Below are 42,661 nucleotides of genomic sequence, written 5' to 3'. Positions count from 1 at the left end.
CTCGGCGCTCTACGGGGCGGCGACGCTGGCCGCCGCCGACGGCGCGGACGCCCTCGACACCGAGTACGTCTGCGCCGGCATCGACGCCGTCCCCGACGACGGCTGTTCGCTCGGGCGCGTGTTCGCGCTCCCCGAGAGCCGCCGTCGCGTCCTCCGGGCGTTCGTCGCGCTCGACGACGAAGAGACGGCCTCCGTCTCGACGGCGACCGAGAACGTCGCCGCGTCGCCGCGCGTGTCGCTGTCGCCCGCGACCATCCGACGCGTCCTCTACGAACTTTCGGACCTCGGCATCGTCCGCCGCGTCTCCGACGGCGACTCCACCGACGGGCCGGGCCGGCCGGCGACGCGCCCCGTCCCGAACTTCTCGACGCTGGCGTTCCGCGGGCTGGACGACGCCGAGCGCTGAGCCGTGGGAGGTGGCGACCTGCGCGCCCCCCGCGACCTACGAGAGCGACGACCCGCTCGGGCCGTCCTGCGGCGCGCTTCTCCCCGACCGCTGAATCTTTTTCCCCCGTCTCCCAACTCCGGGTATGGTTCCGCCGCTCGTACTCGACATCGACGGGACGCTCACCGACGCGCAGGGCCGCCTCGACCCGCGCGCGTTCGAGGTGCTCCCGACGTGGGACGCGCCCGTCATCCTCGCCACCGGCAAGGCGTTTCCCTATCCGGTCTCGCTGTGTCACTACCTCGGCCTCCCGCAGACGGTCATCGCGGAGAACGGCGGGGTCGTCCTCGCCGACGGCGAGGTGACGTTCACCGGCGACCGCGAGGCCGCGCAGGCCGCCGCTGACGAGTTCGTCGCGCGCGGCGGCGACCTCGGGTGGGACGCCGCAGACACCGCGAACCGCTGGCGCGAGACCGAGATTATCGCCCGCCTCGACGCCGACGAGGCGCTCCTCCGAGAGGTCGCTGACGAGTTCGACCTCGAAGTTATCGACACCGGCTACGCGTACCACATCAAGACTCCGGGGGTGGAGAAGGGCGTCGGCCTCGAACGCGTCTGCGAGACGATGGGCTACGACCCGGCGGCGTTCGTCGCCGTCGGCGACAGCGTCAACGACGCTTCGACGTTCCGCGTCGCCGGTCGCTCGTTCGCCGTCGCCAACGCGGACGACGTGGCCAGGGAGGCCGCCGACACGGTGCTCGAACAGTCGTACATGGACGGCACGCTCTCGGTGCTCGAATCGCTCCGGGAAGAAGACGCGGCGTAGCGGCGTAGCCGACGACCGCGCGCGCAGTTCGTCGGCGTCTCAGGCCGGCTCTTCGAAGGGAGCGAAGCGGCCGTTGATGTCCCACTCGTGGATACAATAGGGGCTTCCGACCCGTTTCTCGCCGTCTTCTTCGGCGACGACCCACGTCGCGGCGTCGTCGTCCCAGCGTTCCACCCGACCGCAGCGCTCGCAGACGCGTCGCGTCGGTCGTCGAAGTTGGGGTTCCATACGTGTGAGACTGACTGCCGGGCAAAAAAGCCCATCGCCGTCGGCAGTTTCGCGGTCGGCCCGCTCGGCACCCGACGCTCGCCGCCGGAGCGAACCCACCGGGACAGTTGTGTACGCGCCGAACACGCATCTTCCGGAACCGATGGGACTTACGGGCCGGGGCGCGGAATGCATCCATGGGCTTTCACACCTTCGACGCCGACAGGGCGGCGAAACTCGACGACTCCGCGCGGTTCCGATTCGCCTCCCGAGAGGAACTGCTCTCGCACCTCGGCGTCGCTCCCGACCGGGTCGTCGCCGACCTCGGCAGCGGCACCGGTTTTTACACCGACGAAGTCGCCCCATACGTCGGCACGCTCTACGCGGTGGACGTACAGGAGGTCATGCATGACTACTATCGCGAGAAGGGAGCACCCGACAACGTCGAGTTCGTCACGGCCGACGTGGCATCGCTTCCGTTCGACGACGACCACCTCGACGCCGCGTTCTCAACGATGACCTACCACGAGTTCGCCACCGACGACGCGCTCGCAGAACTCGCCCGCGTCGTCCGTCCCGGCGGTACCGTGGTCGTGGTCGATTGGTCCACATCCGGGTCGGGGGAGGACGGGCCGCCGCTCGACGAGCGCTTCGGTCTTGGCGACGCGACCGACGCGCTCGAATCGGTCGGCTTCACCGTTTCCCACGGTGAGACGCGCCGCGAGACGTTCGTCTGCGTCGCCCGGCGCTGACACGACCGACAGGGCAGATGGGATATTTTCTCACAAGAATTGTAATCTAAGGTGCTATGTGGTGGATATAGTTCCACCTCCCGAACTAATGAGGTTGTAAATATTAACATACTAGAGTAATTTGTTGAATATCAGGACAACGCTTACCACGAGAACCGTGCCAACTAATAACATGGCATTACATAATTCAGTCATCGACGACTATCACCCGACAGAGGGGTACTACGAGTGTCGCTCCTGTCGCACGCGGACGGTCAGTGGGTCTCACCTGTCCGAGTGTCCCGACTGCGGCGGGTCGGTTCGGAACATCGCCGTCGCCCGCGAGTGAGGGCCGCCGTCGCCCGCGCGAGTCCGTGAGCGTATCGCGTCCGAACAGCCAATCGACTTCCTTCTCACCGGGACGCCGCGGCCGTCCGCCGCGACGGCCCCGCTCAGGACTCGATGATTCCCGTGTACCGGTCGACGAGTAGGACAACCGCTGCGCCGACGACCGCGGCCACGGCGAACGCGGCGTAGAGCTCTGTCGTCCACGACAGCCCCGCGTCGACCAGTTCCTCGGTGCTCTTTACGACCGGCGCGCGGAGCGCCCCGACGATGAGGCTCACGAGGAACGCCAGCGTCGCTCGGCGGTGGTGTTCGAGCGCCCAGCGGACGACGTGCGCGATGCTGAACAGGCCGACGACGGCCCCGAGCATGAACGTGACGACGACCGTCCCCGGTTCGATGACGACCGACAGCGGCGCGCCGCCGACGACGTCGACGAGGCTGTCGACGAACGCGTTGAGCGTCGCGGTCATGTACTCGTACTGACCGAGAATCAACAGGAGGAGCGACCCCGAGACGCCGGGAAGAATCATCGCGCTGACGGCGATGCCGCCGGCGAACGCAATCGCGGGAAGCGAGTGTCCGGCGACCCCGGCACCCCCGCCCGAGGCGACGAAGGCGATGACGAACCCGGCGACGGCGGCCGCGATTTGTCGCGGGCCGTCAAGCGAGACCTGCGCGTACAGGACGACCGCCGACGCGGCGATGAGCCCGAAGAAGAAGCCGTAGGTAGGGATCGGTGCCTCGTTGAGCGCGATGTGGAGTACGCGCATCACGGTCACGATGGCGGTGGCGATACCCGCACCGAGCGCCAACAGGAAGCCGATGTCGACCTCGCGCATCGCCGCGACGGCGTCGGCCCGGCGTCCCGGGACGACGACGCCGAGGGCGCGCTTGATTCGACCGGGCGTGATGGCCGTCACCGCGCTGATGAGCCGTTCGTAGATGCCCGTGATGAGTGCGATAGTGCCGCCCGAGACGCCCGGAACGGCGTCGGCGGCACCCATACAGATGCCCTTCAGGTAGATGAGAAGCAACGAGAAACGGGGTGTCGCCCCGTCTGAGTTCCTCGACATTTCGTTGTCGGATGCTCTCTCGGGAAGGATATCAGTCCACCGCTCTGCGGACCGTCGCGCGAAAAAAGTGCGTGGAAACTGCGGACGGCGCGCGGACCGGTTCCGGTCCGAATCTACGCGGCGACCGAGACCGCGCTCGCGTCGACCGACGACGAGGTCGACGCCGACTCGTTCGTCTGCGAGTCGTTCGAAGCGGAGTTCTCCGTCAGGTCGAACTCCTGTTCGTTCCGTTCGAGGGTGACCGCCACGGCACCGTCTTCGGCACCGTTGACGAGGCCCTCCTCGACGGCGACGTTCTGCGCCTGGTAGCTGACGACGGTGTTGTTCCCGGCGAACGTCGTCGGGCCGGTGAACGTGTAGCCGCTCGTCGCGCGGACGCTAACGTTCGTGTAGCCGTTGTCCGGGCCGTACTCGCCGTAGCCGGTCGTGGAGTACGGGAGCGTCATCGTGAACTCACCGTCGGCGTCGGTCTGCGCCTGCTGCGTGTAGGTGAAGTTCGTTCCCGTGGTCAGGTCGCGCATCTGGACGCGCGCGGTCACCGTCGCGTTGGCCGGGGCACCGCTGCCTTCGACCGTCGCGCCGGGGACGCGCTCGAACGTCTTCACCCACGACGGGTTGTCGGGGACGAGCGCCTGCGGCTGGATGCCGTAGGTGTTCCCCTCGCGGACGAGCGAGTTCTGGTACGACCCCGAGCGGAGCGCCGAACTGTTCGAGGACTTCACGAGGCGGTAGTGTTCGAGGGCGGCGACGCGCTCTTCGGGGAACGTTCCGATGCCGCCGATCTGCGAGGTCGGGTCGTTCGCGACGTACTCCTCAGCGGCGGTCATGTTGTCGAACACTCTGACCGGCTGTCCGTCGGAGGGCGCCACCTTGAACGTGGTCTCGCCGTCGGCGGACGTTCGTTCTTCCCAGTCGACGACGATGGGCGACGCCTCACGGGCGCTGCCGTGGTACGCGTAGAGCCGAATCATCAGGCTCTCGTAGTACCGCTGGTCCTTGAGGTTCGACACGGCGGCGATTCTCGTCTGTCCGTCCTGTTCCTGCAGTCGGTACATCGGGCCGTAGAAGTCGGACGACGACACGTTCGACTCGTCGTAGAAGACGGTCGGGGCACCGAACTTGGAGTCGGTCGAGGCCATCTGCCAGTCGACCATGACGTAGCGGGTCTCGTTACCCTCCTCGCTCATGTCGGCGAGGACGTCGGAGGCCTGCGCTTCGTTCGGTGCGAGGAGGAAGTTCGCCGCCTCGGTCGCGCCCTGCTGGAACGGGTTAGCGTTCGGGATGCGCTCGCCGAGAACGGTTATCCAGTGACCGTAGTCCCACCACGACATGACGCCGTAGCTTCCCTCGGCGTAGTCGAAGTCGCTCGTCCGTTCGTAGGTTCCGTAGTACTCCATCCCGTTGGATGCGCCACCGAACTCTCCCTCTTCGGGCGTGTTGGTCTGCATCCACTCGAAGCTGTCCTGCCACTGCGTCACCGTGCCCGGGCCGGTCCGGGCGGACTCGATGGCGTTGTTGCTGGTGCCGGCGTTGCCGAGCTGAATCGGTACCACGAGCACCGGCGTGAGAACGAGAAGCAGGGCGATAGCGACGACCGCGACGGTTCCGAGCGACACGTCGTCGAGGCGGTCGGTGTCGGCGAGGTCGATGATGCCGAGCGAGAGCACCTCGCGGAGAAGGTACGCGTTCATCACCGCGACCACGACTGCGAGGTAGTAGTTGAAGCGGACCTGCGTGAAGGCGGCCGAGGTGATGATGGCCGCCCAGACGAGGACGAACAGATGTTCGCTCTCGTAGTCGGCCTGCAGCACCGCGCCGACGATGAGTGCGGTCACGATGGCGAGGCTGACGAGCGAGGATTCGAGGCCGAGGAGCCCGCCGATGCCGGCCGGGATGGCCGGAATCAGGAAGATGACGCCGAAGGCGGCGAGGCTGCCGGCAACGTAGCCGATTTTCCGGGTGTCACCGTCACGGACGAGCGGCTTGCCGACGAGCCAGATGGCGCCGACGAGGCCGGTGAAGAACGTGAAGCCGTACTCGGACATGATGCGCTCCGTCGCGGTCATGCCGGTGTTCTGGAGGACGTTCGCGGCGATGAAGGGCTGTGCCTCACCGATGGTGCGCGTCGCCGCACCGGCGCTGAAGCCGACGGTGCGGAGGAAGTTCACCGCGAGGCTGTCGAACACAGCCGGGAGAGCGACCGAAATGGCACCGATTGCGACGAGGCCGAGGACGGCGACTGCGGCGGGGTAGCCGCGGTCGTCGACGTCGGCGGACTCCCACCAGCGGGCCAGACCGGCGAGGACGACCGCGCCCGCGCCGACGCCGAAGGAGATGACCGGGTGGAGGAGACTGAAGTTCGTCACGCTGAACGAGAAGTCGGTCAGCGGGACGAACATCAGGAGGCCGGTGACGAGCATCGAGACCGCACCGACGAACGCGACGTGTTCCGGGGACTGCCCGCCGACGTAGTCGGCGACCATCTGGAGGACCAGATACAGGCCGAAGATGCCGACCAGAAGAACGCCCGGCGGCCACGCCCACATGTAGAGCGCCATGCCCACGCCCGCGAGCGCGGACCAGATAAGCGTGGAACGGAGGGCGTCGAAGTCGCGGGCGGCAACGAGTTCCCAGACGGGTTTCTCGCGGTTCGCCACCGTCAGGGCGATCATGACCGCGACGACCGCGAAGCCCTGGAAGAACGGCTCGGCAACGTTGTGGTCGGCGAAGCCGACGAGGCCGCGCTGGAGGAACGTCCCGGGGAGCAACGCGAGGATGACGACCCCGAAGATGCCGCCGAGGCGACCGCCGAGACGGCGGCCGATGAGGAACGTCGGGATGGCGACGAGCGCCCCGAAGACCGCCGGGGCGACGAGCAGCGTCTTGGCGACGAGGTCGGCCGACGGACTGCCGAGGCCGACGACGAGGGCGACCGTCGCGATAATCTGGTCGTAAATCGTCCCGAACTGGCCGACGCTCGTCCCGAACGGGAAGTACGTCCACGGGTCGAACGGCATCGTCGACGGCCAGTTTTGGACGGTGTACGTCACCTCACGGAGGTGGTACCAGGCGTCGTTCCCCGAAAAGAGGACGTCACCGTCCCTGATGAAATTGCTATACGACCGAAGACGGACGGCCAACATGGCGACCAGTATCACGAGGAGGGCGGGGACGTGATACCAGTCCTTAGCGAGGTCGAGGACCGATTTCGAGTCGGGGTCCTCGATGCGCTCTGTGTCTGCGCTCATCGCTTCGATGGACTGGGAAAACCCGCATAAGCCTTATGACTCGGTTTCATCGCCGAGACGGGCTATCTCCCGGTGAGACCAACAGTTCGTGGGTTCTCACGGTCGTCTAGTCGCGGTTTCGCGGCCGAACGAGCGGCGACCCGCGCCGGAGAGGCAGGGACGCAATCGCGGGATCGACGCGACCGGACGCCGGTAGTTCACCCCTCCAGCACGTCCTGTAGCGAGCCGTAGACCGTCTCTCTGAAGTGGCGGCTCACGACGATCAGCGACCCGAAGTACGTGACGACGCCGACCGCCAGCACCACCGACAGCCAGACCCAACTGGTGATGGTCACGACGTATCTCGTGGTGAGCTCGACGGCGGCGAACATGACGGCTCCGCTCGCGAACTGCGCGAGCATCGGTCTGGTGACCGCGACGCCGCCGAGGTGCCGGTGGGCGAAAAACTGGTACGCCGCGAGGACGAGCCAGTTTGTCAGCACCATCGCCGCGATGACGCCCAGGAGTTCGAACTGCCAGACGAGCGCGAACGACAGGATGAGGTGAACGGCCGTGGAGACGAGCCTGATTCGCAGGGCGACTTCCGGCCTGTCGATTCCCTCGACCGCCGCCTCGAACGCCCCGATGTACACCCCGGCGACCGGCGCTAACGTGAGGCCGACGAGCGCCGGCCCGGCGGCCGAGAAGTCGCCGCCGAAGACGGTGACCATCAACTCCCGCGGGATGGCGGCCGCGCCGAAGAAAATCGGAATCGAGAGCAGCCCCGCGTACGAGACCGAGTTCACGAGGTCCGCCCGTATCGGCTCGCCGCTGGACGAGACGCCGCTCGACTTCACGGACAGCGCGTCTTTTATCGACCCGCCCAGCATCGTGCCCGGCATGGATGCGGTCGCGGCCGCGGTGTAGATGCCGACCGGTCCCGCGCCGACCGCGAGCCGGAGGATGAGCACGTCGAGTTGGGAGTCGAACGACCGGAGTAGCTGGGTCGGAACGTTCCACTTACCGAACTCGTACAGTCGGCTCACGCTGCTCCAAGTCGGAATCCGCGGGTAGACGCTCGCGACGACGGCGGTGATCCCCGCGCTCGCGAACGTCGCCACCGCCAGCCCCGCGACGACGCCGAAGGAGCCGAGTCCCCAGACGATGAACAGTATCTGGAACCCGAGCGTCAGGACGCTCCGCACCGCGTCTATCCACGACGCGTTCGCGGGGTAGCCGAGGCCGGCGTAGAGGTGGGTGAGTATCTCGAAGACGCCGAGCGCGGCAACGAGGAGGACGACGGCGTAGGCGAGTTCCACGCTCCCGAAGTAGTCGACGACGAACGGGTTCAAGAGGGCGAACGCGACGAGCAGACAGAGCGTGAACGCCGCGTGGAAGATGAGCCCCGTACTCAGGTAGTCCCGTGGGTCGACGCCGACTTCGCTGACGCGCTTGCGAATCGCCCAGCCGGTGCCGTTGGCCACCTGTCCCAGAACCATCGCCACGGCGACGACCGTACGGTACTCGCCGAGGCCGACGTCGCCGAGCAGCCGAGCGAACGCGACGATACCGACGAACCCGATGAGGCTCATCACCACGTCCGAGCCGAGGCTGAGAATCACCTCTCGGCCCATCTTGAGTGATTTGCTCTTGCTCATCTCTGGGCGTTCAACGGCTACATCTCGTTTCGAACCACGCCTGCTCCCAGTCGTCCGGGTGCTCTCGCCGGAAGGCCTCTAACTCGCGGACCTTGCCGTAGGTGACGAGCCGGTACTGAAACGAGAAGGAGGCGAACAGGATGGCGGCGTAGCCCTCAAGGATACCTTTCTCCAGAATCAGGTGCCGGCCGGCGGTCGCGAACCCTTTGGCCGCGTAGCGCCACAGCGACGGCGACTTCCCCTCGGTGACGATTTCGAGGGCCTCCAGCGAGGTGTACTGGTCGAACTTCTGGAAGAACTCGCTTATCGACTCGTAGGTGTAGTGCCGCAACACGCCGAGACACTCGACGACCTCGTACCCCGGCGCGGGCTCGACGACCTCGTGGACGACGTCGTCGGGCACCGCGAACGCGGCTTTCGGCCCCAGCCGAAGCGGGTCGCCGCCGATGTCTTTCATCCACGACCCGAACATCTTGTTCGTCCGGCCGACGCGGTAGAGGCCGTCTCGCCCGTCTCGAAGCACGCGCTCGATGTCGCGCGCCAACTCGTCGGAGACCTCCTCGTCCGCGTCGATGAAGAATATCCACTCGTGTTCGGCCTCGTCGATGAGGCGCTTTCGAAGCTCACCGAACCCGCGGAACTCGGCTTGGATGACCCGGGTGTCAAACTCGGCGCAGATATCGAGCGTCTCGTCGTCGCTGTAGGAGTCCAAGACGACGATTTCGTCGGCGATGTCCGCGACGCTCTCCAGACACCGACGCAGCGTCCCCCCGACGTTTTTGGTGGGGATGAGTACGGAGAGTCCCCGCGCGTTCTCGGCCATGGCGTGTCATTTCCGCACTTGTTCAATAGACGTTTCGAATCGAAATAAAACGAACACCAGATAGGTTGGATTTTCGATCTCGACGACTATCTGTAACGTCTCAGCACGTCGAATATTTCGTCCGCGGTCGTCTCCCACGAAAAGCGGGCCGCGTTCTCGGCCGAGCGCGCTTCCAGCGCCTCGTAGTCGACGCCGTCGCCGCGCAGCACTTCGACGAGGTCCGTCGGCGTCTCTATCGGGAGCCACGCCTCGGACGGTTCGCCCAGCACCTCCTCGTTTATCGGCGTTCGGAGCCCGACGACGGGCGTCCCGAGCTGTTGGGCCTCGACCGGCGGACGGCCGAACCCCTCCTGTTTCGACGGGTGCAGGTAGAACCTCGCGCCGGCGAGCAGCGCGCCGAGCGACTCCGCCGAGACCTCCGAGAAGCGGTCTCCGGGAAGCTCTGCGTCGCGGTCGGTGACGGCCGCGCAACTGAACCCCGCCTCCTCCGCGGCGGCGAAGCAGTCGGACAGGAACGCGGGGTTCTTCCGGTCGATGGTCGAGCCGACGTACACGAGGTCGTACTCGAACGTCTCTTCGGGGTTCGACGGGAGCTGGTCGACGCCCTGGTAGACGACGGGAGTCTCGCCGTCGAACGGCGTCCGCAGTCGGAGGTCGGACGCCGTGAACCGACTCGCGCAAATCGCGGCGTCGAGCGCGGACAGTCGGCGGGTGTAGAGCCGCGCGAAGAGCGTCGACGGGACGTCGGAAAACAGCGTCGTCACCGGGAGGATGTCGTGGACGTACGGGACCACCGTCTGCGGGACCGACCCCGGGTCGAACGTCAGGTACCGGTGGTCCGGCAGGAAGACGACCGCCGCATCCGACGCCGCGATTCGGTCGCGGAGCTTCGAGCCGACCAGCCAGCGCTTCCCGTACGTCAGCACCGAGGGGAACGGGAGCGAGCGGACCCCGTTTCGGTCGACCTCGATGCGAACCGTCCCCTCGCGGCGCAAGAGTCGGGGACACACCTCCTCGCCGAACACGCCGATTCCGCCGAGACCCCAGTCCGGTTCGGTGACGATTCCGATGGACATTCAGAGGTAACCGAGTTCCTCGAGGCGGTCACGGGTGGCCTGATGGACGTCGGCGGACTGCTCGCCGGCGGCCGCGGATTGCTGGTACTCGGCTATCGGCACGTCGAACAGCGCCTCGTCCAACACCTCGAACTCGTCGGTTTCGCCGACCTCACGCCAGCCGTCACCGTCGGCCCGCCGCTCGTATCGCAGGCCGGTTCCGAGCGAGTCCCAGACGATTTTCTCGTCGGGGGCGAGGTAGACGCTTCGGAGCATCCGCGTCCAGTACTCGGCGTCTTCGGGCGGACTCGCGTTCGTGCTGCCGACCAGCTCGGCGCTGATGCGGTCTTCGAACACGTCGGGTGTCTCGTCGTTCGCGAGACCGACGATGAGTTCGCCGAGACCGAGATGAGAAAACAGCTCGTCTTCGAATTCGTCGTACCCTTCCGGCGGGTTCACGATGTAACACGGGACGTGGACGAGCCCTTCGGAGAGGCTGCTGTCGTGACCGAGGAGGTAGCCGTCTTCCTCCTTTCCGAGGTTCTCGCCGTGGTCGCCGGTGACGATGAACGTCACTTCGTGGTCGGCGGCCGCCTGGACCCGGTCCATGAACGCCGACACCTGACGGTCGAGGTACTCGATGGCCGCGCCGTACAGCTCGCGGTAGTAGGTGACGTGCTTCTCGTTGGCTTCGAGGCCGGCCTCACCGCCGAGGTTGATGTCCCACTTGTCGAACGCGCTGGAGTCCCACGTGTTCGGCGCGGAGTACAGCTCCGAGTCGTAGTGGGCGGCGGCGCGGTGCGGCGCGTGCGCCTCCATGAAGTTCGTAAACAGGAAGAACGGACCGTCGGTTCGCTCGACGGCGTCGGCTCCGACCTTGGAGATTATCTTCGCACCGTCGTCGAACGGCGTCGGGACGGGGAGCTTCTCGACCATCCGCTCGATGCCTACCGACGCGCCGTTCAGGAAGCTCTGTACCGGGTAGTCGTGCGTGAGTGCCGCGGGGATGAAACCGAGGTACTTCCGTATCCCGTCGCCGTCGAAGTCGTAGCCGAACCGCCCGACGTGAATCCCCTTCGGGTACCGACGGTCGGGCGAAACCTCCAGAAACTCGTCGAAGAGCTCGTTGAACCCGAACGCGGACGAGGCGTAGACGTTCGCGCTGGCCCCGAGCGACTCGTGGTCCGGTAGTCGGCTGAGGAAGGTGTCGTCGGGATCGATGCCGTCGTAGCCGCGGTTGTAGTCGTGGACCCCGTGTCGGTGGGGGAGTGATTCCAGCATGATGCTGGCGTGACTGGGAACCGACCACGAACTCGCCGCTCGACACTCCTCGAACGAGACGTCTGCCCGCTGGGGAATTCGTCGAGCGTATCTGTCGAAATAGTCCTTTCGGACGGTGTCGAGACAGATGAGGACTACGCTTCGCATTTGCGCGATGAAAACGGTGAACTATAATAAATCGACCGAAGAAGTAACACCCAACGTATGATGACCGTCTCCCGCTTTTTCGCCGACCCGTCGGTCGATAGATGAACGTTCGTATCGCCCAGACCGAGTATCGAAACAGCGGCGGTGCGGACCGCGTGACGACCGCGCTCGCGCGGTGTTTCGACGCGCCCATCGTCACCGACATCGACCGGGACGCCGCCGTCCCCTCGGACATCGACACGGTTCGCACCACCGACTCGCTCCTCTCTCGGGCGCTCGCGCGAACGCCGATTCCGAGCGAGGTGACGGACGCGTTCGTCTGGTCTCGGGTCGAGGCGCTCCACGACGCCGACGTCATCATCGGCAGCGGCCTCGCGCCCGGGTGGTACATCCCGATGGACCGACAGGTGTCGATTCAGTACATCCACGCGACGCCGCGGGCGCAGACCGACCGGTTCCAAGAGGAGATCGACTCGACGGCCGGACTCGCGTACGCGCTCGGCGGCCGGGTGCTCTACACACAGCGACCGACTCCGGACCGCTACGTCGTCAACTCGGAACTCACGGAGCGCCGACTGAACGTCCACTGGGGCGTCGACTCGGACCGAATCAGCGTCGTCTACCCACCGGTCGCGGTCGACGAGTTCTCCCCGGAGACCGACCGGACGGCCGTCGTCCCCGAGGAGGAGTTCTACCTCGTCCTCTCGCGGCTCCACCATCTCAAGCGCATCGACGAGGTCGTCGAGGCGTTCACCGACCTCGACGAGACGCTCGTGGTGGCCGGCGACGGCCCGGACAGGGAGCGACTGGAACGACTCGCGGCCGGGTCGTCGAACGTCGTCTTCGCCGGGCGCGTTTCGGAGTCCGACAAGCGCGCGCTCATGAGCCACGCGCGGGCGCTCCTCATGAACACGCGGTCCGAGAACTTCGGTATCGTCCCCATCGAGGCGATGGCCGCCGGGACGCCCGTTCTCGGCGTCGACGACGGGTTCACGCGAGTTCAGATATCGCCGGGCGACAACGGGTACGTCTACGAGCGAGGCGTCGAGCACATCAAGGCCGCGGTGGCCGAGTTCTCGGAGCGGGGCGTCTCGTGGACTCCCGAGGAGATATCCGCGTTCGCCGACCGGTTCGGTGTCGAGGCGTTCCGGCGGAACATGCGACGCGTGGTCGACGACGCGGTGGAACGGGCGGAAATCACCGGCGACTGGGAGTGACACCCACCCGGGTCACGCCGGGACCACTCGTCGGGATGACACCAGAGTACCAGATCTGATAACTAGGCCCTCGGTCTTATGCCGGATAACCGTCGCTGTGAGGCTGATGAACGTTGCAGTCATCGTCCTCGACACGATGCGAAAGGACGTGTTCGACGAGCACTTCGACTGGCTTCCCGGCGTCCGGTACGAGGAGGCGTACTCGACCGGGAGCTACACGGTTCCGGCCCACGGTTCGCTGTTCACGGGCGCGTACCCGAGCGAGGTCGGTGCTCACTCGCAGCACGAGTACCTCCCGGACGACCGACCGACGCTGGCGGGGCTGCTCTCCGACGCCGGCTACAGGACGCGGTGTTTCAGCGCGAACCCGCTGATATCACACCTGTTCGAGTTCACGCGCGGCTTCGACGAGACGGAGTACGGCTGGCACATCCTGAACGCGCTTCCGGAGACGTACAACTGGAGCAAAGACGGGTTCTTCTCGGGGCCGCTTCGGTACCCAGAGTCGGTAGTTCGCGCGGTGCTGGACGGCGACAGTCGAACCCTGCAGTCGCTGAAAGCCGGGTACGAGATGTTCCGCGCCGAGGACGACGGCGCGGCGCACTTCCTGCGGAAGCTCCGCTCGTGGTCTTTCGGCGAGTCCGAGTTCCTCTTCGCCAACCTGATGGAGGTCCACTCGCCGTACTGGGCACCGCCCGAGTACGCGACGACCGACGCGCGCAGCGTGGACATGTACGCCGACTCGGAGGAGGTGCTCGCCGGCGACTTCGACAGCGAGCTCTTCTGGCGGGCGTATAACGACTGCGCGCGGTACCTCTCGGAGGTGTACCGCGACATCTTCGACGAACTCACCGACGAGTTCGACGTCGTCGTCACGCTGAGCGACCACGGCGAGCTGTTCGGCGAACACGACCTCGCCGGCCACCGCTACGGGCTCTACGACGAGCTGACCCACGTCCCGCTCGTCGTCTCGGACGGTCGCGGCGGACGAGAGACCGTCCGCGAGACCGCGAGTCTCGTGGACGTGTTCCAGACCGTGCTCGGGCTCTGTGACGTGGACGCCCCCGCGGAGACGGCGGGCCACGACCTGCGCGCCCTCCCGTCAGACCGCGAGGCGATGACCGAGTTCCACGGGCTCCGCCCGCTCACGTTCGACCAGCTCCGGGAGAACGGATTCCCGGCCCGAGACGTCGAGCGGTACGACGAGAAGCTTCGGGGTATCGCGTTCGCCGGGTACTACGGTCACGAGGACGTGAGCGGGTTCGTCGAGTACGCCGACCCCGGCGGCGTCGACCCACGGTCGCGACTCGACGCACACGCCCGTGACTCGGCGACCGTCGGGACGCCCCGCGCCGACCGCGAACTCGCCGATTCGACGAAGAGCCAGCTCTCGAAGCTCGGCTACATCTGAGAACACAGGCGGGAACGCCGGTCAGTCTCGCGAGTGCTCCGCGACGACGACGCTTCCCTCCGACGCCTCTTTTTTGGGCCTCACGGATGCGATATCGTAGCCCAGCGACTCGACGAGTTCGCAGACGGTCTCGTCGGGCGCGTCGAACTTCGGGTGAGTCTCGACGATTAACACCCGCGGGCGACACGTCAGACCGCGGAGAATCGGCACCTCGGCACCCTCGCAGTCCATCTCCAACACGTCGAACGCTGGGAGGTCTCCCGGCGAGACGACTGCAGCCGAGCTATCGCCGTAGACGTTCCGTCCCTCTGCGACGAGTCCGTGGACCACGTCCGTGTTCGTGTCCGCGCCGTTGAGCGCGAGCGTCGTCTTCACGTGTTCGACCTGCTCGTCGCTCGCCTCGTAGACGGTCACGCGCTCACCGTGTTCCGCCGCGATGACCGCCGAGACGCCCCATCCACCGCCGATGATTCCGACGCTGTCGGTCTCCCCCACGCGCTCGGTCAGCGCGCTCACCTGCCGCGGCTTGTAGTTCGGGCGGTCGGCTCGCAGGTCGAAGAGCCGCTCTTTTTTCACCTTCACGCCGGAGAACTCGCTTACCTTCCGCGGGAGCGCCTCCCGTATCGTGTTGTTGTAGATGTAGTTGACGGAGTGCATACCGGTGGGTGCGCCATTCCGGTAATAACTGTTCTCCTCAAATTATCAGATGTGATTTCGCGGCGGTCACGTCCTCGATTCGGGACCGGAGGTAGAGATTATAAATACTCTCCCCAGAGAGCACACAGCCATGGCTGTGCTCGATAAAGCCCGCTACGTCCTCGACGGGCTTCGTCGCAATTTCACCGATACGTTCTGGTGGCGCGAGCGGTTCTTCGAATACGTCGTCGGGCCGTTCCACACGAACGTCTCTCCCACCCGGAGCGACAGCGTGCGCGTGATGGACGAGGACTGGGACACGCTCGTTCTCCTCGACGCCTGCCGCGTCGACCTCTTCGAAGAACGCGTCGACACGTCGGCGTACGACGAGTACCGACACGTGACGAGCGCCGGAAGCACCACCCGAGAGTGGGTTCGGCAGAACTTCACCGGCGGCGAGTACGGGGACACGGTGTACGTGACCGCGAACCCGTACGTCTCGCGGGAGGCGGGCGACGCGTTCCACGAGCTGTACGAGGTCTGGCTCGACGACTTCGACGACGAACTCCGGACGGTCCACCCGAGCGACGTGACGGAGGCGGCCATCGAAGCTCACGAGGCGCACCCCGACAAGCGCGTCGTCGTCCACTACATGCAGCCCCACCACCCGTTTATCGGCGCACGAACTCTCCAGTTCGCGGGGTGGCAGATAGAGGGCGAGACCCACGGCGAGGGCGACGGCGAGGCCGGCGGGCGACCCCGAACGCCGTGGGACGCGCTTTGGATGGGTGCCGTCTCGAGAGACGAACTGTGGGAGGCCTACGGGGACAACCTCTCGCTGGTGATGGACTCCGTCGAGGAGCTTCGGTCCGCCGTTTCCGGTCGGCTCGTCGTCACGAGCGACCACGGAAACTTACTCGGCGAGCGCGTCTTTCCCGCCCAGATTCGGGGCTACGGCCACCCGAAGGGTATCCGCACGCCGGAACTCGTCGAGGTACCGTGGGCCGTCGCGGACGGCGACGACCGGCGGCGGGTCCACGCCGGCGACGCGGAGTCGGCGTCCGCCTCGGAACGCGAGGAGATGAAGGACCGGCTCCGCGACCTCGGCTACGCCTGAGCATGGTCCGGTACACCGTCGCCGTCTGCAACTACAACATGGCCGAGACGCTCGAGCGCTCGCTGGAGAGCATCCTCGGCCAGCTCACGCCCGAGTTCGAGGTGCTCGTCGTCGACGGCGGCTCCGACGACGGGAGCGTCTCGCTGCTGCGCGACCTCCAAGAGCGACACGAGACGCTTCGCGTCGTCGAACTCGACGCGGACCCCGAACGCCATCTCGGCCGCGACAGACAGATCGCGGTCGAGCGAGCCCGCGGCGACTACGTGTTGCCCCAACTGGACGCCGACGACGTGTACGACGACTGCATCCGCGACTTCGTCAGCATCTACCACGCGTTCGAAGCGGGGTTCGACGGCCCGCTGTACCTGAACGGGCAGGGGCTCAACATCGCGCCCGCGTCGCTCCTCGAACGGATTCCCTACCGGAACCTCCCGACCTCGGAGGACCGGGACCTCTGGCGACGGTTGCTGGCCGACGACGCGATGCTCCGGCTCGAACACGGGTCCGTCCGCGAGAGCATCGGCTACGAGCGGTCGGTCGTCGACGAGATGCGCTATCGGGACTTCGCGGGGAAGGTCGCCGACGCCCAGTGCGGCGTCACGCTGACGAGCTGTCTCAAGTGGGCCGCGACCGCGCCGACTAGTCCGCTCGAACGCTCGCGCCCGCCGCTCGCGCACGCGATGAAACGCGGATACGACTGCCTGACGTTCCTCCTCGCGTACCCCGTCGCGGCGTCCCGCGAGTCGTTCCCGACGCCGACGCCGATGCGGGACCGCGCCGAGTTCGACAGGCGGCTCCGACGCGTGCAGGCGACCGCGGCCGAGCACGAGTCCCGACTCGGCGTGACGGTGGACCGGTCATCGCTCGGCGAGGCCGGCGAAACAGCGTTCTTCGGACGGCGCGGCGACGCGTAGCGACAGCCGGCCTCAGCGCCACCCGCCGCGACAGACCGAGTCGTAGACGGCGGCCGTCCGTTCGACCACGTCCTCCCACGTCGGGAGCGGTTCGGCCGGCGCGTCGAGGTCGACGGCGCGCTCGACGCCCGAGACGACGGTCGCGGGGTCGATGCCGACGCCGACGCAGTCGGGGCGCTCGGACCAGTCGACGAGCGCTCCCGCGTTGCGGACGACGCACGGGGTGCCCGCTGCGAGCGCCTCGGCGACCGTCATCCCGTAAGCCTCGAACTCCGACATCGTCACGAACGCCGCCGCACCGGCGTACAGCCCCGGCAGGTCCTCGTCGGCGACGAAGCCGAGGAAGTGAACGCGGTCTTCGACGCCGACCTCGCGGGCGAGTCGCTTCAGCTCCGACCCGTAGTCGCCGGCTCCGGCGACCGCGAGGTCGTACTCGAGGTCGGGGAGAGATCGAATCACGTGCTGGACGCCTTTGTACTCCTCTAACCGGCCGACAGAAAGCAGGTAGTCGCGGTCCGCCCACTCGGGGCCGGGGGACGCCTCGGCGAACCGCGCCACGTCGAGGCCGTTCGGAATCACCGTCGCCTCGACGCCGAAGTCGGCTTCGAGCTGCCGGCGCTCCCAGCCGCTGACCGCGATGCGGGCGTCGGCGCGGCAGAGCGCCCAGCGGCCCGGAACCCGGTAGACGGACAGCAGTTTGTCCCGGAGCGCGGAGGCGCTCCCGCCGTGGTAGTGCGGGGTGGCGACAAACGGCGTCTCCGCGTCGGTACCGAGCGCCGCGAACAGGAGCGGAAGCGAGTGGTAGTTGTGGGCGTGGACGATGTCGGCGTCGCCGACGAGACGGCGTAGGGTCGCCAGAATCTCCGGGGCGACGTGGAACGCGCCGCCGGGGGCGACGCCGGGGTGTCGAATCACGCGGACGCCCTCCCGGTACTCCGCCGAGCGGGTGAGTCCCTCGGCGTCGGCGGTGAGGACCGTCACGTCGTGTCCCGCCGCGGCGAACCGGGACGCAAGCTCGGCGACGTGGGTCTCGACGCCGCCGGTGTGCGGAGGATACCGCGTCGTGACGTAGAGAACGTTCACTCGAAGTACTCCCTCGACTCCCGGTCGAGTTCCCACGTGCCGTCGCCCTCGTCGCGGAGGAGTTCGACCGCGGCGACGAGCAGCGACACCTGCGAGTCGAAGACGGCGTACAGCGGCTGGAGCGGGCCGAGGCGTTCAGACTGGCCGGCCCACGCGAAGGCCGCGACGGCACCCGGAACGGCGAGGCCGAGCGGGCCCGCGAGGAGGACGCCGGCGACAGTCGCCAGTGCGACGCTCGCCGCGAGCAGCCACGGCGAAACGATCATGAACCACCAGTTGAACGGGAGGACGACGGTGCCGTAGAACCCGTAGCGGCCGAGCATGTCCCGGTTCTGGACGAGGAGTTTGAGCAGGCCCATCGCCCGGCGGTCCTTGCGCTGGCGGCGCTTCGAGAACTCGGAGACGCCGGACTCGGTGAACGCCATCGCGGGGTCCATTACGACGCGCTTGCCGGCCCGGCGGATGCGGAGCGCGAGTTCGGTGTCGTCGGCGAGGGAGTCGGGGTCGATGGGTACGAAGTCCTCGGCGCGGAACGCGAAGCAGGGGCCGTGGAAGATGAACGTCGAGTCGAGGTGGGATTCGAGGCCCTGAATCTTCGTGAGGATGCCGCGGTAGTCCGATTCGACCTCGCTGTCGCCGAGGACTTCGGACTGTTGGCCCGTCACCGCGCCGATAGTCGGGTCCGAGAGGTTCGCCGCCGCCTGCCGGAGCACGTCCGGGGCGAGCTTCGAGTCGGCGTCGGTCCGGAAGAGCAGTTCGTTGCTCGCCGCCGCGAACGCCTCGTTAAGGGCGGGTGCGACCCCCCGGCGCTCGTCGTCGTGGAGGAGCGTCAGTTCGGGGGCGTCGCGGCCGGCGAAGAAGTCGCGGACGACCGCGGGCGTGTCGTCGTCGCTCGCGTCGGCGACGACCACCTCGACTTTCTCCATCGGGTAGTCGAGTGCGAGGATGTCTTGGAGCTTCGCCTCGATGATGCTCGCCTCGTTGTAGGTCGGAAGGACGATGCTCACGGTCGGCTCGTCCGGGGACTTCCGGGCGGGCGACCCCGTGGTGTCGACGACCCGGAGCAACGTGAGATAGACGAGGTAGGGCACCCCGGTCAGAGAGAGGAGTCCGAACGTCGCGGCGAGGAGGCGACGGAGGCGTGCGCGCATGGTGTGGGGTTTTCCCACCGAGAATAAAAGTGCTGTAGGTTGCTCTCGCCCCGCGGATTCGCGGGGGCGTATCCAGAAGTCCTTTTATACTGCCCGCTGGATGTCCCGCTGATGGACTACGCGGACGTTTGCGTCCTCGTCCCGACCTACAACGAGGCGGAGACTATCGCCGAGGTCGTCGCCAGCTACCGAGACGAGGGGTTCCACAACGTCCTCGTCATCGACGGCGACTCCACGGACGGGACGCGGGAGCTCGCCGAGGATGCCGGCGCGCACGTCGTCGTACAGCGCGGGAGCGGGAAGGGACAGGCGGTCAGGGAGGCGGTCGAAGAGCACATCGAGGCGACGTACGTCCTGATGCTCGACGGCGACGGCACCTACGAGGCGGGCGACGCGACGAAGATGCTCGAACCGCTCACCGAGGGGTACGACCACGTCATCGGCGACCGCTTCGCCGACATGCGGCCGGGCGCGATGACGCGGCTGAACAAGGTCGGAAACCACATCATCAACCGGGCGTTCGCGTTCATCCACGGCCAGGACTTCCGCGACATCCTCAGCGGCTACCGCGCGTTCACCCGCGAGTCGTTCCTCGACATGACGCTCACCTCCGACGGCTTCGGCATCGAGACGGAGATGGCCGTCGAGTGCGCGAAACGCGGCATCGAGACGACGGTCGTCCCCACGACCTACTACCCGCGGCCGAACGGCTCGGACACGAACCTCAACCCGGTCCGTGACGGCGGTATCATCTTCCTCGAACTGTACCGCCGCGCCAAGACCAACAACCCGCTTTTCTACTTCGGCAGCGTCGGGCTCACGTCGACCGCGACCGGGGTCGGCCTCGCCGGCTACGTCGCCTACGAGTGGTTCATCCGCTCTATCTCCCACGAGGTCATCGCCGTCGTCTCCGCGGCGGGCATCCTCTTCGGTGTGCAACTGCTGATGTTCGGCGTGCTCTCGGACCTCATCCTCTCGTTACACCGCGAGCAGATGAAACAAATCGAAGAACTGGAGTGAGCGTGAGCGTCAGTGTCGGCGTCGGCTCGCGTCGGGCCGTCGGAACCGGGTGAATCGACCGAGACCGCCCTCAGAACGGGACGAGCGAACGGAGCCGACCCATCAGACTTTTCGACGCCTTGGCGCGGAACTCCTCGAACACGGGGTGGAGCGTCTCCAAGAGGTCGCGGCGGGAGTCGAACCGGTCTTTCGGCGCAGCGGCGAGGGCGTCGCTTATCGCGACCGTGTTGCCCGCGGCGTCTATCGGCACGGCGACGTCGTCAAGCGCCCGCGCAATCTCTCTCGCGTCTGCCGGGTAGTCGATGTCTGCGGCGTCGACATCGGCGGCGAGCGCGGCGATACCGAATTCGATTGAGTCCGGCTCTGATGTGTCGTTTTGGGGCGGTCTCGCGGCCATCGAACGTGTATAGGATGTCCCGCATGGAAAAACCCCCGACCTTCGGTGATACTGCCGGTGAGCGCCGAAAAACCGCGACAAACGTTTGGTTCGCGACCCACCGTTGGGGTTAACCCCACCCGGAGCCACGTTCGAGCCATGACCGAGTACACGACGGTCTCGATACCGAAGGAGTTGGCCGCTCGCGTCGACGACACGCTCGAAGGAACCACGTTCTCCAGTACGAGCGACCTCGTCCGGTTCCTCCTGCGCAGCATCGTCATCCAACACGAGCGCTCCGGCGGCGACCTCTCTGAGTCGGAGTTCCAGGAGATAGCGGAACAGCTGACCGACCTCGGCTATCTGCGGTAGTCGGCCGAGACGAGCGGCCGCCGCGTGCGGGCCGGCAGCGCCGGCCGGCCGAACGGGGTCGGCTCAGTCGAGTTCTTCCTGCGGCGGTTCGGCGTCGAGCACGATGAGTTTCAACTTCCGCCCGGCGCGGTCGAAGGCGGCCAGCGTCCGTCGTTCCCACGGGGGAACGGCGAGGAGCACCACGGCCGCGAGGTCGTCGCGCTCCGTGAGTTCGAACGGTCCCTGCGGGTGGGTGAGAAAGCGGGCGCGGCCGCGTCCGGCGGGCGTCCCGAGGTCCATCCCGAAGACGGCGCTCACGGACTGACCGGCTTCGGCCATGTAGAAGTGGGTGAGCACCGGCGTCTCCGGGTCGAGACCGAGCTCCTCGTCGAACTCGCCCGCGGGCGTCGGCGCGAGGACGAGGTTCATCGACGTCGGCTCGGCCTCCTCGGCCATATCGAGCAGCACGTCGACGAGCCCTCGCGTGACGTGGACTCGCTGTCGCTCAGACTCGTCGGCCGCCCCGTCGGTCGCGCGGTCAGGCTCAGCCTCGGTGCCGGGCGTGGTTTCGTCGCCTACGGCCGTTGTGTCGTCGGACATCAGTTCGAGAGCATCGAGGTGAACGCCTGGAAGTAGGCGCTCGGGAGGTTTCGTCGGGCGTTGCCGAGTGCGGTCCGGAGCTCGTCGCCCGCGTTCACGGGTACGCCCGCGCCGTGGCCGACGAGCAGCCGCTCGGGGTCGTACCGGGAGAGCACGCGCCGCGGCGGGAACGGCCGGAGCATCGGATGGACGCCGAGGTGCTCGCCGCGGGCGCAGAAGTAGCCGACCGTGCCGACCGATTCGGGGATGACGAGCAGGTCGTACCCGTCGTGATAGAAGCCAACCTCCTGCCACGGCGGGACGGAGCGGTCGACGAGACGGAACGCCTCGAAGCCGGAGTCGGCGAGGTCGGCCCCGAAGCGTTCGACGGTCGCGTCGAGTTCGTCGGCGACGCCGGTCATCCACGAGGCGACGTAGACCGGCACTTCGTGGCGGTTGGCGATGGCCGCCGAGTCGCGTTTGTGTCGGTCGAGTCCGACCACGACGCCGGCCACGTCGCCGAACTCGGCGAACAGGTCGTCGACGCCAGGGGAATCGACGGGGTCGAACAGCCACACGTCGCCGTCGATTTCGACGGCGTGACTGGCCCGCTGCATCGTCTCGTCGGGGTATGCGAGCCAGCCGACGCCGTGATCCCATCGGTCGATTTCGCGGAGGTCGGACGTGCCGCGACCTTTCATCGGCATGCCAGTATCGTGGGGCGCGCGGCGCATAAGGACTCTCCCCGCGGCCGATGCGCCCGGTTCTCGCCTCCCGCGTCGGCGCTCGCCGGAGCAACAGACGAGCCGCCCGGTCAGAGGTCGTCCGTGTTGATGTCCACGCCCGGGGGAGAGACGACGAGGAACTTCCGGAAGTGCATCAGCTGGCCGCCCATATCCTTGATGTCGCGTGCGAATCCCGACGCGAGCTTGTTGAGGTCGCCCTCGATGGCGAGAAAGAGGACGTTTCCGCGGGCGACGGACTGGACCCACTCCTCGGGCGGGGTCGACCCGTCGAGGACGCCGAGGACCACGTCACCCTCGGCGTCGTCCTCGTCGAGGTGTTCTTCGGCCGTCTGCAAGTTGAGATTGAAATCGCCCATACCCGCCCGGTTGTCGAGCGACGAGAAAAGGGTTCGGTCGAGTCGGGAACGGCCTCGACGGCAAAAACACGCTCATTGGTATCACGTTTCACACGACAGTCGCAGTTTGCTCCACGTTTGTCCAGTCGCAAGTGCGCGCACCGGGTGCTAAATTTTGTTTCTAAATTCTATTTAGTTATATTATCGTTCCTGAGCTATCGAACGCCGAGCGAACATATCAAGTCAACATATGTCATGATATCGTATAAGGACGTTTAGGTACAGCGATTAGCCCCGAGAGTGGTTGTCACGCAACACTCGCTGAACGTTCGTGATACTGTCGGGGAGAAACATTTAAATATGAGTTCGGGCACGTGACTGACACGATGTCTCACAACGACACGGAGGATTCGTCGGGTTCCCCGGCGGGTCGAGTTCTTCCAGGGCACATTAGCCCAACAATCTGAAATCGAAGACGTACGAATCTTCGACACGACACTCCGCGACGGCGAACAGTCACCGCGAACCTCGTTCAGTTACGAGGAAAAGCGCGACATCGCCGAAACCCTCGACGACATGGGTACCCACGTCATCGAGGCCGGGTTCCCGGTGAACTCGGAAGCGGAGTTCGAAGCAGTCGCAGATATCGCTGCTTCGACGGACGCGACGACGTGCGGGTTGGCCCGCGTCGTCGACAAGGATATCGAAGCCGCGCTGGATTCCGGCGTGGACATGGTGCACACGTTCGTGAGCACCAGCGACGTCCAGTTGGCCGACTCGATGCACGCTTCCCGCGAAGAAGCCGTCGAGCGGGCCGTCCGCAGTGTCGAACACGTCCGCGACGCGGGCGTTGAAGTAATGTTCTCACCGATGGACGCCACCCGAACGGACGAGGACTTCCTCATCGAAGTCGTCGAGGCCGTCTCCGAGGCGGGCGTCGATTGGATCAACCTGCCCGACACCTGCGGCGTGGCGACGCCGACTCGCTTCGCCCGCATGGTGGCGACGGTCAGAGAGCACACCGACGCGAGAATCGACGTGCACGCGCACGACGACTTCGGACTGGCGTCGGCGAACGCGATGGCCGGCTTCGAGGCCGGCGCGGCACAGGCGCAGGTGTCGGTCAACGGCATCGGCGAACGCGCCGGGAACGCCGCCTACGAGGAGGTCGTCATGGCCGCCGAATCCCTCTACGGCGTCGACACCGGCATCGACACGACGAAGATAACCGAGCTGGCTCGCGTCGTCGAGGCGGCGTCCGACATCCCGGTCCCGGCGAATAAGCCGGTCGTCGGCCGCAACGCCTTCTCTCACGAGAGCGGCATCCACGCCGCCGGCGTCATCGAGAACGCCGACACCTTCGAACCGGGCGTCATGACCCCGGAGATGGTCGGCGCGACCCGCGAGTTCGTACTCGGCAAGCACACGGGGACGCACTCGGTACGCAAGCGCCTCGCAGATATCGGGTTCGAGCCCTCGGACGCCGAGGTCCGGGAGGTAACCCGCCGCGTCAAAGACCACGGCGCGGAGAAAGAACGCGTCGACGACTCGACGCTCGAGGTGTTCGCCCGCGACGTGGGTATCACCCACGAGGACGACACGGAGGAGGAGGTCCGCGCCTGATGGCGCCGGGCTGTGGCCCTACGGGGCGACCGCCCTGCTCGCGTCCGACCTCCCGCGCGGCGTGCAATCGTTGCCCGCCGCGAAAGCATTATTACGGCCGGGACGGACGTGTGGCATACGATGACCTCGCACGACGAACACGCGGTTCGCGCGACCCCGGAAGCCGGGGCCAGCGCCGCCGCCGTCGGTGCGATTCGGTCGCTCATTATTGTAGGGGCATAGCCCCCTACCACACCATCTCTCCGTCCCGCGTATTCGCACCGTTTTCAGACACGTCCGCAGTCCCCACAATGGCGCACCAGCACCACACGCAGTCACCAGACAGTCCGTATCGACGACCGACTACACACCACGGAGCCCACACATGAGCGAACGAACCGCAGCCACGACCGACCCCGACGCGACCGACGGGGCAGACGATTCGACCGAGACACCGACCGAGATCACCTCGGGTTCGACGTCAGTCGTCCGCGCCCTCGAAAACGCCGGCGTCGAGACCGCGTTCGGCGTGCAGGGCGGGGCGATAATGCCCATTTACGACGCGCTGTACCACTCTGACATCCGTCACGTGACGATGGCCCACGAGCAGGGCGCGGCGCACGCGGCCGACGCGTACGGCGTCGTTCGCGGCGACCCCGGCGTCTGTCTCGCCACGTCCGGTCCGGGCGCGACCAACCTCGTGACCGGCATCGCCGACGCGAACATGGACTCCGACGCGGTGCTCGCGCTCACGGGACAGGTCCCGTCCGACATGGTCGGCTCCGACGCGTTCCAGGAGACCGACACCACGGGCGTCACCGCGCCCATCACGAAGCACAACTACTTCGCCTCGTCGCCCGATACCGTCGGCGACACCGTCGGCGAAGCGTTCGCGCTCGCCGCGGAGGGCCGACCCGGCCCGACGCTCGTCGACCTCCCGAAGGACGTCTCGCTCAACGAGACGACCGCGAGCCCGGTCCGGCGCAGGCACCCGAGACGTGCCGCGCCCGCACCGACCCGGCCGACTCGCAGGTCGAGGCCGCAGCGCGCGCAATCGAGCGCGCGGAGAAGCCCCTCCTGCTGTTCGGTGGCGGCGTCGTCAAGGCCGACGCAACCGAGGTCGCCCGGCAGTTCGCGACCGAGCACCGGATTCCGGTCGTCACCACGATGCCCGGAATCGGCGCGATGCCGGAGGACCACGAACTCTGCCTGTCGTGGGCGGGGATGCACGGCACCGGCTACGCCAACATGGCCATCACGCACACCGACTGCCTCATCGCGGTCGGTACGCGGTTCGACGACCGCCTGACCGGCGGTATCGACACGTTCGCGCCCGAGGCCGAGGTCGTCCACATCGACATCGACCCGGCGGAAATCTCGAAGAACGTCCACGCGGACTACCCGGTCGTCGGCGACGCCGGCCGCGCCATCGAGCGCGTCGACGCCGAACTCGACGAGGGCCCTGACGCCCGCGAGTGGGTCGACCAGTGCCTCACGTGGAAAGACGAGTACCCGATGGACTACGCGGCCCCGGACAACGAGCCGCTGAAGCCGCAGTTCGTCGTCGAGGCGCTCGACGAGGCCACGCCCGACGAGACCATCGTCACGAGCGGCGTCGGCCAACACCAGATGTGGGCCGCCCAGTACTGGACGTTCACCGAGCCGCGGCGGTGGGTTTCGTCCCACGGCCTCGGCACGATGGGCTACGGTTTGCCCGCCGCAATCGGCGCGCGGGTCGCGGCCGACGACGACGAGACGGTCGTCTGCGTCGACGGCGACGCCTCGTTCCTGATGACGATTCAGGAGCTGTCGGTCGCCGTCCGCGAGAACCTCGACATCACCGTCGCCATCCTGAACAACGAGTACATCGGGATGGTCCGCCAGTGGCAGGACGCCTTCTTCGAGGGCCGACGCATGGCCGCCGGCTACGAGTGGTGTCCCCAGTTCGACAAGCTCGCCGAGGCGTTCGGCGCGCGCGGTTGGACCGTCGACTCCTACGAGGAGGTCCCCGACGCCATCGAGGAAGCGCTCGCGTACGACGGCCCCTCGGTCATCGACTTCCACGTCGACCCGGCGGAGAACGTCTACCCGATGGTCTCCTCGGGCGGCGCGAACGGCAAATTCGCACTCTCGGAGGACCAGCTATGAGCGACAATCGGACAGGACTGCAAGGCCCCGCGCCCGACGAGCGGCCACACCCCGACGGCCGACGCAACGCGCAGGGTATCCGCATCGACCCCGAAGCGGAATCGGAACACGAACCGCGGCGAACGGTCTTTTCGGCCATCGTCGAGGACGAACCCGGCGTGCTCTCGCGCGTCGCCGGCCTCGCCGCCCGCCGCCAGTTCAACATCGAGAGCCTCACCGTGGGTCCCACGACCGTCGAGGGGCACTCCCGCATCACGATGGTCGTCGAGGAGCCCGAACCGGGCATCGACCAGATAGAAAAACAGCTCGCGAAGCTCAAGCCCGTCATCTCCGTCGGCGAGTTGGACGACGACGCCGTTCGCGCGGAACTCGTCCTCCTGAAGGTCCGCGGCGAGGACCCCGACAAGGTCCACGCCATCACGGAGATGTACGACGGCCGCACCCTCGACGCCGGCCCAGAGACCATCACGGTCCAACTCAGCGGCGACGAGCGGAAGATAGACGACGCCGTGGACGCGTTCCGGCGGTTCGGCATCATCGAAATCGCCCGGACCGGCCAGACCGCGCTCGCCCACGGCTCGAAGAAGACCGTCCCCGGAGAGGAACCCGGAACCTCCGGCGAACCCACCAAACCCAACACAAACACGCAATGACAGAACTCACCACGGAAGTTTACTACGACGACGACGCCGACCGCTCCCAAATCGACGACAAGACCGTAGCCGTCATCGGCTACGGCAGCCAGGGCCACGCCCACGCGCAGAACCTCGCCGACAGCGGGGTCGACGTGGTTGTCGGCCTCCGCGCCAGCTCTTCGTCCCGCGCCGCCGCGGAAGCCGACGGCCTCCGCGTCAAGGAGCCGGCAGAGGCGGCCGCCGAGGGCGACATCGTCTCGATTCTCGTCCCCGACACCGTCCAGCCGGCGGTGTTCGAGGAGATTCGAGACTCCCTCGACGCCGGCGACACGCTCCAGTTCGCCCACGGCTTCAACATCCACTACAACCAGATTCGGCCCCCGGAAGACGTCGACGTGACGATGGTCGCGCCGAAGTCGCCGGGCCACCTCGTCCGCCGCAACTACGAGGCGAACGAGGGGACGCCGGGTCTCATCGCGGTCTACCAAGACGTGACGGGCGACGCCAAGGAAGAAGCGCTGGCCTACGCGCACGGCCTCGGCTGCACCCGCGCGGGCGTCATCGAGACGACGTTCCAAGAGGAGACCGAGACCGACCTGTTCGGCGAGCAGGCCGTCCTCTGCGGCGGCGTCACCTCGCTGGTCAAGCAGGGCTACGAGACGCTCGTCGACGCGGGCTACTCCCCCGAGATGGCGTACTTCGAATGCCTGAACGAACTGAAACTCATCGTCGACCTGATGTACGAAGGCGGGCTCGGCGAGATGTGGGACTCGGTCTCCGACACGGCCGAGTTCGGCGGGCTGACCCGCGGCGACCGCGTCGTCGACGAGCACGCCCGCGAGAACATGGAGGAGATTCTGGAGGAGGTCCAAGACGGTACCTTCGCCCGCGAGTGGATTCTGGAGAACCAGGCGGGCCGCCCGTCGTACTCCCAGCTCAAGGACGCAGAAGAGAACCACCACATCGAACAGGTCGGCGCGCCGCTGCGCGACCTGTTCGCGTGGGCCGACGACGAAGAAGAAGCGGACGCGGAGAAAGCCGAAGCACCGGCGGACGACTGAACACGACACCAATGACACGCGACGACACGACCGACCGAATGCGAGACATCAGCCACACGAACCCCTATACGGGCGAGACGTTCACCACGGTCTACGAGCGCGGCCCGGCCGTCACCGACGGCGGTCAGAGCGACGCGACGCCCGCGACGGACACGGACGCGACCGAGACCGAGACGATGGGCGACGTGGACCACACGCCCCGCAACGGCGAGGGTGCGAACCAGGTCTGGGAACGCGGCCACGACGACCGCGTCGTACCGGGTGACGGACATGAGTGAGGGAACGCTGTACGACAAGGTCTGGGAGGAACACACGGTCTCGGAGCTTCCGACCGGCCAGACGCAGTTGTTCTGCGGCCTGCACCTCATCCACGAGGTGACGAGCCCGCAGGCGTTCGGCATGCTGCAGGAGCGCGACCTCGAAGTCGCTTACCCGAACCGGACGCACGCGACGGTCGACCACATCGTCCCCACGTCGGACCAGTCGCGGCCGTTCCGCGACGACGCCGCAGAGGAGATGATGGCCGAACTCGAACAGAACGTCCGCGACGCCGGCATCAACTTCTCGGACCCGACCTCGGGCGAACAGGGTATCGTCCACGTCATCGGGCCCGAGAAGGGACTCACCCAACCCGGCATGACTATCGTCTGCGGCGACAGCCACACGTCGACCCACGGCGCGTTCGGGGCGCTCGCGTTCGGTATCGGCACGAGCCAGATTCGCGACGTGCTGGCGACCCAGACGGTCGCGATGGAGAAAAAGAAGGTTCGGAAGATCGAGGTCACGGGCGAACTCGGCCCCGGCGTCGAGGCCAAGGACGTCATCCTCGAAATCATCCGTCGTCTCGGGACCGAAGGCGGCGTCGGCTACGTCTACGAGTACGCCGGCGAGGCCATCGAGAACCTCGATATGGAAGGCCGGATGAGCATCTGTAACATGTCCATCGAAGGCGGCGCTCGTGCGGGCTACGTCAACCCCGACGAGACCACCTACGACTGGCTGAAAGACACCGAGTACTTCCAAGAGAACCCCGAGCGGTTCGACGAACTCAAGCCGTACTGGGAGTCCATCCGCTCCGACGAGGACGCCGAGTACGACGACGTCGTCACCATCGACGGCTCCGAACTCGAACCCGTCGTCACGTGGGGGACCACGCCCGGACAGGGCGTCGGTATCACCCAGCCCATTCCGGCCCCCGAAGACCTGCCCGAGGAGAAGCAGGACACCGCCCGGATGGCGCAGGAGCACATGGGCGTCACGCCCGGCGAGACGATGGAAGGCTACGAAATCGACGTGGCGTTCCTCGGTTCGTGTACGAATGCCCGGATGCCCGACCTCCGCCGCGCGGCGGGGGTCGTGAAGGGACGACAGGTCGCGGACAGCGTCCGTGCGATGGTCGTCCCCGGCAGCCAGCGCGTCAAGGCCGCCGCGGAGGCGGAGGGTCTCGACGAGATATTCACGGAAGCCGGCTTCGAGTGGCGGGAGGCGGGCTGTTCGATGTGTCTCGGCATGAACGAGGACCAACTGGAGGGCGACGAGGCCTCCGCGTCCTCGTCGAACCGCAACTTCATCGGTCGGCAGGGGTCGAAAGACGGCCGCACCGTCCTGATGAACCCGCGCATGGTCGCCGCCGCGGCCGTCACCGGGCACGTGACTGACGTGCGCGAACTGAAGGAGGTGAGCGTCGCATGACCGACGAGATTCCCGAAATCGACTCCGCGTCCGGCTCCGGCGTTCCCATCCGCGGCAACGACATCGACACGGACCAGATCATCCCGGCGCGATTCATGAAGGTCGTCACGTTCGACGGCCTCGGCGAGTTCGCGTTCTTCGACCAGCGCTACGACGAGAACGACGAACCGAAGGACCACCCGATGAACGAGCCGCAGTTCCAGGACGCCTCCATCATGGTCGTCAACGCCAACTTCGGCTGTGGCTCCTCTCGGGAGCACGCCCCGCAGGCGCTCATGCGCTGGGGCATCGACGCCATCATCGGTGAGTCGTTCGCCGAGATCTTCGCGGGCAACTGCCTCGCGCTCGGTATCCCGACGGTCACCGCCGACCACGACACCATCACCGAACTGCAGGACTGGGTCGACGAGCACCCGGATGCAGACATCGACGTGGACGTGGAAAACGAGACGGTCACCTACGGCGAGAAGACCGTGGACGTGACCGTCGACGACGCACAACGGAAGGCGCTCACCGAGGGCGTCTGGGACACGACGGCGCTCATGAAGTCGAACGCCGACGCGGTCGCCGAGAAAGCCGCTTCCCTGCCCTACGTCGATGACTGAGGAAATCGTCGTCATCCCCGGCGATGGCATCGGCGCGGAGGTCATCCCGGCGGCGGTTGACGTGCTGAAGGCGGTCGGCGACTTCGAGTTCGTCGAGGCCGACGCCGGCGACCACGTGAAAGAAGAGACCGGCGAGGCGCTCCCGCAGGAGACGTACGACCTCGCCGCCGAGGCCGACGCGACGCTGTTCGGCGCGGCCGGCGAGACCGCGGCGGACGTTATCCTGCCGCTTCGGACTGCGGTGGACTCCTTTGTCAACGTCCGCCCGGCGAAGGCCTACCCCGGCGTCGACGCGCTCCGACCGGAGACGGACCTCGTCTTCCTCCGGGAGAACACGGAAGGCGTCTACGCCGGCCACGAAGACCGGCTCTCTGACGACCTCTCGACGCTCACGCGCGTCGTCACCACCTCGGCGTCCGAGCGACTCGCCGAGTACGCCTGCGACTACGTCGGCGGCGAGGGCGGCAGTTTCCAGGTCGCCCACAAGGCGAACGTGATGCGCGAGACGGACGGTCGCTTCCGCGACGCCGTCGTCTCCGTCGCCGACGAGCGCGGCGTCGAGGCAGAGGAGGTCCTGATGGACGCCTTCGCGACGCGCGTCTGTCTCGACCCCACGCAGTTCGACACCATCGTCTGCCCGAACCTCGCGGGCGACGTGCTGTCCGACCTCGCCGCCGGCCTCGTCGGCGGTCTCGGACTGCTCCCCTCGGCGAACATCGGCCCGGACGCCGCGCTGTTCGAACCGGTTCACGGCTCCGCGCCCGACATCGCCGGCGAGGGCATCGCCAACCCGGCCGCGACGATTCTGTCCGCGGCGATGCTGCTCGACTACCTCGACTACGAGGACGAAGCCGACCGCGTCCGGTCGGCCGTCGAAGGCGTCCTCGCCGACGGGCCGCGCACGCCCGACCTCGGCGGCGACGCCTCCACGGAGGACGTGACCGCCGCGGTTCTCGACCGACTCTGAGCGCCGGCGACCCACCGAATCGGCGGTTCGACGTTCGTTTCGAGCGTTCTCGTTTTCGTTTTTGATCGTTTTCTCACCAACGAACACGCCGTTTTCGTTCTTGTGTGAGATACGGCTGTTTCGAGCAAATACGGGCGGAATCCAACATAAACAATTAACACTACTCCCCGACTTACCTTCCACCTAACGAGGAATCGCTACCGATGTTACCAGCAGAGCGCAAACGCCGCATCGTCGAGCTCGTCTCCGACTCGGACGGCCGCTCGGTCGAGTCGCTGTCCGACCACCTCGGCTATTCGAAGGCGACGATACGACGTGACCTGCGCGAACTCGAAGACCGTGGGCTCATCGAGCGGTCGCACGGCGGAGCCGTCCCCGTGACCTCCGTCGGGCGCGAGCAGACCTACGGGCAGAAGGAAGTACAGAATCTCGAAGGAAAACGCGCGATCGCCGACCGCGCGGTCGAGGAACTGGCCGAGGGACAGGTCGTGTTCTTCGACGCCGGGACGACCACGATGGAGGTGGCGCGGAAGGTCCCCAAGGACGGGACGATACTCGGCGTCACCAACTCGCCGCGGCTCGCCATCGAACTGAACGAAGAGGAAAACGAGGTCAAACTCACGGGCGGGACGCTCCGCCGGCGGACGAAAGCGCTCGTGGGACCGACCGCGGAGTCGTTCATGGAGCGGACGAACTTCGACCTGCTGTTCCTCGGCACGAACGGGCTGGACGTGGAGTCCGGCCTCACGACCCCGAACGAGGACGAGGCGCGGATGAAGGAGCTGATGGTGGAAAAGGCCGCGAAAGTCGTCCTCGTCGCTGATCTCTCGAAGCTCGGCCGCCGGAGCTTCGTCCAGTTCGCATCGCTCGAAGATATCGACCTGATTATCACCGACGGAACGCTCGACGACGACTCTCGCGAGGAGATTGAGAGCGCGGGCGTCACCGTCGTCGACGGAGTTGCACGATGATTCTCACAGTCACCCCGAACCCAGCAGTAGACCACACGATTCACTTCGACGAACCGCTTCAGCCCGGCGTCGTCCACCGGACCGACGACGCGGTGTTTACCGCGGGCGGCAAGGGTATCAACGTCGCCAAGTACGTCTCGGCGCTCGATGCCGACGTGACCGCCTCGGGCTTTCTCGGCGGCCACTTCGGGAAGTTCGTCCGCGATCGACTCGACGCCGACGGCATCGCCTCGGACTTCGTCACCGTCGACGCGGACACGCGCCTGAACACGACCGTGCTCGCGGAGGACGGCGAGTACAAACTCAATCACAACGGCCCGCAGATTCGTGCAGCCGACGTGGACGAACTCGTCGAAACCGCGCAGGCGAACGAGCCGGACACGCTCCTCGTCGGCGGTAGCCTCCCACCGGGGATGTCTCTCGCCGATGTCGATAGACTCGCCCGCGCGGGCGACTGGCAGATAGCGGTGGACATGGGCGGGGAGTACCTCGCCGAACTGGAGGCCGACTACTACGTCTGCAAACCCAATCGCTCGGAACTCGCGGCGGCGACGGGTCGAACTGTCGAGACCGAAGCCGACGCCATCGAGGCCGCCGAGGAACTTCACGCGCGCGGGTTCGAGTACGTGTTAGCCTCGCTCGGCTCGGACGGCGCGCTCCTCGTCACCGACAGCGAGGTCCTCTCTGCGCCTGCGCTCGACGTTGAGGTCGTGGACACAGTCGGCGCGGGCGACGCCGTCATGTCCGGGTTCCTCGCCGCGCGCGAACACGGACTGTCGGACGCCGATGCCCTCCGAATGGGCGTGTTGACCGCGTCCCGCGTCGTCGGGGTCGCTGGCACCCGCGTTCCGAACCTCGAAGACGTGCTGACGAACGAAACGCACGTCGAGGTGACGACCGTTCGGAGCCGGTGATTCTCAGATGAACGTTTGTTAACGATCGAAACGCTCAGTAACGTTCATATTCGAAAGGGTTTTTGAGCACATTTGCGTACGTTCTTTCGTAGGGGTGGCAACACTATGGCAAACGACGCAGAAGACGCAGTTCGGTCCTACCTCACTTCGGTGAAGGAGGACCTGATGACTGGGGTATCGTTCATGATTCCGTTCGTGACTATCGGCGGAATCTTCCTGGCGCTGGGCTACGCGGTAGCCTCGCTTTCGAACAACGTACAAGACGTATTCAACAGCACGGGGACCGCCGGCTGGTTCCTCGCGCAGATCGGCGTCGCTGGGCTGACGCTGATGGTTCCGGTGCTCGGCGCGTACATCGCGTACGCAATCGCCGACCGACCGGGCCTCGCACCGGGGTTCATCCTGTCGTACATCATCCAGCAGGGTAACGTCCTGCAGGCGGCCGGTGACGTCATCGGCCTTCAGGGTGGCTCCGCCGGGGCGGGCTACCTCGGCGCTATCGTCGCCGGGTTCCTCGCCGGCATCGTCGCGCGCTGGTTCAAGCAGCGCGACGTGCCCGAGTTCATCGCGCCGATGATGCCCGTGCTCCTCATCCCGGTGGCGACCACGGCGGTCCTCACGCCCATCATGCTGTTCGTGCTGGGCGTTCCGATCTCCATCGCCAACGCGGGGCTCACCGAGTTCCTGAGCAACATGCAGGGCGGCGGCCAAGCCATCGTTCTCGGGGCCATCCTCGGGGCGATGATGGCGGCCGACATGGGCGGACCCATCAACAAGGTCGCCTACGTGTTCTCCGTCGGCCTCATCTCCGAGGGCGTCACCGCGCCGATGGCCGCGGTCATGATCGCGGGTATGGTCCCGCCGATCGGCCTCGCGCTGTCGAACTTCATCGCGCCGCAGAAGTACGCGGCCGAGATGTACGAGAACGCCAAGAGCGGCGTGCTCCTCGGCTTCTCGTTCATTACTGAGGGTGCGATTCCGTACGCGGCGGCCGACCCCGCCCGCGTCATCCCGAGTGTCATCGCCGGCAGCGCCGTCGCCGGCGCGGCCTCGATGGCGCTCGGCGTGAACATGCCGGCTCCGCACGGCGGCATCTTCGTGGTTCCGCTGTCGAACCAGCCGTTCATGTTCATCGCGTGCATCCTACTGGGCTCCATCGTGACCGCCGTCATCGCGACGGCCATCAAGCCGAACTTCGACGCCAAGGTCGCGGCCCAGAGCTCCGACGACTGACCACACCGAACTAATCTTTCCAGACTCGAACGAAGTACAATACAATGGACGTCACTGACATCAGCACCATCACACCGCTCGAACTGATCTCGCTCGAAGAGCCGCCGGCGACGAAGGAGGGAGCCATCGAGTTCCTCCTCGACCTCGCCGTCGACGCCGGCCGCGTCGACGACCGCGACGCCGCGCTCGACGCCCTCCTCGAACGCGAGGAAGAGGCGACGACCGGCGTCGGCTTCGGCATCGGCATCCCGCACGCGAAGACCGACGCCGTCTCGAAGCCGACGGTCGCCTTCGCGCGCTCGACCGAGGGCATCGACTTCGACGCCATGGACGACAAGCCGGCGAAGCTCCTGTTCATGATTCTCGTCCCCGCGGCGGGCGGCGAGGACCACCTGCAGATTCTGAGCGCTCTCTCGCGGTCGCTCATGCACGAGGACGTACGCGAGAAGCTCCTCGAAGCCGAAAGCAAGCAGACCGTTCAGGACGTGCTCGCCGAGGTGGTCGAGTGATGGAGCGGACCGTCACGGTCGTCCCCGAAGACGGGCTTCACGCCCGCCCGGCCTCGCAGTTCGTCGAGACCGCGAACTCCTTCGACGCCGACATCCAGCTCGGCCGCGCCGACGAGGGCGACCTCGTCCCCGCCGCCAGCATGCTCGCCGTCACCGGTCTCGGCGTCGGCCACGACGAGTCCGTGCGCCTCGCCGCCGAGGGTGACGACGCGGAAGCGGCACTCGACGCCCTAGAGGACATCCTTTCGACGCCTGAAGCCAAACAGTAAGCCATGACCGAACGAACCCTCTCCGGCATCGGCGTGACACCGCTTTCGGGCGTCGGCACCGTCGTCTGGTACCGACCGGACGCCGACCTCCCCGAACCGCCGGCCGCCGAAGACGTGGACGCGGAAGCCGAACTCGCGCGCTTCGAGGACGCCCGCGCGGCCGCCGAGGACGAACTCGAAGCCGAGCGCGAGCGGACCGCCGAGCGCGTCGGCGAGGAGGAGGCCGCGGTGTTCGACGCGCACGTCCAGTTCCTCAACGACCCGCAGATAACCGACGGCGTCACCGACGCCATCGAGGGCGGGCTCCCGGCCGAACACGCCGTGCAGGAGACGTTCTCCGAGTTCGTTGAGCAGTTCGAGAACATGGGCGGTCGCATGGGCGAGCGCGCCGACGACCTCCGCGACGTGCGCGACCGGCTCGTGCGCGTCCTCTCGGACGACGAGCGGGTCGACCTCTCGTCGCTGCCGGAGGGGAGCGTCGTCGTCGCCGAGCGCCTCACGCCGAGCGACACGGCGCAGCTCGACCCCGAGCGCGTCGCCGGCTTCGTCACGGTGACGGGCGGCCGCACCTCCCACGCGGCCATCTTCGCGCGCTCGCTCGCCCTGCCGGCCATCGTCGGCGTGGGCGAGGAACTCCAGTCCGTCGAGGACGGCGCAGAAGTCGTCGTCGACGGCGAGTCGGGCGACTTCGTGGTCGACCCGAGCGACGAGCGGAAAGAGGCCGCCGCGGCCGCCGCCGACGTGGACATCCGACACGAGTCGGTCGAGACCGCAGACGGCGTCGAAATCGAGATCGCCGCCAACATCGGCACGCTGGCGGACCTCGGGCCGGCCGTCGACCGCGGGGCCGACGGCGTCGGCCTGTTCCGCACCGAATTCCTCTTCCTCGACCGCGAGTCGCCGCCGGACGAAGACGAGCAGTACGAAGCGTACGTCGAGGCGCTCGAATCCTTCGACGGCGGGCGCGTCGTCGTCCGGACGCTCGACATCGGCGGCGACAAGCCGGTCCCGTACCTCGACCTGCCCGACGAGGAGAACCCGTTCCTCGGCGAGCGCGGCATCCGCCGGTCGCTCGGCCCGGACGCGGACCTCTTCGAGACGCAGGTGCGCGCACTGCTGCGCGCGGCGGCCAGCGCCGACGGGGCGAACCTGTCGGTGATGCTCCCGCTCGTCTCGACGGTCGAGGAGCTTCGCGCCGGCCGAGAGCGGTTCGAGTCGATTGCGGCCGACCTCGACGCCGAGGGCGTCGAAAACGAACTGCCCGAGTTCGGCATCATGGTCGAGACGCCCGCCGCGGCGTTCATGGCCGACCAGTTCGCGCCGCACGTCGACTTCCTCAGTATCGGGACGAACGACCTCGCGCAGTACGTGATGGCCGCCGAGCGCGGCAACGAGCGCGTCTCGGACCTCGGCGACTACCGACAGCCGGCGGTCCTCCGCGCCATCGACGCCACCGTCTCGGCGACCGAGGGCGAGGACTGCTGGGTCGGCATGTGCGGCGAGATGGCCGGCGACCCGGATCTCACCGAACTGCTCGTCGGGCTCGGCCTCGACGAACTGAGCATGAGCGCCGTGACGGTGCCGCAGGTCAAGGCGGCCGTCGCGGAGACCGACACCGCGGACGCCCGCGAGCTCGCGGAACGCGTCCTGCAGGCCGACACCAAGGCTGAAGTCGCGGAAATCCTTACACTAGACCAATGAAACTCGTCGCAGTCACATCCTGTCCGACCGGAATCGCACACAGCCAGATGGCGGCCGAGAACCTCCTGCAGGCCGGCGAGCGCCTCGGCCACGACATCGACGTCGAGGTCCAGGGCGCGATGGGCACGCAGGACGAACTGTCCTCGGACGCCATCGCCGAGGCCGACGCGGTCATCATCACCTCGGACACGTCGGTCAGCCGCGACCGCTTCGACGGCAAACTCGTCGTCAAGGGGACGGTCAAAGACGGCGTCAACAACGCCGAAGCCGTCGTGAAGAAGGCGGTCGAACTCGCCGAGGCCGGCAAGACCGGTTCGGTCACGTTCGGAAGCGGCGACGACGGCGAGGACGCCGACACCGACGCCGGTTCCGACGACTCGTCCAGCGACGACACGGAATCGGACGAACCCGTGCGCCGCGGCGGCGACCCCGAGAAGGGACTGTTCGCCCGCCTGAAGAAGCTGTTCTCGTAACGCTCACCGGCGTTTTTCCCGTTTTTCGCTCATCCCCAGCGGCGGCGCTCTCTCGGAGACGAAAATTAACTCGAACGCGAACAAACGAAAACGTGCAGAATCGAAACTCGCTTCCCATACATTATTAGTCTCGCAGTCGTTGACGAAACCGAGGTGAACGCATAATGCCGTTCTACGGCGGGGAGGAACTCGCCACAGTGTACGACGAGGCGCTCGACGAAGGATTCGGCCTCATCGCGAGTAACATCGCGGAGCCGAACATTATGATGGGTCTCATGGAGGGAGCCGACCGGATGGACTCGGACCTCCTGTTGCAGATGAGCGGTGGTGCCTGCCGGTTCGCCGGTGACGGCGACGCCGTTGCGGGCCTGAAAGCCATGGGGAACTACATCGAGACCATCGCCGAGCGGTACGACATCGGCGTCTTCCTCAACATGGACCACCAGACGGACCTCGAGTTCATCGAGCAGCAGATCGAACTCGACATCCCGTCGTCCATCATGATCGACGCCTCCCACGAGCCGTTCGACGAGAACGTCGCGACGAGCCGCGAGGTCGTCGAGATGGTCGAGGCCGCGGGCTCCGACGTGCTCATCGAGGCCGAACTCGGCCAGATCAAGGGCGTCGAGGACGAAATCGAGGCCGAAGAGGCGTTCTACACGGACCCCGAACAGGCCGTCGAGTTCGTCGACAAGACGGGCGCGGACCTGCTCGCCATCTCCGTCGGCACGCAGCACGGCGTCGCCAAGGGCAAGGACCTCGAACTCCGCCCGGACCTCGCCCAGGACATCCGGCAGGCCCTGCGCGACCACGGCCTCGACACGCCGCTCGTCCTCCACGGCTCTTCGGGCGTCCAGCCCGACCAACTGCAGGAGATGCTCAAACACGGCATCTGCAAGGTCAACAAGGACACCCGCTACCAGTACGAGTACACGCGCACCGCCTACGACCTCTACAGCGAGGACCCCAACGCCATCGTCCCGCCAGAGGGCGTCGAGGACGCCCGCGACACGTTCTTCAACGAGACCGAGTGGTCGCCGAACAAGGACGTGTTCGACCCCCGCGTTGTCGGTCGCGACATCCGCGAGCGCATCGCCGACGTGCACGCCGGGCTGACCGAGGTCTCCGGCAGCGCCGGCCAGTCCCTGTTCAAGTAACCCGCGCGGGCGGTGATTCGTTCACCGTCGAGCGTTCACCGCGTCCGCACGGCGGACCGGAACCGGTTGTCGTCTCTACCCGGCACTCCGCCGGCTCTTCGTTTCGATACGTCTCCCGCCCAGCGGCGGCGCTCTCGATGCTCGACAGCGGTCGAATCCGCCGCCCCACGTCGCTTAAGGTGTCACGCGGCGTGGGTGTAGGTATGCCGCAGATTCACCTCGACGACGAGACGGTCGCCCGACTCGACGCGCTCCGCGAGGACGACGAGGAGTACGACGACCTCATCAACGAACTGATGAACATCTACGAGGCGAGTGAGCGGACGCTGTTCCACGCCGGCGACGAGTACTGAGCCGTCGCCCCCGACGCTCCGTCAGCCATGCGACTGATTCGTGGTGGGTCGTTACAATCCGAGCCACCGCGCGAGGGCTCCCGCGAGGAGCACCAGTGCGCCGGCGATAAACGTGCCGGGAATCGGTAGCACGAACAGGAGTCCACCGAACGCGAAGACCAGCGTTGACGGTTTCATCTGGCGAGGACGTCGCGTCCGGAGCCGGTTACTAATTGTGGCCCTCGAACGGAATGTCGTCTTTGGCCACCAAGTGAGCGCGTCGCCACCGCCGGTCGGTTGCTCCGCTATTCGAGGTAGCTGACGCGGACCTGATTCCACTTACCCTTCTTTTCGAGGTGGTCTTGGAGCGCGTCGGCGTACTCCTGGGTGAGTCGCTCCGCGTCCTCCAGTTTCTCCTGTTCTCCCTTCTTGCCGCCGCCGCCCATACCGAGCGCGCCCTTGATGGAGTCGACGATGCTGCCGCCGCCCGACGACGAGTCACCTCCTCCGCCGCCCATCGCGCCCATCTGGCTGCGGATGTTGTCGAGTTCGGGGATAATCTGCGGGACTTTCTCCGTGTCGGCGACGATGCGCGCCTCCTCGGGGTCGTCCGCGTTCTCGATTTCGAACTCGGTCGCCGTCATGATGAGACCCCACTCCTGACTGTTGAACCGGGAGTTCATCACCTGGTCGTTGAACTCGCGGTCCACCGTCATTCGGTCGCCGACGATGCTGTCGGTCCAATGTGCCATGTGCACACGTCGTCGGCCGGTCGGTATCAGAGTTGCGGGGCCGACCGCCGACGGCGGCGACCGCGTCCCAGCCAGCCGACGAGACGCCGGGGCGAATTGCCTCCCACGCGGGTTTAATGCGGTTGGGTGACGACCCCGAATCATGGAGCGGTACGACCTCCTGTACAGACTGTACGGGAACTTCGACGCGGACGCGGTCCGGGACGCACAGGACTTCGTCGACCTCTTGCCGCCGCTCGGCTCGCAGGTGGCACTGTCGCACTGGCAGGCGGTCGACGACGAACTCACGGCGAAGAAAGACCGCATCCGTCGGGCGCTCTCCGACGGCGACCGCTACGCCGAACTCGCCGCGCGTGCGACGCGGGACCAGGCGTTCACCGCCCTCGACCTCTACACGAAGTACGGCCGGGCGGTGAACGCGCTCGTCTTGGACGTGGACGAGACGCTGCGCTCTGCGGGGCAGACCGACAACGAGATTCCGCGCGAGGTGCTGCACCTCCTCACGCAGTTCCACGAGGAGGGCGTCCCCATCGTCATCTGCACCGGCCAGACCCTGGAGAACGTCAAGGGCTTCGCCATCCAGGGATTGGGCAACGAACTCGTCCACTCGGGGAACGTGAGCATCGTCTACGAGGCGGGCACCGGCGTCTTCACGCCCGGCCACGGCTCCGACACGAAGCGGCTCCTCTACGAGACGCTCGACGACCCGGTGCAGTCGGTCTTCGAGTCGGTTCGCGGGCGCGTCATCAGCGACCTCCCCGACGCGCTCCGCGGTGGCGTTCACCTGCAGGGCAACGAGTTCAACGTCACGCTCAAGCCGAACTTCGAGACCGGCAGCGACGACGCCGAGGAAGTCATCGACGGCGCGCTCGTCTACCTGTTGGACCTCCTCGGCGAGGCGCTCACCGACGACCCCGCCGGCCCCGACTGGGCGCGGGCGTACTTCGCGGAGCGCGACCCGGAGATAGCGGGCGTGCTCGACGACCGCGACGCGCTTCCCGACTCGGAGGCGGCGGAGATTCCCGAGGACGCGCGGCGGACGCTGGAGCGCGTGACGGTCGCGTACTACCACGCCGACGCCGCGGAGCTCTCCGCGGTCGACCTGAACAAGGCGGCGGGCGTCCGCGCCGCGCTCGACGTGCTCGGGGTGGACGACCCGTTCGTCCTCGTGATGGGCGACTCGAAGTCCGACCTCGATGTGATGACGTGGGCCGACGAAAACGAGTGCGGGCTCGCGGCCGCCCCCGAGCACTCCTCTCCGGGTGTGCTCGAACACGTCCGCGAGACCGACGAGCTGGTGTTTCCCCGCGGCGACGCCGCCTCGGTGCTCCGGACCGCCTACGCCCTCAATCTCTTAGTCGACTGAGGTGGCCGCGCCGTACCGGCGTCTGGTGACTACACCATGCACACCCCGATGTCGTCACCCGAGTCATCACCGGTATCGCCGTCACCGTCACCCGAGTCGTCGGTGGTCGAACCGTCGTTCGTGGCGTCGTCCGTACTGTCGTCGCTCGAATCGTCGGACGAGTTCTCATCGGTCGAAGTGTCGTCAGACGAGTCGTCGGAAGACGAGTCGTCGCTGTCGTCGTTCGAGCTCGAACTGCTGCGCTTCTTCGAGGACTTCTTCGTCGTCGAGTCGGTGTCGTCGTCGGCAGCGTCGGTTTCGACCGTCTCGAACGTGCCGGTCGCGTTCTCGGAGTCGTCCGCGGACGAACTGCCGTCGGTATCGTCGGCGTCACCCGAGTCGTCACCGACGACGGGCTCTTCTTGGATTTCAGATTCCTCGTCCGGCGCGTCGTCAGCGCCGGGGTCGGTCACGTCGGCGCCGATACTTCTGTCGGCGTCGTCGGCGGGGGCGGGCGTCTCGGGCGTATTCACGCCGCCGGAGAGGAGGGCGAACACGACGATGACGAGGACGACGGCACCGACGCCGAGTTGGCCGAGGTTCATCGCGCGGCCTCCCGGGAGTCGAAGTCGGGACCCTGTGTCGGTACATCGGTGGCAGTCAGAGACATGGTTCGTCCCGTTATTTGCGTCCCGAGGGTTTCGTTACGAATCGTCTACCCCGGACACCGCCACAGTTCGGGATTCCGTCAGTCGGAGAGCGCGTCCCGCGACGGGCCCCGACGCGAAGTCGTCGCGGGACACGAAAATTCGCGTTCCTAACCCGTGTTAATCCGCGAATACCGCGCCCGTCTGAGTGTCTATTTTCGGCGGACACTCACCGTGAACTGAATGTCCGGAAATCCTGTGGTTATCGCTCGACTACGCGGTGTCGAACTCGGGGAGTCAAGCGCCGGCCTTCGCGCTGATTCGACTCTGCAGTTATGTCCTCGGAACGCGTATATTCGGTGAATGACTGCCTCCATCGACAGAATCGTTGCGCGCGTCTCGCGCTGGCCCGGCGTCGAGACCGCGCCGCACCGCTTCGGCGGAACGGAGTTCCTCGTCGCCGGCAGGGAAATCGGCCACGTCCACGACGCCAGCGTCGTCGATCTCGCGCTCACGAAGCGCGTCCGCGACGTGCTCCTCACCGACGGCCTCGCGGACCCGCACCACGTGCTCCCCGACTCGGCGTGGGTGACCTATCGCGTCCGGAGCGACGCCGACGTGCCGGGCGCGATGCGCCTGCTCAGACTCGCGTATCTCTGGCGACTGCTCGCGCTCCGCCGCCGGGGCGTCGACCTCGACCCGGCGACGGACCCCGACACCGACCTCCGCCGACTCGGCCTCCCCGACGACCTCGACGCGCTCGTCCGAGAGACGTTCCGCGACTCTCTCGACCGACGCGCGCCGGTCTGACCGCTCTTAGGCGAGCCCCGATCGAGGACATGTCTCGGTCGGAAAAACTTTACTAACGTCCGAGTAAACCACTCTGCATGGGTAAGAACTACGCGGAGTTGCACGATCCGAACGCGGAGTACACGATGCGGGAGCTGTCGG

At 66.7% G+C, this 42,661-nt stretch carries 44 protein-coding genes and 2 pseudogenes; 29 read left to right on the top strand and 17 right to left on the bottom strand.

The annotated features are described in order from the left end of the window. Positions 1-406 (top strand): annotated as a pseudogene (locus NKF06_RS05940) (ATP-binding protein); the annotation flags it as partial. A gap of 124 nt (positions 407-530) precedes the next feature. Next, positions 531-1,211: a phosphoglycolate phosphatase gene (locus tag NKF06_RS05935; RefSeq protein ID WP_058827330.1), complete on the top strand. Its 681-nt coding sequence runs from the start codon at positions 531-533 to the stop codon at positions 1,209-1,211. 39 nt (positions 1,212-1,250) lie between these two features. Here NKF06_RS05935 and NKF06_RS05930 read toward each other — a convergent pair whose 3' ends face one another. Continuing rightward, positions 1,251-1,439: an HEWD family protein gene (locus NKF06_RS05930; protein ID WP_049905201.1), complete on the bottom strand. Its 189-nt coding sequence runs from the start codon at positions 1,437-1,439 to the stop codon at positions 1,251-1,253. Between the two features lie 176 nt (positions 1,440-1,615). On the opposite strand from NKF06_RS05930, the gene NKF06_RS05925 reads away from it, so the two are divergent. Continuing rightward, on the top strand, positions 1,616-2,170 hold the full coding sequence (locus tag NKF06_RS05925; RefSeq protein WP_253244816.1) for a class I SAM-dependent methyltransferase: 555 nt from the start codon (positions 1,616-1,618) through the stop codon (positions 2,168-2,170). Between the two features lie 172 nt (positions 2,171-2,342). Continuing rightward, a complete protein-coding gene (locus tag NKF06_RS05920; RefSeq protein WP_115883465.1) occupies positions 2,343-2,498 on the top strand; it encodes a rubrerythrin-like domain-containing protein in 156 nt (51 codons plus the stop codon). A 103-nt stretch (positions 2,499-2,601) separates the two neighbouring features. Here the strand turns inward: NKF06_RS05920 and NKF06_RS05915 are convergent, their stop codons facing one another. From NKF06_RS05915 to NKF06_RS05890, 6 genes are all read right to left on the bottom strand, one after another. Then, positions 2,602-3,570 (bottom strand): DUF368 domain-containing protein, encoded by a 969-nt coding sequence (locus NKF06_RS05915; protein ID WP_253244815.1) that lies wholly within the window; start codon positions 3,568-3,570, stop codon positions 2,602-2,604. Positions 3,571-3,683: 113 nt separating this feature from the next. Then, positions 3,684-6,818 (bottom strand): oligosaccharyl transferase, archaeosortase A system-associated, encoded by a 3,135-nt coding sequence (locus tag NKF06_RS05910; protein WP_253244814.1) that lies wholly within the window; start codon positions 6,816-6,818, stop codon positions 3,684-3,686. 197 nt (positions 6,819-7,015) lie between these two features. Further along, positions 7,016-8,455: an oligosaccharide flippase family protein gene (locus NKF06_RS05905; protein ID WP_082677706.1), complete on the bottom strand. Its 1,440-nt coding sequence runs from the start codon at positions 8,453-8,455 to the stop codon at positions 7,016-7,018. 10 nt (positions 8,456-8,465) lie between these two features. Further along, positions 8,466-9,278, bottom strand: coding sequence for a glycosyltransferase family 2 protein (locus NKF06_RS05900; RefSeq protein ID WP_058827325.1), 813 nt, complete (start codon positions 9,276-9,278; stop codon positions 8,466-8,468). A gap of 86 nt (positions 9,279-9,364) precedes the next feature. Beyond that, a complete protein-coding gene (locus tag NKF06_RS05895; protein WP_253244813.1) occupies positions 9,365-10,354 on the bottom strand; it encodes a glycosyltransferase in 990 nt (329 codons plus the stop codon). Beyond that, positions 10,355-11,761, bottom strand: coding sequence for a sulfatase-like hydrolase/transferase (locus NKF06_RS05890; protein WP_253244812.1), 1,407 nt, complete (start codon positions 11,759-11,761; stop codon positions 10,355-10,357). It abuts the gene before it with no gap. A gap of 101 nt (positions 11,762-11,862) precedes the next feature. On the opposite strand from NKF06_RS05890, the gene NKF06_RS05885 reads away from it, so the two are divergent. Continuing rightward, the gene (locus NKF06_RS05885; protein WP_058827322.1) at positions 11,863-12,978 is read left to right on the top strand and encodes a glycosyltransferase; all 1,116 of its coding nucleotides are present in this window, start codon (positions 11,863-11,865) and stop codon (positions 12,976-12,978) included. Positions 12,979-13,084: 106 nt separating this feature from the next. Next, complete coding sequence (locus NKF06_RS05880; protein WP_253244811.1) at positions 13,085-14,389, top strand: sulfatase-like hydrolase/transferase; 1,305 nt, start codon at positions 13,085-13,087, stop codon at positions 14,387-14,389. A 21-nt stretch (positions 14,390-14,410) separates the two neighbouring features. Here NKF06_RS05880 and NKF06_RS05875 read toward each other — a convergent pair whose 3' ends face one another. Then, positions 14,411-15,046 (bottom strand): FkbM family methyltransferase, encoded by a 636-nt coding sequence (locus tag NKF06_RS05875; protein WP_058827320.1) that lies wholly within the window; start codon positions 15,044-15,046, stop codon positions 14,411-14,413. A 130-nt stretch (positions 15,047-15,176) separates the two neighbouring features. Between NKF06_RS05875 and NKF06_RS05870 the strand changes: the two genes are divergently transcribed. Both NKF06_RS05870 and NKF06_RS05865 read left to right on the top strand, forming a co-directional pair. After that, the gene (locus tag NKF06_RS05870; protein WP_058827319.1) at positions 15,177-16,142 is read left to right on the top strand and encodes a hypothetical protein; all 966 of its coding nucleotides are present in this window, start codon (positions 15,177-15,179) and stop codon (positions 16,140-16,142) included. Between the two features lie 2 nt (positions 16,143-16,144). Then, positions 16,145-17,056 carry a glycosyltransferase family A protein gene (locus NKF06_RS05865; protein ID WP_253244810.1) on the top strand — a complete coding sequence of 304 codons (912 nt, stop codon included), beginning with the start codon at positions 16,145-16,147 and terminating at the stop codon, positions 17,054-17,056. A gap of 12 nt (positions 17,057-17,068) precedes the next feature. Here NKF06_RS05865 and NKF06_RS05860 read toward each other — a convergent pair whose 3' ends face one another. Both NKF06_RS05860 and NKF06_RS05855 read right to left on the bottom strand, forming a co-directional pair. Further along, complete coding sequence (locus NKF06_RS05860; protein ID WP_253244809.1) at positions 17,069-18,139, bottom strand: glycosyltransferase; 1,071 nt, start codon at positions 18,137-18,139, stop codon at positions 17,069-17,071. Then, positions 18,136-19,290 (bottom strand): glycosyltransferase, encoded by a 1,155-nt coding sequence (locus NKF06_RS05855; RefSeq protein ID WP_253244808.1) that lies wholly within the window; start codon positions 19,288-19,290, stop codon positions 18,136-18,138. Before NKF06_RS05855 ends, NKF06_RS05860 begins: the two co-directional genes overlap by 4 nt. A 111-nt stretch (positions 19,291-19,401) precedes the next feature. On the opposite strand from NKF06_RS05855, the gene aglJ reads away from it, so the two are divergent. Continuing rightward, on the top strand, positions 19,402-20,310 hold the full coding sequence (aglJ, locus tag NKF06_RS05850; protein ID WP_253244807.1) for an S-layer glycoprotein N-glycosyltransferase AglJ: 909 nt from the start codon (positions 19,402-19,404) through the stop codon (positions 20,308-20,310). Positions 20,311-20,380: 70 nt separating this feature from the next. Here the strand turns inward: aglJ and NKF06_RS05845 are convergent, their stop codons facing one another. Then, positions 20,381-20,707: a hypothetical protein gene (locus NKF06_RS05845; protein ID WP_008093396.1), complete on the bottom strand. Its 327-nt coding sequence runs from the start codon at positions 20,705-20,707 to the stop codon at positions 20,381-20,383. A gap of 138 nt (positions 20,708-20,845) precedes the next feature. Between NKF06_RS05845 and NKF06_RS05840 the strand changes: the two genes are divergently transcribed. Further along, positions 20,846-21,058 (top strand): ribbon-helix-helix domain-containing protein, encoded by a 213-nt coding sequence (locus NKF06_RS05840; protein WP_004976972.1) that lies wholly within the window; start codon positions 20,846-20,848, stop codon positions 21,056-21,058. Positions 21,059-21,121: 63 nt separating this feature from the next. Here NKF06_RS05840 and NKF06_RS05835 read toward each other — a convergent pair whose 3' ends face one another. The 3 genes from NKF06_RS05835 to NKF06_RS05825 all read right to left on the bottom strand — a co-directional run bounded on the left by NKF06_RS05835 (position 21,122) and on the right by NKF06_RS05825 (position 22,718). Further along, positions 21,122-21,637: a hypothetical protein gene (locus tag NKF06_RS05835; RefSeq protein ID WP_253244806.1), complete on the bottom strand. Its 516-nt coding sequence runs from the start codon at positions 21,635-21,637 to the stop codon at positions 21,122-21,124. Then, positions 21,637-22,323 (bottom strand): hypothetical protein, encoded by a 687-nt coding sequence (locus tag NKF06_RS05830; RefSeq protein ID WP_253244805.1) that lies wholly within the window; start codon positions 22,321-22,323, stop codon positions 21,637-21,639. Before NKF06_RS05830 ends, NKF06_RS05835 begins: the two co-directional genes overlap by 1 nt. A 107-nt stretch (positions 22,324-22,430) precedes the next feature. After that, on the bottom strand, positions 22,431-22,718 hold the full coding sequence (locus NKF06_RS05825) for a DUF5779 family protein (protein ID WP_253244804.1): 288 nt from the start codon (positions 22,716-22,718) through the stop codon (positions 22,431-22,433). A 357-nt stretch (positions 22,719-23,075) separates the two neighbouring features. On the opposite strand from NKF06_RS05825, the gene NKF06_RS05820 reads away from it, so the two are divergent. The 17 genes and pseudogenes from NKF06_RS05820 (at position 23,076) to NKF06_RS05740 (ending at position 38,987) form a co-directional block, all read left to right on the top strand. Further along, complete coding sequence (locus tag NKF06_RS05820; RefSeq protein WP_241768238.1) at positions 23,076-24,320, top strand: 2-isopropylmalate synthase; 1,245 nt, start codon at positions 23,076-23,078, stop codon at positions 24,318-24,320. A gap of 364 nt (positions 24,321-24,684) precedes the next feature. Continuing rightward, a pseudogene (gene ilvB / locus NKF06_RS05815) lies at positions 24,685-26,447 on the top strand (biosynthetic-type acetolactate synthase large subunit). Beyond that, on the top strand, positions 26,444-27,100 hold the full coding sequence (gene ilvN / locus NKF06_RS05810) for an acetolactate synthase small subunit (RefSeq protein WP_008093383.1): 657 nt from the start codon (positions 26,444-26,446) through the stop codon (positions 27,098-27,100). The pseudogene ilvB and the gene ilvN overlap by 4 nt, the downstream one beginning before the upstream one ends. Further along, the gene (ilvC, locus tag NKF06_RS05805; protein ID WP_058827310.1) at positions 27,097-28,143 is read left to right on the top strand and encodes a ketol-acid reductoisomerase; all 1,047 of its coding nucleotides are present in this window, start codon (positions 27,097-27,099) and stop codon (positions 28,141-28,143) included. The genes ilvN and ilvC overlap by 4 nt, the downstream gene beginning before the upstream one ends. An 11-nt stretch (positions 28,144-28,154) precedes the next feature. Next, positions 28,155-28,421 carry a hypothetical protein gene (locus NKF06_RS05800; protein ID WP_042664520.1) on the top strand — a complete coding sequence of 89 codons (267 nt, stop codon included), beginning with the start codon at positions 28,155-28,157 and terminating at the stop codon, positions 28,419-28,421. Continuing rightward, entirely contained in the window at positions 28,414-29,835 is a 1,422-nt protein-coding gene (leuC, locus tag NKF06_RS05795; protein WP_058827309.1) for a 3-isopropylmalate dehydratase large subunit, read from the top strand. Before NKF06_RS05800 ends, leuC begins: the two co-directional genes overlap by 8 nt. After that, positions 29,832-30,440 (top strand): 3-isopropylmalate dehydratase small subunit, encoded by a 609-nt coding sequence (leuD, locus tag NKF06_RS05790; RefSeq protein WP_042664515.1) that lies wholly within the window; start codon positions 29,832-29,834, stop codon positions 30,438-30,440. Before leuC ends, leuD begins: the two co-directional genes overlap by 4 nt. Further along, on the top strand, positions 30,433-31,407 hold the full coding sequence (gene leuB, locus NKF06_RS05785; RefSeq protein ID WP_253244803.1) for a 3-isopropylmalate dehydrogenase: 975 nt from the start codon (positions 30,433-30,435) through the stop codon (positions 31,405-31,407). The genes leuD and leuB overlap by 8 nt, the downstream gene beginning before the upstream one ends. Positions 31,408-31,610: 203 nt before the next feature. Further along, complete coding sequence (gene glpR / locus NKF06_RS05780; RefSeq protein ID WP_058827307.1) at positions 31,611-32,378, top strand: HTH-type transcriptional regulator GlpR; 768 nt, start codon at positions 31,611-31,613, stop codon at positions 32,376-32,378. Next, entirely contained in the window at positions 32,375-33,292 is a 918-nt protein-coding gene (gene pfkB, locus NKF06_RS05775; protein ID WP_253244802.1) for a 1-phosphofructokinase, read from the top strand. The genes glpR and pfkB overlap by 4 nt, the downstream gene beginning before the upstream one ends. 105 nt (positions 33,293-33,397) lie before the next feature. After that, complete coding sequence (gene ptfC, locus NKF06_RS05770) at positions 33,398-34,525, top strand: fructose PTS transporter subunit IIC (protein WP_253244801.1); 1,128 nt, start codon at positions 33,398-33,400, stop codon at positions 34,523-34,525. A gap of 44 nt (positions 34,526-34,569) precedes the next feature. Next, complete coding sequence (gene ptfA, locus NKF06_RS05765) at positions 34,570-35,034, top strand: fructose PTS transporter subunit IIA (protein WP_004970773.1); 465 nt, start codon at positions 34,570-34,572, stop codon at positions 35,032-35,034. Then, positions 35,034-35,303 (top strand): phosphocarrier protein HPr, encoded by a 270-nt coding sequence (gene ptsH1, locus NKF06_RS05760; RefSeq protein ID WP_253244800.1) that lies wholly within the window; start codon positions 35,034-35,036, stop codon positions 35,301-35,303. Before ptfA ends, ptsH1 begins: the two co-directional genes overlap by 1 nt. Before the next feature lie 3 nt (positions 35,304-35,306). Next, positions 35,307-37,004 (top strand): phosphoenolpyruvate--protein phosphotransferase, encoded by a 1,698-nt coding sequence (ptsP, locus tag NKF06_RS05755; protein ID WP_253244799.1) that lies wholly within the window; start codon positions 35,307-35,309, stop codon positions 37,002-37,004. Beyond that, positions 37,001-37,477 carry a fructose PTS transporter subunit IIB gene (ptfB, locus tag NKF06_RS05750; protein ID WP_253244798.1) on the top strand — a complete coding sequence of 159 codons (477 nt, stop codon included), beginning with the start codon at positions 37,001-37,003 and terminating at the stop codon, positions 37,475-37,477. Before ptsP ends, ptfB begins: the two co-directional genes overlap by 4 nt. A 164-nt stretch (positions 37,478-37,641) precedes the next feature. After that, on the top strand, positions 37,642-38,634 hold the full coding sequence (gene fba / locus NKF06_RS05745) for a class II fructose-bisphosphate aldolase (RefSeq protein WP_058827302.1): 993 nt from the start codon (positions 37,642-37,644) through the stop codon (positions 38,632-38,634). A 203-nt stretch (positions 38,635-38,837) separates the two neighbouring features. Further along, the gene (locus tag NKF06_RS05740) at positions 38,838-38,987 is read left to right on the top strand and encodes a hypothetical protein (RefSeq protein ID WP_004043442.1); all 150 of its coding nucleotides are present in this window, start codon (positions 38,838-38,840) and stop codon (positions 38,985-38,987) included. Between the two features lie 51 nt (positions 38,988-39,038). Here the strand turns inward: NKF06_RS05740 and NKF06_RS20985 are convergent, their stop codons facing one another. Both NKF06_RS20985 and NKF06_RS05735 read right to left on the bottom strand, forming a co-directional pair. After that, a complete protein-coding gene (locus NKF06_RS20985; RefSeq protein WP_256364940.1) occupies positions 39,039-39,164 on the bottom strand; it encodes a hypothetical protein in 126 nt (41 codons plus the stop codon). A gap of 107 nt (positions 39,165-39,271) precedes the next feature. After that, on the bottom strand, positions 39,272-39,718 hold the full coding sequence (locus tag NKF06_RS05735) for a DUF5799 family protein (protein WP_253244797.1): 447 nt from the start codon (positions 39,716-39,718) through the stop codon (positions 39,272-39,274). 142 nt (positions 39,719-39,860) lie between these two features. Between NKF06_RS05735 and NKF06_RS05730 the strand changes: the two genes are divergently transcribed. Continuing rightward, a complete protein-coding gene (locus tag NKF06_RS05730) occupies positions 39,861-41,084 on the top strand; it encodes a hypothetical protein (RefSeq protein WP_058827300.1) in 1,224 nt (407 codons plus the stop codon). 29 nt (positions 41,085-41,113) lie between these two features. On the opposite strand, the gene NKF06_RS05725 is transcribed toward NKF06_RS05730, so the two are convergent. Beyond that, complete coding sequence (locus tag NKF06_RS05725) at positions 41,114-41,668, bottom strand: hypothetical protein (RefSeq protein WP_253244796.1); 555 nt, start codon at positions 41,666-41,668, stop codon at positions 41,114-41,116. Between the two features lie 405 nt (positions 41,669-42,073). Here NKF06_RS05725 and NKF06_RS05720 point away from each other — a divergent pair, with 405 nt between their 5' ends. After that, the gene (locus tag NKF06_RS05720) at positions 42,074-42,520 is read left to right on the top strand and encodes a luciferase family protein (protein WP_253244795.1); all 447 of its coding nucleotides are present in this window, start codon (positions 42,074-42,076) and stop codon (positions 42,518-42,520) included. Positions 42,521-42,661: the final 141 nt, after the last annotated feature.

The organism is Haloferax sp. AB510 (assembly GCF_024136985.1).
Taxonomy (GTDB): Archaea; Halobacteriota; Halobacteria; order Halobacteriales; family Haloferacaceae; genus Haloferax.
This window is presented reverse-complemented; position numbering and strand designations above follow the sequence as displayed.

What these genes read in the sequence shown, in the direction of transcription:
- ilvC (WP_058827310.1), top strand. Translation starts at nt 27,097, where the DNA reads ATGACAGAACTCACCACGGAAGTTTACTACGACGACGACGCCGACCGC.
- ptfB (WP_253244798.1), top strand. Translation starts at nt 37,001, where the DNA reads ATGAAACTCGTCGCAGTCACATCCTGTCCGACCGGAATCGCACACAGC.
- pfkB (WP_253244802.1), top strand. Translation starts at nt 32,375, where the DNA reads ATGATTCTCACAGTCACCCCGAACCCAGCAGTAGACCACACGATTCAC.
- NKF06_RS05885 (WP_058827322.1), top strand. Translation starts at nt 11,863, where the DNA reads ATGAACGTTCGTATCGCCCAGACCGAGTATCGAAACAGCGGCGGTGCG.
- NKF06_RS05835 (WP_253244806.1), bottom strand. Translation starts at nt 21,637, where the DNA reads ATGTCCGACGACACAACGGCCGTAGGCGACGAAACCACGCCCGGCACC.
- ptsP (WP_253244799.1), top strand. Translation starts at nt 35,307, where the DNA reads ATGACCGAACGAACCCTCTCCGGCATCGGCGTGACACCGCTTTCGGGC.
- NKF06_RS05895 (WP_253244813.1), bottom strand. Translation starts at nt 10,354, where the DNA reads ATGTCCATCGGAATCGTCACCGAACCGGACTGGGGTCTCGGCGGAATC.
- NKF06_RS05875 (WP_058827320.1), bottom strand. Translation starts at nt 15,046, where the DNA reads ATGCACTCCGTCAACTACATCTACAACAACACGATACGGGAGGCGCTC.
- ptsH1 (WP_253244800.1), top strand. Translation starts at nt 35,034, where the DNA reads ATGGAGCGGACCGTCACGGTCGTCCCCGAAGACGGGCTTCACGCCCGC.
- ptfA (WP_004970773.1), top strand. Translation starts at nt 34,570, where the DNA reads ATGGACGTCACTGACATCAGCACCATCACACCGCTCGAACTGATCTCG.
- NKF06_RS05840 (WP_004976972.1), top strand. Translation starts at nt 20,846, where the DNA reads ATGACCGAGTACACGACGGTCTCGATACCGAAGGAGTTGGCCGCTCGC.
- NKF06_RS05915 (WP_253244815.1), bottom strand. Translation starts at nt 3,570, where the DNA reads ATGTCGAGGAACTCAGACGGGGCGACACCCCGTTTCTCGTTGCTTCTC.
- NKF06_RS05855 (WP_253244808.1), bottom strand. Translation starts at nt 19,290, where the DNA reads ATGCGCGCACGCCTCCGTCGCCTCCTCGCCGCGACGTTCGGACTCCTC.
- NKF06_RS05720 (WP_253244795.1), top strand. Translation starts at nt 42,074, where the DNA reads ATGACTGCCTCCATCGACAGAATCGTTGCGCGCGTCTCGCGCTGGCCC.
- NKF06_RS05845 (WP_008093396.1), bottom strand. Translation starts at nt 20,707, where the DNA reads ATGGCCGCGAGACCGCCCCAAAACGACACATCAGAGCCGGACTCAATC.
- NKF06_RS05900 (WP_058827325.1), bottom strand. Translation starts at nt 9,278, where the DNA reads ATGGCCGAGAACGCGCGGGGACTCTCCGTACTCATCCCCACCAAAAAC.
- NKF06_RS05935 (WP_058827330.1), top strand. Translation starts at nt 531, where the DNA reads ATGGTTCCGCCGCTCGTACTCGACATCGACGGGACGCTCACCGACGCG.
- NKF06_RS05870 (WP_058827319.1), top strand. Translation starts at nt 15,177, where the DNA reads ATGGCTGTGCTCGATAAAGCCCGCTACGTCCTCGACGGGCTTCGTCGC.
- NKF06_RS05730 (WP_058827300.1), top strand. Translation starts at nt 39,861, where the DNA reads ATGGAGCGGTACGACCTCCTGTACAGACTGTACGGGAACTTCGACGCG.
- ilvN (WP_008093383.1), top strand. Translation starts at nt 26,444, where the DNA reads ATGAGCGACAATCGGACAGGACTGCAAGGCCCCGCGCCCGACGAGCGG.
- NKF06_RS05825 (WP_253244804.1), bottom strand. Translation starts at nt 22,718, where the DNA reads ATGGGCGATTTCAATCTCAACTTGCAGACGGCCGAAGAACACCTCGAC.
- NKF06_RS05830 (WP_253244805.1), bottom strand. Translation starts at nt 22,323, where the DNA reads ATGCCGATGAAAGGTCGCGGCACGTCCGACCTCCGCGAAATCGACCGA.
- NKF06_RS05865 (WP_253244810.1), top strand. Translation starts at nt 16,145, where the DNA reads ATGGTCCGGTACACCGTCGCCGTCTGCAACTACAACATGGCCGAGACG.
- fba (WP_058827302.1), top strand. Translation starts at nt 37,642, where the DNA reads ATGCCGTTCTACGGCGGGGAGGAACTCGCCACAGTGTACGACGAGGCG.
- ptfC (WP_253244801.1), top strand. Translation starts at nt 33,398, where the DNA reads ATGGCAAACGACGCAGAAGACGCAGTTCGGTCCTACCTCACTTCGGTG.
- NKF06_RS05800 (WP_042664520.1), top strand. Translation starts at nt 28,155, where the DNA reads ATGACACGCGACGACACGACCGACCGAATGCGAGACATCAGCCACACG.
- NKF06_RS05890 (WP_253244812.1), bottom strand. Translation starts at nt 11,761, where the DNA reads ATGCGAAGCGTAGTCCTCATCTGTCTCGACACCGTCCGAAAGGACTAT.
- leuD (WP_042664515.1), top strand. Translation starts at nt 29,832, where the DNA reads ATGACCGACGAGATTCCCGAAATCGACTCCGCGTCCGGCTCCGGCGTT.
- NKF06_RS05925 (WP_253244816.1), top strand. Translation starts at nt 1,616, where the DNA reads ATGGGCTTTCACACCTTCGACGCCGACAGGGCGGCGAAACTCGACGAC.
- NKF06_RS05905 (WP_082677706.1), bottom strand. Translation starts at nt 8,455, where the DNA reads ATGAGCAAGAGCAAATCACTCAAGATGGGCCGAGAGGTGATTCTCAGC.
- aglJ (WP_253244807.1), top strand. Translation starts at nt 19,402, where the DNA reads ATGGACTACGCGGACGTTTGCGTCCTCGTCCCGACCTACAACGAGGCG.
- NKF06_RS05930 (WP_049905201.1), bottom strand. Translation starts at nt 1,439, where the DNA reads ATGGAACCCCAACTTCGACGACCGACGCGACGCGTCTGCGAGCGCTGC.
- leuB (WP_253244803.1), top strand. Translation starts at nt 30,433, where the DNA reads ATGACTGAGGAAATCGTCGTCATCCCCGGCGATGGCATCGGCGCGGAG.
- NKF06_RS20985 (WP_256364940.1), bottom strand. Translation starts at nt 39,164, where the DNA reads ATGAAACCGTCAACGCTGGTCTTCGCGTTCGGTGGACTCCTGTTCGTG.
- NKF06_RS05735 (WP_253244797.1), bottom strand. Translation starts at nt 39,718, where the DNA reads ATGGCACATTGGACCGACAGCATCGTCGGCGACCGAATGACGGTGGAC.
- NKF06_RS05910 (WP_253244814.1), bottom strand. Translation starts at nt 6,818, where the DNA reads ATGAGCGCAGACACAGAGCGCATCGAGGACCCCGACTCGAAATCGGTC.
- NKF06_RS05880 (WP_253244811.1), top strand. Translation starts at nt 13,085, where the DNA reads ATGAACGTTGCAGTCATCGTCCTCGACACGATGCGAAAGGACGTGTTC.
- NKF06_RS05920 (WP_115883465.1), top strand. Translation starts at nt 2,343, where the DNA reads ATGGCATTACATAATTCAGTCATCGACGACTATCACCCGACAGAGGGG.
- glpR (WP_058827307.1), top strand. Translation starts at nt 31,611, where the DNA reads ATGTTACCAGCAGAGCGCAAACGCCGCATCGTCGAGCTCGTCTCCGAC.
- NKF06_RS05740 (WP_004043442.1), top strand. Translation starts at nt 38,838, where the DNA reads ATGCCGCAGATTCACCTCGACGACGAGACGGTCGCCCGACTCGACGCG.
- leuC (WP_058827309.1), top strand. Translation starts at nt 28,414, where the DNA reads ATGAGTGAGGGAACGCTGTACGACAAGGTCTGGGAGGAACACACGGTC.
- NKF06_RS05725 (WP_253244796.1), bottom strand. Translation starts at nt 41,668, where the DNA reads ATGAACCTCGGCCAACTCGGCGTCGGTGCCGTCGTCCTCGTCATCGTC.